Annotated in this window: 48 protein-coding genes, 1 tRNA gene and 1 pseudogene (2 of these 50 only partly in view); 26 read left to right on the plus strand and 24 right to left on the minus strand. The window is 71.2% G+C overall.

The genetic code is table 11. From position 1 onward, the window contains the following. Positions 1–357 carry the final stretch of a low temperature requirement protein A gene (locus tag IF54_RS0112425; protein WP_051735421.1) on the plus strand. It extends 876 nt beyond the left edge of the window, so the window shows 357 of its 1,233 coding nt (coding positions 877–1,233); its start codon lies beyond the left edge, outside the window; its stop codon occupies positions 355–357. Beyond that, the gene (locus tag IF54_RS0112430) at positions 354–1,388 is read left to right on the plus strand and encodes a P1 family peptidase (RefSeq protein WP_030317593.1); all 1,035 of its coding nucleotides are present in this window, start codon (positions 354–356) and stop codon (positions 1,386–1,388) included. The genes IF54_RS0112425 and IF54_RS0112430 overlap by 4 nt, the downstream gene beginning before the upstream one ends. Here the strand turns inward: IF54_RS0112430 and IF54_RS0112435 are convergent. Continuing rightward, a complete protein-coding gene (locus IF54_RS0112435) occupies positions 1,385–1,990 on the minus strand; it encodes a TIGR03086 family metal-binding protein (RefSeq protein WP_030317594.1) in 606 nt (201 codons plus the stop codon). The genes IF54_RS0112430 and IF54_RS0112435 overlap by 4 nt on opposite strands. 199 nt (positions 1,991–2,189) lie before the next feature. Here IF54_RS0112435 and IF54_RS0112440 point away from each other — a divergent pair, with 199 nt between their 5' ends. Both IF54_RS0112440 and IF54_RS0112445 read left to right on the plus strand, forming a co-directional pair. Further along, positions 2,190–3,425 carry a L,D-transpeptidase gene (locus tag IF54_RS0112440; RefSeq protein WP_078851949.1) on the plus strand — a complete coding sequence of 412 codons (1,236 nt, stop codon included), beginning with the start codon at positions 2,190–2,192 and terminating at the stop codon, positions 3,423–3,425. 157 nt (positions 3,426–3,582) lie between these two features. Further along, on the plus strand, positions 3,583–4,329 hold the full coding sequence (locus tag IF54_RS0112445; RefSeq protein ID WP_030317596.1) for a DUF6227 family protein: 747 nt from the start codon (positions 3,583–3,585) through the stop codon (positions 4,327–4,329). Positions 4,330–4,408: 79 nt separating this feature from the next. On the opposite strand, the gene IF54_RS0112450 is transcribed toward IF54_RS0112445, so the two are convergent. The 5 genes from IF54_RS0112450 to IF54_RS0112470 all read right to left on the minus strand — a co-directional run bounded on the left by IF54_RS0112450 (position 4,409) and on the right by IF54_RS0112470 (position 10,548). Continuing rightward, complete coding sequence (locus tag IF54_RS0112450) at positions 4,409–4,663, minus strand: hypothetical protein (protein ID WP_030317598.1); 255 nt, start codon at positions 4,661–4,663, stop codon at positions 4,409–4,411. Positions 4,664–4,762: 99 nt separating this feature from the next. Continuing rightward, a complete protein-coding gene (locus IF54_RS0112455) occupies positions 4,763–6,835 on the minus strand; it encodes a PTS fructose transporter subunit IIABC (RefSeq protein WP_030317600.1) in 2,073 nt (690 codons plus the stop codon). A gap of 253 nt (positions 6,836–7,088) precedes the next feature. Beyond that, positions 7,089–8,036 carry a 1-phosphofructokinase gene (gene pfkB / locus IF54_RS0112460; protein ID WP_030317601.1) on the minus strand — a complete coding sequence of 316 codons (948 nt, stop codon included), beginning with the start codon at positions 8,034–8,036 and terminating at the stop codon, positions 7,089–7,091. Then, positions 8,033–8,794, minus strand: a complete 762-nt coding sequence (locus tag IF54_RS0112465; RefSeq protein WP_030317605.1) for a DeoR/GlpR family DNA-binding transcription regulator — start codon at positions 8,792–8,794, stop codon at positions 8,033–8,035. The genes pfkB and IF54_RS0112465 overlap by 4 nt, the downstream gene beginning before the upstream one ends. A gap of 236 nt (positions 8,795–9,030) precedes the next feature. Next, entirely contained in the window at positions 9,031–10,548 is a 1,518-nt protein-coding gene (locus tag IF54_RS0112470; RefSeq protein ID WP_030317607.1) for an MFS transporter, read from the minus strand. A gap of 62 nt (positions 10,549–10,610) precedes the next feature. Between IF54_RS0112470 and IF54_RS0112475 the strand changes: the two genes are divergently transcribed. After that, complete coding sequence (locus tag IF54_RS0112475) at positions 10,611–11,582, plus strand: helix-turn-helix transcriptional regulator (RefSeq protein WP_030317609.1); 972 nt, start codon at positions 10,611–10,613, stop codon at positions 11,580–11,582. A 143-nt stretch (positions 11,583–11,725) separates the two neighbouring features. Here IF54_RS0112475 and IF54_RS0112480 read toward each other — a convergent pair whose 3' ends face one another. Next, positions 11,726–12,172, minus strand: a complete 447-nt coding sequence (locus IF54_RS0112480; RefSeq protein WP_030317613.1) for a DUF1772 domain-containing protein — start codon at positions 12,170–12,172, stop codon at positions 11,726–11,728. An 89-nt stretch (positions 12,173–12,261) separates the two neighbouring features. Here IF54_RS0112480 and IF54_RS0112485 point away from each other — a divergent pair, with 89 nt between their 5' ends. Beyond that, positions 12,262–12,840 (plus strand): TetR/AcrR family transcriptional regulator, encoded by a 579-nt coding sequence (locus IF54_RS0112485; RefSeq protein ID WP_030317616.1) that lies wholly within the window; start codon positions 12,262–12,264, stop codon positions 12,838–12,840. Between the two features lie 104 nt (positions 12,841–12,944). Here IF54_RS0112485 and IF54_RS0112490 read toward each other — a convergent pair whose 3' ends face one another. Then, complete coding sequence (locus IF54_RS0112490) at positions 12,945–13,610, minus strand: TetR/AcrR family transcriptional regulator (RefSeq protein ID WP_037819886.1); 666 nt, start codon at positions 13,608–13,610, stop codon at positions 12,945–12,947. 363 nt (positions 13,611–13,973) lie between these two features. Continuing rightward, the gene (locus IF54_RS0112495; RefSeq protein ID WP_020137744.1) at positions 13,974–14,972 is read right to left on the minus strand and encodes a sigma-70 family RNA polymerase sigma factor; all 999 of its coding nucleotides are present in this window, start codon (positions 14,970–14,972) and stop codon (positions 13,974–13,976) included. 224 nt (positions 14,973–15,196) lie between these two features. On the opposite strand from IF54_RS0112495, the gene IF54_RS0112500 reads away from it, so the two are divergent. Beyond that, positions 15,197–15,727 carry a GNAT family N-acetyltransferase gene (locus tag IF54_RS0112500; RefSeq protein ID WP_030317623.1) on the plus strand — a complete coding sequence of 177 codons (531 nt, stop codon included), beginning with the start codon at positions 15,197–15,199 and terminating at the stop codon, positions 15,725–15,727. A gap of 16 nt (positions 15,728–15,743) precedes the next feature. Here the strand turns inward: IF54_RS0112500 and IF54_RS0112505 are convergent, their stop codons facing one another. Then, positions 15,744–16,535, minus strand: coding sequence for a dioxygenase (locus IF54_RS0112505; protein WP_030317624.1), 792 nt, complete (start codon positions 16,533–16,535; stop codon positions 15,744–15,746). Positions 16,536–16,681: 146 nt separating this feature from the next. Between IF54_RS0112505 and IF54_RS0112510 the strand changes: the two genes are divergently transcribed. After that, positions 16,682–17,191 (plus strand): MarR family winged helix-turn-helix transcriptional regulator, encoded by a 510-nt coding sequence (locus IF54_RS0112510; protein WP_030317626.1) that lies wholly within the window; start codon positions 16,682–16,684, stop codon positions 17,189–17,191. Between the two features lie 94 nt (positions 17,192–17,285). Here IF54_RS0112510 and IF54_RS0112515 read toward each other — a convergent pair whose 3' ends face one another. Together IF54_RS0112515 and IF54_RS0112520 are read right to left on the minus strand one after the other, a co-directional pair. After that, positions 17,286–18,824 carry an MFS transporter gene (locus IF54_RS0112515; RefSeq protein WP_030317628.1) on the minus strand — a complete coding sequence of 513 codons (1,539 nt, stop codon included), beginning with the start codon at positions 18,822–18,824 and terminating at the stop codon, positions 17,286–17,288. A gap of 86 nt (positions 18,825–18,910) precedes the next feature. Next, positions 18,911–19,555, minus strand: coding sequence for a TetR/AcrR family transcriptional regulator (locus IF54_RS0112520; RefSeq protein WP_030317634.1), 645 nt, complete (start codon positions 19,553–19,555; stop codon positions 18,911–18,913). A gap of 254 nt (positions 19,556–19,809) precedes the next feature. Here IF54_RS0112520 and IF54_RS0112525 point away from each other — a divergent pair, with 254 nt between their 5' ends. From IF54_RS0112525 to IF54_RS0112540, 4 genes are all read left to right on the plus strand, one after another. Then, on the plus strand, positions 19,810–21,090 hold the full coding sequence (locus IF54_RS0112525) for a M6 family metalloprotease domain-containing protein (RefSeq protein WP_030317635.1): 1,281 nt from the start codon (positions 19,810–19,812) through the stop codon (positions 21,088–21,090). Positions 21,091–21,294: 204 nt separating this feature from the next. Beyond that, a complete protein-coding gene (locus tag IF54_RS0112530; protein WP_030317636.1) occupies positions 21,295–22,881 on the plus strand; it encodes an IclR family transcriptional regulator domain-containing protein in 1,587 nt (528 codons plus the stop codon). Positions 22,882–22,941: 60 nt separating this feature from the next. Continuing rightward, a tRNA-Arg gene (locus IF54_RS0112535) sits at positions 22,942–23,017 on the plus strand. A 337-nt stretch (positions 23,018–23,354) separates the two neighbouring features. Beyond that, positions 23,355–25,370, plus strand: coding sequence for a glycosyl hydrolase (locus tag IF54_RS0112540; RefSeq protein WP_030317637.1), 2,016 nt, complete (start codon positions 23,355–23,357; stop codon positions 25,368–25,370). A 19-nt stretch (positions 25,371–25,389) separates the two neighbouring features. Here the strand turns inward: IF54_RS0112540 and helR are convergent, their stop codons facing one another. Next, on the minus strand, positions 25,390–27,555 hold the full coding sequence (gene helR / locus IF54_RS0112545) for an RNA polymerase recycling motor ATPase HelR (protein ID WP_030317638.1): 2,166 nt from the start codon (positions 27,553–27,555) through the stop codon (positions 25,390–25,392). A gap of 305 nt (positions 27,556–27,860) precedes the next feature. Here helR and IF54_RS0112550 point away from each other — a divergent pair, with 305 nt between their 5' ends. The 6 genes and pseudogenes from IF54_RS0112550 to IF54_RS43325 all read left to right on the plus strand — a co-directional run. Beyond that, on the plus strand, positions 27,861–28,538 hold the full coding sequence (locus IF54_RS0112550) for a glycoside hydrolase family 11 protein (RefSeq protein ID WP_030317639.1): 678 nt from the start codon (positions 27,861–27,863) through the stop codon (positions 28,536–28,538). Then, complete coding sequence (locus IF54_RS0112555) at positions 28,538–29,215, plus strand: polysaccharide deacetylase family protein (protein ID WP_030317641.1); 678 nt, start codon at positions 28,538–28,540, stop codon at positions 29,213–29,215. The genes IF54_RS0112550 and IF54_RS0112555 overlap by 1 nt, the downstream gene beginning before the upstream one ends. A gap of 263 nt (positions 29,216–29,478) precedes the next feature. Continuing rightward, on the plus strand, positions 29,479–30,399 hold the full coding sequence (locus IF54_RS0112560) for an N-acetylmuramoyl-L-alanine amidase (protein ID WP_030317643.1): 921 nt from the start codon (positions 29,479–29,481) through the stop codon (positions 30,397–30,399). 114 nt (positions 30,400–30,513) lie between these two features. Then, positions 30,514–31,944: a DUF2235 domain-containing protein gene (locus IF54_RS0112565; protein WP_030317645.1), complete on the plus strand. Its 1,431-nt coding sequence runs from the start codon at positions 30,514–30,516 to the stop codon at positions 31,942–31,944. Between the two features lie 71 nt (positions 31,945–32,015). Continuing rightward, positions 32,016–32,849 (plus strand): helix-turn-helix domain-containing protein, encoded by an 834-nt coding sequence (locus IF54_RS0112570; RefSeq protein WP_030317647.1) that lies wholly within the window; start codon positions 32,016–32,018, stop codon positions 32,847–32,849. Next, positions 32,846–32,953: pseudogene (locus tag IF54_RS43325) on the plus strand (DUF397 domain-containing protein); the annotation flags it as partial. The gene IF54_RS0112570 and the pseudogene IF54_RS43325, both read left to right, overlap by 4 nt. Here the strand turns inward: IF54_RS43325 and IF54_RS0112575 are convergent. Beyond that, the gene (locus IF54_RS0112575) at positions 32,921–34,159 is read right to left on the minus strand and encodes an MFS transporter (RefSeq protein ID WP_030317649.1); all 1,239 of its coding nucleotides are present in this window, start codon (positions 34,157–34,159) and stop codon (positions 32,921–32,923) included. The pseudogene IF54_RS43325 and the gene IF54_RS0112575 overlap by 33 nt on opposite strands. 73 nt (positions 34,160–34,232) lie before the next feature. On the opposite strand from IF54_RS0112575, the gene IF54_RS0112580 reads away from it, so the two are divergent. Next, entirely contained in the window at positions 34,233–35,240 is a 1,008-nt protein-coding gene (locus IF54_RS0112580; RefSeq protein WP_030317651.1) for an ArsR/SmtB family transcription factor, read from the plus strand. A 43-nt stretch (positions 35,241–35,283) separates the two neighbouring features. After that, complete coding sequence (locus IF54_RS0112585; RefSeq protein WP_030317653.1) at positions 35,284–35,781, plus strand: glutathione peroxidase; 498 nt, start codon at positions 35,284–35,286, stop codon at positions 35,779–35,781. A 99-nt stretch (positions 35,782–35,880) separates the two neighbouring features. On the opposite strand, the gene IF54_RS0112590 is transcribed toward IF54_RS0112585, so the two are convergent. Together IF54_RS0112590 and IF54_RS0112595 are read right to left on the minus strand one after the other, a co-directional pair. After that, complete coding sequence (locus tag IF54_RS0112590) at positions 35,881–36,720, minus strand: NAD(P)H-binding protein (protein ID WP_030317655.1); 840 nt, start codon at positions 36,718–36,720, stop codon at positions 35,881–35,883. Further along, complete coding sequence (locus IF54_RS0112595) at positions 36,717–37,172, minus strand: nuclear transport factor 2 family protein (protein ID WP_037819888.1); 456 nt, start codon at positions 37,170–37,172, stop codon at positions 36,717–36,719. Before IF54_RS0112595 ends, IF54_RS0112590 begins: the two co-directional genes overlap by 4 nt. A gap of 91 nt (positions 37,173–37,263) precedes the next feature. Here IF54_RS0112595 and IF54_RS0112600 point away from each other — a divergent pair, with 91 nt between their 5' ends. Beyond that, positions 37,264–37,866 carry a TetR/AcrR family transcriptional regulator gene (locus tag IF54_RS0112600; RefSeq protein WP_030317659.1) on the plus strand — a complete coding sequence of 201 codons (603 nt, stop codon included), beginning with the start codon at positions 37,264–37,266 and terminating at the stop codon, positions 37,864–37,866. Between the two features lie 401 nt (positions 37,867–38,267). Here the strand turns inward: IF54_RS0112600 and IF54_RS0112605 are convergent, their stop codons facing one another. The 3 genes from IF54_RS0112605 to IF54_RS0112615 all read right to left on the minus strand — a co-directional run bounded on the left by IF54_RS0112605 (position 38,268) and on the right by IF54_RS0112615 (position 40,643). Continuing rightward, positions 38,268–38,459, minus strand: a complete 192-nt coding sequence (locus IF54_RS0112605) for a DUF397 domain-containing protein (RefSeq protein WP_030317661.1) — start codon at positions 38,457–38,459, stop codon at positions 38,268–38,270. 190 nt (positions 38,460–38,649) lie between these two features. Further along, positions 38,650–39,519: a helix-turn-helix domain-containing protein gene (locus IF54_RS0112610; RefSeq protein WP_030317663.1), complete on the minus strand. Its 870-nt coding sequence runs from the start codon at positions 39,517–39,519 to the stop codon at positions 38,650–38,652. 368 nt (positions 39,520–39,887) lie between these two features. After that, positions 39,888–40,643, minus strand: a complete 756-nt coding sequence (locus tag IF54_RS0112615; protein WP_028809655.1) for a GOLPH3/VPS74 family protein — start codon at positions 40,641–40,643, stop codon at positions 39,888–39,890. Positions 40,644–40,878: 235 nt separating this feature from the next. Here IF54_RS0112615 and IF54_RS0112620 point away from each other — a divergent pair, with 235 nt between their 5' ends. Both IF54_RS0112620 and IF54_RS0112625 read left to right on the plus strand, forming a co-directional pair. Then, positions 40,879–43,293, plus strand: a complete 2,415-nt coding sequence (locus tag IF54_RS0112620) for a D-alanyl-D-alanine carboxypeptidase (protein ID WP_030317666.1) — start codon at positions 40,879–40,881, stop codon at positions 43,291–43,293. Between the two features lie 155 nt (positions 43,294–43,448). Next, on the plus strand, positions 43,449–45,296 hold the full coding sequence (locus IF54_RS0112625) for a membrane protein (RefSeq protein WP_030317668.1): 1,848 nt from the start codon (positions 43,449–43,451) through the stop codon (positions 45,294–45,296). Between the two features lie 54 nt (positions 45,297–45,350). Here the strand turns inward: IF54_RS0112625 and IF54_RS0112630 are convergent, their stop codons facing one another. Beyond that, positions 45,351–46,178 (minus strand): hypothetical protein, encoded by an 828-nt coding sequence (locus IF54_RS0112630; RefSeq protein WP_030317671.1) that lies wholly within the window; start codon positions 46,176–46,178, stop codon positions 45,351–45,353. Between the two features lie 117 nt (positions 46,179–46,295). Here IF54_RS0112630 and IF54_RS0112635 point away from each other — a divergent pair, with 117 nt between their 5' ends. Next, positions 46,296–47,084: an SDR family oxidoreductase gene (locus IF54_RS0112635; protein ID WP_030317673.1), complete on the plus strand. Its 789-nt coding sequence runs from the start codon at positions 46,296–46,298 to the stop codon at positions 47,082–47,084. 125 nt (positions 47,085–47,209) lie between these two features. After that, the gene (locus IF54_RS0112640; RefSeq protein WP_030317676.1) at positions 47,210–48,784 is read left to right on the plus strand and encodes a sodium:solute symporter family protein; all 1,575 of its coding nucleotides are present in this window, start codon (positions 47,210–47,212) and stop codon (positions 48,782–48,784) included. An 18-nt stretch (positions 48,785–48,802) separates the two neighbouring features. Here the strand turns inward: IF54_RS0112640 and IF54_RS0112645 are convergent, their stop codons facing one another. Next, the gene (locus tag IF54_RS0112645) at positions 48,803–49,921 is read right to left on the minus strand and encodes an ADP-ribosylglycohydrolase family protein (protein ID WP_030317678.1); all 1,119 of its coding nucleotides are present in this window, start codon (positions 49,919–49,921) and stop codon (positions 48,803–48,805) included. Between the two features lie 278 nt (positions 49,922–50,199). Next, positions 50,200–53,520 (minus strand): ATP-binding protein, encoded by a 3,321-nt coding sequence (locus tag IF54_RS0112650; protein WP_030317679.1) that lies wholly within the window; start codon positions 53,518–53,520, stop codon positions 50,200–50,202. A 90-nt stretch (positions 53,521–53,610) separates the two neighbouring features. Here IF54_RS0112650 and IF54_RS0112655 point away from each other — a divergent pair, with 90 nt between their 5' ends. Beyond that, positions 53,611–54,117, plus strand: coding sequence for a DUF2165 domain-containing protein (locus IF54_RS0112655; protein WP_030317682.1), 507 nt, complete (start codon positions 53,611–53,613; stop codon positions 54,115–54,117). On the opposite strand, the gene IF54_RS0112660 is transcribed toward IF54_RS0112655, so the two are convergent. Beyond that, on the minus strand, positions 54,110–54,670 hold the full coding sequence (locus tag IF54_RS0112660; RefSeq protein WP_030317684.1) for a L,D-transpeptidase: 561 nt from the start codon (positions 54,668–54,670) through the stop codon (positions 54,110–54,112). The two genes, IF54_RS0112655 and IF54_RS0112660, sit on opposite strands and share 8 nt — an antisense overlap. 69 nt (positions 54,671–54,739) lie before the next feature. Then, positions 54,740–56,492 carry the 3' portion of a bifunctional FO biosynthesis protein CofGH gene (locus tag IF54_RS0112665; RefSeq protein WP_030317686.1) on the minus strand. Its footprint extends 860 nt past the window's final position, so 1,753 of the gene's 2,613 nt are visible here — the last part of the coding sequence; the start codon falls outside the window, past its right edge; the stop codon is at positions 54,740–54,742.

Raw genomic sequence — 56,492 nt, forward strand, 5'->3', positions numbered from 1 at the left:
ATCGGGGCGGGCCTCGAGGTGGCCGTGGAGCAGGCGGTCGGCAAGGCGCACATCTCGACGCTCGCCGCGTCGGCCGCGGTGACTCTGCCGACGGCGCTCTACCTGCTCACTGTGTGGCTGCTGCACTCCCGGTTCTTCAAGGTGGGCATCGCACAGCAACTGGTGCTGCCGGTCACCGCGTTGCTGGTGCTCTGCTGCACCTTCCTGGGCGAGGGGGCCGTGCTCGCGGCGGGCCTCGTGGCGGGGCTGGCGGTGGTGACCGGGACGACGCTCACCTCGCGCAGCGCGGCCCGGGAGAGGGTGGACCCGACCGACAACGGGGCCGAGGTCGGGGCCGGACGGGGACCTGCGACATGACAGTTGACGCCCTGACCGATGTCACCGGAGTGCGGGTGGGGCACGCCACGCGTGTCGGGGGCGGGTGGCTCACCGGGACCACCGTCGTGCTCGCCCCGGAGGGCGGGGCGGTGGCGGCGGTGGATGTGCGCGGGGGTGGTCCCGGGACCAAGGAGACCGACGCGCTCGATCCGCGCAACGTGGTGCAGAAGGTCGAGGCGATCGTGCTGACCGGCGGGAGCGCGTACGGGCTGGACGCGGCCTCGGGGGTGATGGCCTGGCTGGAGGAGCGCGGGCGGGGGGTGCGGGTCGGGCCGGATCCCTCGCACGTGGTGCCGGTCGTACCCGCCGCGTGCGTCTTCGACCTGGGCCGGGGCGGGGACTTCCGGGCCCGGCCGGACGCGGCGACCGGGCGGGCCGCCGTCGAGGCCGCAGCGGCCGGTGCGGTGGGTTCGGCGGTGCCGGAAGGGTGCGTGGGGGCCGGTACGGGGGCTGTGGCCGGGGGGATGAAGGGCGGGGTGGGGTCGGCGAGTGTCCTGCTGCCGTCGGGCATCACCGTGGCGGCGCTGGTGGTGGTCAACGCGGTCGGCGCGGTGGCGGACCCGGAGACGGGGGTCCTGTACGGGGAGTTGTTCCAGGGGCGGGTGCGGTATCCGGACGAGGGGGTGCACGAGGCCGCGCGCCGGCGACTCGCGGAGCTCTCGGCTCGGCAGCCGCCGCCGTCGTTGAACACCACGCTCGCGGTGGTGGCCACCGACGCGGAGCTGTCCAAGGCGCAGGCGCAGAAGGTGGCCGGTACGGCGCACGACGGGATCGCCCGCGCCGTACGGCCGGTGCATCTGCTGCACGACGGGGACACCGTGTTCGCGCTGGCGACGGGGGCGCGGACGTTGGACCCGGGCGATCCGCTCGCGCTCAACGACGTCCTCGCGGCGGGGGCGGACGTGGTCACCCGGGCGATCGTGCGAGCCGTCCGGGCCGCGGAGTCCGTGGACGGGCCCGGCGGGGTGTGGCCGTCGTACGAGTCGCTGTACGGGGGGTCCTCGGCCTAGGAGGCGCTCCAGTGGGGGTCGCGGCCGAGGTGGCGCAGGAGGACGGCCGTGTCGTCGTCGCCCGGCTCGACGGGCAGGGCGGCGGCGTACGCGCCGTAGGCACGCAGGGGTTCGACGATCTCCTGGGCGACCTTGAGGAGGGGGCGGGCCAGTTCGGGCGGGAGCGGGGACGGCCGGCCGGTCGCGGCGGCGAGGTCCCAGGCGTGGACCGCCGCGTCCAGCCCGCAGGCCGCGGAGCCGGACCACGGGGACATGCTGTGCGGTGGTACCGGTGTGGGGACCGCGGAGGCGTCCCGGTCGACTCCCGCCCACGCCTTGGCCGCGCGGGCCAGAGCGTCCTCCAGGAACGCCGTCGGGTCGGCGCCCGCCAGGTCGCCCGAGGGTTCGAAGGGGTTGAAGCCGGGGCCGGGTTCGCCGGTCAGCGCGGCGGCGAAGCCGATCTGGTCGCCGACGGCGTGCTGGAAGACCTGGGCGACGGTCCAGCGCTCGCAGGGCGTGGGCAGGTGCCAGCCGTCGTCGGGGACGGACCGGACGGCCGTGCGCAGTGCTTGGTGAGAGGCGTCCAGGACGTCCCAGCCGCTGGAGATCATGCCGTCGTTCATCGGAGAGCCCCCGTTGTTCCGGATTTTGGTCGGTGTCTCACCCTGCTGAATGTGCGGCCGTCCGTCCACCCCCGGTGCGCCCCTTGCTGTGTCCGGGTTCTGTCACACGAGGGCATTCGTCGCGCGGACGGGGAACCCGGCCGGGGACCGGGTCCCTCCTTTCCTCACAGCGGGGAACGGAGCGGACCATGCCTCTCACATGAATCTGGAGCAGACCTTGGCAACGCCGGACATAGCAGCACGGCGCGCACTGGGGACCTGTGCCGTCCTGGTGGTCGGCGCCCTCACCCTCACCGCGTGCGGAGGCGACTCCGACGGCGGCAGTGAGGGCAAGGGCGGCAAGGACTCCGCGCGGTCGTCCGCGGCGGAGATCGTCATCTCCGCGAAGAACGGATCCACCGGCGCCTCGATCAACTCGACCGGCGTGAAGGTCAGCGACGGCACGCTGACCGGCGTGAAGATGACGGTGGCGGGGACGGGCGAGGACGTGCCGGGGACGATCGCGGCCGGGGGCGGGAGCTGGCAGCCCGCGGAGCAGCTGGAACGCGGGACCAGGTACCGGATCACCGCCACGGCGAAGGACGCGGACGGGAAGGCCGTGGCCGCGAAGTCGGTGTTCACGACCGTCTCGAAGGCGAACAGCTTCATCGGGACGTACACGCCGGACGACGGGACGACGGTCGGTGTGGGGATGCCTGTGTCGTTCAGCTTCGACAAGGCGATCAGCGACCGGAAGGCCGTGCAGTCGCACATCACGGTCAGCTCCAGCAGCGGACAGCGGGTGGTGGGGCACTGGTTCGGCTCGCAGCGGCTCGACTTCCGGCCCGAGGAGTACTGGAAGGCCGGCTCCAAGGTCACGATGAAGATCGACCTGGACGGGATCGAGGGGGCGAACGGCGTCACCGGCGTGCAGCGCAGGACCGTCAGCTTCACCGTCGGACGGTCCCAGGTCTCCACGGTGGACGTGAAGACGCAGACCATGACGGTGGTTCGGGACGGCAAGGTCCTCAAGAAGGTGCCGATCTCGTCCGGCAGCAAGGAGTTCACCACCTACAACGGGCAGATGGTGATCACCGAGAAGCACAAGAAGATCCGCATGGACAGCCGGACGGTCGCGCTGGCCAACGCGTACGACATCCCGGACGTGCCGGACGCGATGCGGCTGACGCAGTCCGGCACCTTCATCCACGGCAACTACTGGTACAACCAGGGCAGTCCGCCCTTCGGCCGCACCGGCACCAGCCATGGCTGCGTGGGCCTGCGGGACGTCAAGGGCGGCCAGGGCGACACACCGGCCAAGTGGTTCTACGACAGCTCGATCGTCGGGGACGTCGTCATCGTGAAGAACTCCCCCGACAAGCAGGTGGCACCCGACAACGGACTCAACGGCTGGAACCTCCCCTGGGCCCAGTGGACCGCCGGAAGTGCCGCCTGACCGGCGGCTTTTGACGGAACATCGGGCCGCGTGGGAACTTCTCGCGCGGTCCGGGCGTTTTCCGGACGTACGTTTTCTCGGTTCCCGGACATGATGTCCGACCGAGGGGCTACGGTATGCACCCACAAGGTGACATGCAGCAACGCCGGGAGAAACCTTGAGCGTTCCGTACGAGACGGCAGCGTACGAACCACCCGAGTCGCCCGAGTCTCCGGAGGAGCACCTCGCGCGTCTCCTCGGTCGTGCCCTGAACTCCTTCGAGCTGCCGGACGAGACCATCCGGCGCCTGGACTGCGCGCTGGCGTACGACAGTTCGCTGCACTCCGCGCACCACAGCGCGGGCCTGCACCGCGAGACGTACCGGCACACCTGGCTGCTCGACGACGGCTCCGCGCTCACCCTGTGGGAGCTCGTCCACAACACCGCCCGCGACAGCCTGCCGCAGCACGAGGTGTACGTCGACGAGGAGGAGCTGCGGGCGGCGACCGCCCGGCTGCCCTTACCGGCGGAGACCCCTGACTTCGAACTGCCGGTGACGGTACAGCTGGAGTCCGTGCACCCGCCGCGGCACGCCTACGTCCCGGACGACTCGCCGGACCACGCGCGCCGGCTGCTGCGTCGCGCGGAGAACGCGGACCGGCCGGGCGCGGAGACGGCGGCGCTGCTGTCCGAGGCGTTCGCGCACCAGATCACGCAGGCCTTCGGGCGCCCGTGCCGAGCGGGGCGGACCGGGCTGGGTTTCTCGCTGTACGAGCACGCGTTCCTGCTGCGTGACGGCGCGGAGATCTCCCTGTGGGAGGTCGAGCACACGGCCACGCCGGACGGGCGGCACATGTGCGAGGTCTACGTCAGCGAGGACGCGGCCCGCGAGGCGATGGAACGGCGCGCGGCGCAACTGTCCTGAGCCGACCGGCGGTTGGCCCCGGCGTCCACCGCCGTGCTGCGGTCAGGCTCAGCGGCCGCGGAGACGTCCACGGTTGAGATCAGCGGCCGCCGCTCAGCTGTCGTACCAGACCCGCGAACGCGTCCTCCTCCGCCGCGGTCAGGGCGACGGACTCGTGGCCGGGGGCGGCCAGGCGCTGGCGGGGGAAGGCGGGCAGACCGTGGTCGACGCGCCAGGTGACGGCTTCGTGGCGGCCGTGGCGCAGCAGGTAGGCCAACCCCGCGGTCCAGGCGAAGACCACCAGGACGAGAAGGGTCACACCCAGCAGCTGGTAGACGGAGACGTGCTCAGGCATGCCGTCCAGTAGACACCACGGTCCGGGACTTTGGCCCCGGACCGTGACGTATCTCGCAGGTGCCGTGAACACCTCACAGCAGCCCCAAAGGGGCGGTTCCTACGCGGCGACCGGCTGCTTCGCCTGCTGTTCGGCGACGGGCGCCGCGGGGGCCTCGGCCTCCGGGGTCGTCTTGCGCAGCCCCTTCAGGACGATGACCAGGCCGGCTGTGATCGCCGTACCGATGGCGATGGCCAGCAGGTAGAGGAACGGCTTGCCGATCAGGAAGGTGACCCAGATGCCGCCGTGCGGGGCGCGCAGGGTGGAGCCGAAGGCCATGGCCAGGCCACCGGTGACCGCGCCGCCCACCATGGAGGAGGGGATGACGCGCAGCGGGTCGGCCGCGGCGAACGGGATCGCGCCCTCGGAGATGAAGGAGGCACCGAGGACCCAGGCCGCCTTGCCGTTCTCGCGTTCGGCGGGGGTGAAGAGCTTCTTGCGGACGGTGGTGGCGAGGGCCATGCCCAGCGGGGGCACCATGCCGGCGGCCATCACGGCGGCCATGACCTTCATCGCGGAGTCGCTCGGGTTCTGGACGGCGATACCGGCGGTGGCGAAGGCGTAGGCGACCTTGTTGACCGGGCCGCCGAGGTCGAAGCACATCATCAGGCCGAGGAGGACACCGAGCAGGATGGCGTTGGTGCCGGAGAGGCTGTTGAGCCAGTCCGTCATGGCCTTCTGGGCCTCGGCGATGGGCTTGCCGATGACGATGAACATCAGGAAGCCGACGACGATCGACGAGATCAGCGGGATGACGACCACCGGCATGATGCCGCGCAGGACCGGCGGGATCTTCACCCGCTGGATGGCGAGGACCACGCCACCGGCCAGCAGACCGGCGACCAGACCGCCGAGGAAGCCGGCGTTGATGTTGACGGAGATCATGCCGCCGACGAAGCCCGGCACGAGTCCCGGCCGGTCGGCCATGCCGAAGGCGATGTAGCCGGCGAGCACCGGGATCAGGAAGCCGAAGGCCACCCCGCCGATCTGGAACAGCAGCGCGCCCCAGCTGTCGACCTGGCCCCAGTCGAAGTGCTCGGAGACCGACTTGGCGCCGTTGATCTGGTAGCCGCCGATCGCGAAGCCGAGGGCGATGAGGAGACCGCCCGCGGCGACGAAGGGGACCATGTAGCTCACGCCGGTCATCAGCCACTTGCGGAGCTTGGTGCCGTAGCCGTCACCGGGGTCGCCGGCCCGCTCGACCGGCGTTCCGCCGTGGGCGGAGGCGCTGACCTCACCGCGGGCCGCCTTTCCGCGCACCTCGGTGATGAGTTCGGCGGGGCGGTTGATGCCCGCCTTCACGCCGACGTCCACGGTGGGCTTGCCGGCGAAGCGGTCCTTCTCCCGTACGGGGACGTCGTGGGCGAAGATCACGCCGTCCGCCGCCGCGATGACCGCCGGGTCGAGCCGCTCGAAGCCGGCCGAGCCCTGGGTCTCTACGACGAGTTCGACACCCGCCTCGCGGCCCGCGTTCTCCAGCGACTCGGCGGCCATGTAGGTGTGGGCGATGCCGGTCGGGCAGGAGGTGACGGCGACGATCCGGAAGGGGGCCGCCGGGGCGTCGGGAGCGGCGGGGGCCGGCGCGGTGGTGGCCGTTGCGGCATCGGCGGAGGCCGCCGCCGATGCCGCAACGGAGTCTTCGGAGGGACGGTCCCCGGAGGCACGCGGGGCGGTGGTCGCCTCGGCGGGTGCCTCGTCCCCACGGATCAGGGCCGCCGCGCCCGCCGCGTCCCCCGCGGCCCGCAGCGCGTCCGTGAACTCGGTGTTCATCAGCTGCCGGGCCAGCGACGACAGGATCGTCAGGTGGGCGTCGTCGGCGCCCGCGGGGGCGGCGATCAGGAAGATCAGGTCGGCGGGGCCGTCCGGCGCGCCGAAGTCGATGCCGGCGGCGCTGCGCCCGAAGGCGAGCGTCGGCTCGGTGACGTGCTCGCTGCGGCAGTGCGGGATGCCGATGCCGCCGTCGAGGCCGGTCGGCATCTGGGCCTCACGGGCGGCCACGTCGGCGAGGAAGCCGTCCAGGTCGGTGACCCGGCCCAGGGCGACCATGCGCTCGGCGAGGGCACGTGCCGCCGCTTCCTTGGTGTCGGCGGACAGGTCGAGGTCGACCAGGTCCGCGGTGATCATCTCGCTCATCGCGGGCTCCTTCGCACGCGTATCGCCCGGAATGTGGAGTGGGCGTCGGGGGTGGGGACGGGGGTGCAGCGGGGGTTCTTCACCGGGAGGGGGGTGGCGGCGGGGAGTAACGGCGCCGGTACGGCCGTAGGAGCGGCCATGCGGGCCGGTACGGCCGTGGGGAGAGCCCTGAGGGGCGGTGCGGACGTGGGGAGAGGCATGAGGGGCGGTGCGGACGTGGGGAGAGGCATGAGGGGCGGTATGAGCGGGCCGTTCATGACACCGGCTCCTTGAGCGGGCGGTCCACCGGTACCTCCGCCGTGACCGTGACGGCGGCCGGGTCCAGATCGGCCGGGGTCGGCATGACGCTGCCCGGCAGCTGGACGGCCGCCGCGCCGTGCGCCACCGCGGAGGCGAGGGCGTCCGGGCCGCTGCCGCCGGCGATCAGGAAGCCGGCCAGGGACGAGTCGCCCGCGCCGACATTGCTGCGTACGGCGTCCACGCGCGCGCTGCCGAACCAGGCACCCGAGGCGTCCACGAGCAGCTGCCCGTCCGCGCCCAGGCTCGCGAGGACGGCACGGGCGCCCATCTCACGCAGTTCCTCCGCGGCCTTCAGGGCGTCGCCCACGGTGGCGAGGGGGCGTCCGACCGCCTCCGCGAGCTCCTCGGCGTTGGGCTTGACCACGTCGGGCCGTTCCCGCAGCGCCTCCTGGAGGGCGCGCCCCGAGGTGTCCAGGGCGATCCGGGCGCCTCCGGCGTGCGCCCGGGCCACCACGTCGGCGTACCAGGAGGGCGCGAGCCCGCGGGGCAGGCTTCCGCAGCAGGCGATCCAGGCGGCGTCCCGGGACTGTGCGCGAACCGTCTCCAGGAGCAGTTCCTGCTCGTCGGGAGAGAGTTCCGGGCCCGGCGCGTTGATCTTCGTGAGCACGCCGTCGGACTCGGCGAGCGCGATGTTCGAGCGGGTGGCGCCCGCGACCGGCACCGGCGCGACCTCGATGCCCTGTGCGTCGAGCAGATCGGCGACGAGCGCGCCCGGCGCACCGCCCAGCGGAAGGACGACGACCGTGCGCTGTCCGGCGGCGGCGACCGCGCGCGAGACGTTGACGCCCTTGCCGCCGGGGTCCATGCGCTCACCGGTGGCGCGGATGACCTCGCCGCGGTCGAGGGCGGGCACCTCGTAGGTGCGGTCCAGGGACGGGTTCGGGGTGACGGTGAGGATCATGCGCGCACTACTTCCGTGCCGCCGTACTCGATGGCGGCGGTGTCTTCGGGGCTCAGCCCGCTGTCGGTGATCAGCAGGTCCACATCGCCCAGGTCGCCGAAGCGGGCGAAGTGCTCCTGGCCGTGCTTGGCGGAGTCGGCGAGGAGGACCACGCGGCGGGCGGCGGCGATCGCCGCGCGCTTGACCGCGGCCTCGGCGAGGTCGGGGGTGGTCAGGCCGTGCTCGGCGGAGAAGCCGTTGGCGGCGACGAACAGGACGTCGGCCCGGATCTCGCCGTAGGCCCGCAGCGCCCAGGCGTCGACGGCGGCGCGGGTGCGGTGCCGTACCCGCCCGCCGACGAGGTGGAGCTGGATGCCGGGGTGGTCCGCGAGGCGGGCCGCGATCGGCAGGCTGTGGGTGACGACGGTGAGCGAGGCCTCCAGCGGGACGGCGGCGGCCAGGCGGGCCACGGTCGTGCCGGCGTCGAGGATCAGGGTGCCCTCGGTCGGCAGCTCCGCGAGGGCCGCCTTGGCGATGTGGTCCTTCTCGTCGGCCGCGGTCGTCTCGCGCTCGGCGAGGTCCGGCTCGAAGTCGAGGCGGCCGGCCGGGAGGGCCCCGCCGTGCACCCGGCGCAGCAGGCCGGCGCGGTCGAGGGCCTTCAGGTCCCGGCGGATGGTCTCCGCGGTGACCTGGAACTCCTCGGCCAGCGAGACGACGTCCACCCGCCCGCCGTCACGCGCGAGCCGGAGGATCTCCTGCTGCCGCTCCGGTGCGTACATGTCCGCTCGCCTCCGACCGATGCCCGAACGTGTGGTTTCAGCTCGGAGGCTACGCCCGGATTTCCGGGATGTAAACAGGTTCGGGCGCGATTTGAATGCGATTCGGGCATGAACGGACGTCCGGTTGTGTCCGGGTGCGGCGACCGGCTGTGTCCGAGCAGGGTGAGCGGTCGGGTCCGGATACGGCGAAGGGGCCCGGTACCTGGGCAGGTACCGGGCCCCTTCTCCCCGACCGGTCAGGAGACCAGCTCGGGCTCCTTCTCCTCCACCGCGGGAAGGTCGTCCGCGCCCTCCACATGCTGGGCCGGCCGCTTCGGCAGCGCGAACATCAGCAGGAAGATGACGGCCATGACCGCCGCGACCCAGCCGAGCGCGTGCTGGAAGGCGTCCACGAAGGCCGGGCCCACCTGCTCGGGGCGCAGCCGGTCACCGATCACCCCGAAGAACACGACCGACACCAGCCCGAGACCCAGCGCGTTGCCCATCTGCTGCACGGTGTTGATGAGCCCGGACGCCGACCCGGCGTGCTCCTTCGGCACCTCCGACAGCACCGCGTCGGTCAGCGGCGCCACGATCAGGCCCATGCCGACCCCCATCACGACCAGCGGCAACGCCATCTGCCAGGAGCGGATCCCCATGCCGTACCGGTCGGCCTCCCAGAGGTAGAGCAGCACGCCCGCCGCCATCAGCAGCGCGCCGGCCTGGAGGACCTTGCGTCCGAAGCGGGGCACCAGCTGCTGCACGGAGAGCCCGGCGGCCGTGGAGACGGCGAGCGAGAACGGCACCCCGGTCAGCCCCGCCCGCAGCGGGCTCCAGCCGAGGCCGGTCTGCATGTACAGGGTCCACACCAGGAAGAAGATGCCGAGCCCGACCCCGAAGACGGTCTGCACCGCGATCCCGGCCGCGAAGCTCTTCACCCTGAACAGCGACAGCTCGACCAGCGGCGACCCGTCCCGTGCGGCCTTGCGCCTCTCGTACGCCACCAGCGCGGCGAACACCAGGGGCGCGCCGGCCATCGACACGTACCCCCACAGCGGCCAGTCCAGCTCCTCGCCGCGGGTCAGCGGGTAGAGCAGCATCAGCAGTCCGAGGACGACCATGGCCACGCCCACCAGGTCCAGCTTCAGTGCCCGCGGGGCCTTGGACTCGGTGATGAAACGGCTGCCGAGGATGAGCCCGGCGATCCCGACGGGCAGGTTGATCAGGAAGATCGGACGCCACTCCAGTCCGAACAGGTTCCACTCGGTCAGCAGCGCCCCGAGCAGCGGACCGGACACGGCACCGAGTCCGACGACCGCGCCGAACAGCCCGAACACCTTGCCCCGCTCATGTGCGGGGAACGTCGCGTGCACGATCGACAGCACCTGCGGAACCATCATCGCGGCCATGCCCCCTTGCAGGATCCGGGCCGCGACCAGCATCTCCGGGTTCGCGGCGAAGCCGCACAGCGCCGAGGCGAGCGTGAAGCCCCCGATGCCGACGAGGAACAGCCGCTTGCGCCCGTGGATGTCACCGAGCCGCCCGCCGGTGATCAGCCCGGCCGCGAAGGCGAGGGCGTAACCGGCGGTGATCCACTGGATCTGGCTGACGGAGGCGCCGGCGTCCTTCCGGATGGACGGGATGGCGATGTTGACGATCGTGACGTCGACGAGGTCCATGAAGGCCGCGGTCATCACGATGGCGAGGGCGAACCAGCGACGCCGGTCGCCCGCGGGGGGCGCGACAGCGGTGGATGTGGTCTCGGTGGAGGTCATGGAACGAAGCTATGACCCCAGTAGGACAGATCGTGTCCTAGTTCTACGGCATCCTCGAACTCATGACGACGGACACCCCGGCACGGCTCCTGACGCTCCTCTCCCTCCTCCAGACGCCCCGCGAATGGCCCGGTGGCGAGCTCGCCGACCGGCTCCAGGTCTCCCGCCGCACGGTCCGCAGGGACATCGACCGGCTGCGGGAACTGGGCTATCCGGTCCAGGCGACGAAGGGCTCCGACGGCGGCTACCGCCTGGTGGCCGGCAAGGCGATGCCACCGCTGGTCCTCGACGACGAGGAGGCGGTGGCCATCGCGGTCGGTCTGCGGGCGGGGGCGGGGCACGCGGTCGAGGGGGTGGACGAGGCGTCGGTGCGGGCCCTGGCGAAGCTGGAGCAGGTCCTGCCGTCCCGGCTGCGGCACCGGGTGTCCACCCTCCAGGCCGCGACGACCCCGCTGACCAGTGGGGACGGGGCGAGCATCCCGACCGGGACGCTGACCGTGATGGCGTCCACGGTGGCCGGTCACGAGCGGCTGCGGTTCGCCTACCGGGCGAAGGACGGGGTGGGGTCGCGGCGCGTGGTGGAGCCGTACCGGCTGGTCTCCACCGGGCGGCGCTGGTACCTCGTCGCCTACGACCTCGACCGCGGCGACTGGCGGACGTTCCGGGTGGACCGGGTGAGCGAGCCGTTCGCCACGGGAGCGCGGTTCGCTCCGCGGGAGTTGCCGACGGGGAGTGCGGCGGAGTTCCTGCGGCAGTCGATGTACCGGCGCCAGGAGACGTACGAGCTGGTCGTGACGTTCGAGGCGGACGTGTCCGTGGTGGCGGCCCGGGTGCCGGCGTGGATGGGGGTTCCGGAGCCCCTGGGCGAGGGCCGGTGCCGGCTGCGGGGGGCGGTCGGGGACGCGGTGGACTGGATGGCGGTGCGGTTGGCGATGACGGGGGTGGAGTTCCGGGTGGAGGAGCCGCTGGAACTGGTGACTGCGGTGCGGGAGTTGGGGGGCCGACTGGTTCGGGCGTCGGGGGACGTCGCATGAGGTGGTGCCGGGTTCGGATCTCGGGCGGGTGCGGGTCCGTTGTGGCTGGTCGCGCCCACGCGGCGGAGCCGCATATCGGCACAGCCCCGCGCCCCTGGGTGGGTGCGGGGGACGTGCGCCACGACGTTGCTCCTCTCTGGGAGCTAGGCGCGAGCCGTGACCAGCAGGCCGAAAGCCGCGATGATCTCGGCGACCCGGACGTAGTGCCAGCGGTTCCAGCGGTTCAGCTGCTCCTTCCAGTCGGCGGGCCGGTTCTCCGGGGTCCACGTCTTGTTGCGGTTGTTGATCGGGACCAGCAGCAGGACCGACATGATCACGCTGATCAGCAGCAGCACGCCGGCGGTGACGACCAGTCCGGCGTGGTCGTGGTGCCGTCCCGCCACGGCCCAGACCGCGACGAGGCCGAGCGAGGTGAGGTACCAGACGGGCATCGCGGCGCCGAGCATCCGGCCCCCGTGGGCGTGACCGAGCTGGGCGCTGTCCTCGGGCAGGGCGTTGAGGATCGGACCGAGGACGAAGGCGACGGCGACCTCCACCCCCACCATCAGTCCGACGACCACGACGGTGATGACCTCGAGTGAGCTGAACATGATGATCCTCCGGGATCTAGCGTTGCTAGCCGATGAGGCAACGCTAGTACTACTGCCGCTCGGTTGTCTAGCGGTGCTAGGATCGAGTCATGTCGGTACAGGAACGCAAGGAACGCGAACGGGCCGAGCGCGAGCGCCTCATCGTGGCGACCGCCCGCGAGATCGCCGAGCAGCAGGGCTGGGACGCGGTCACCACCCGCCGGCTCGCCGAGCGCATCGAATACAGCCAGCCCGTCCTCTACAGCCACTTCCGCGGCAAGCGCGAGATCATCGGGGCCGTCGCGGTCGAGGGGGCGGCCGAGATCGCGGTGGCGGTCCGGGCGGCGACCGCCGGGGCGACCGGCCCGCGCGAGCGGGTCTCCGCCCTCGCCCGCGCCTACCTCGACTTCGCCGCGCGCAATCCCGCGGTCTACGACGCCCTGTTCCAGCTCGACGGCGGCCTGGCCTTCGCGCAGGAGGACACCCCGGAGTCCCTGAAGGACGCCTTCGCCGCGCTGCTGGAGAGCCTGGGCGAGGTCGCCGGGGAGGGTGTCGACACGGGACTGTTCACCGAGCTGTTCTGGGCCTCCCTGCACGGCCTGGCCACCCTGACCCGTGCGGGTCGGCTGCCGCCGCAGGACATCGAGCCGAGGGTGGAACTGCTGGTGGACCGACTCGCCGTGATCTGATCCCGGGACCGTGTTCAGGGCGGGGCAGACCAGGCGGGGCAGACCAGGCGGGGCGGATCGACTGAACCCCCTTCAGCCCCCCCCTCGGCCCCCTCAGGCACCTCCTAGAAAGCCCCCCTCGGCTCCCCGCAGGCACCCCCCAGAAAGCCCCCAACGGCTCCCAGATTCCGTACCGCCACGTCCACCAGCCCCTCCGCCGGCTCCTCACCCGCCGCCCACGCCTCGACGGCCGTGCGGACCGCCGCGCTGCCCACCGCCGCCAGGAAGCGCACGTCCTCGCGGCCGGTCCGCTCCGTGAGGACCTCTGCGAGACGTCGTTCCGAGGACCGGCACACCTCCGCCCACACCCGCCGCAGTCCCGCGTCGCCGTCCGCGAGGCGGATCAGGGTGCGGACGAAGGTCCAGGAGGAGGTGGAGACCCCCTCCCCCGGTGTCAGGGTCCGCCGCGCGCCGTGGGTGAGTGCCTCGGCGACCGACAGCTCCGCCGGCGCGGACCGCACCGCCTCCGCCCACAGCCGCGCCCCCGCCGAGTACAGCGGCTCGACCGCCTCCTCCTTCGTCGCGAAGTAGCGGTAGAAGGTCCGCGGCGCCACCCCGGCGGCCGCCGCGATGTCCTCCGCCCGCGTCCCCCGCGGCCCTTGCCGCACGAAGAGCTCTCCCGCGACCCGGGCGATCTCCATCCGGGTCGCCGCCTTGCGCCGCTCGGTCAGGGAGGCGGCCACCGGAAGGGCGGCCGGGACGTCGGACGACTCGCTGCTCACGGCCTGCACGCTATGCCGATGTGACAGAATCTGCCATCCGGTGGGCCACCCCGTGGTTCAGGTACGGGGTGACCCACCGCTCCGCCCAGCGAACCGCCACCGCTCCGCCCAGCGATCCGGCGTCGCGCAGAAAATGGAGCCGGACCCCGGCGCCCGGGGGGAGGGGCGCCGAAGTCCGGCTCTGGGAGAGTCCCGGCGCCGGGGGGGGGTGAGCGTCGGGACTTGGTTCAGGTGGGCCTGGAGGTGCGATCTCCCGGCCCGAACACCTGGACCCTGAAGTCTTTTGCCCAGGGTCCGGCGGCTTAAGCGGCCTACTACAGCCATGTTTACGCGGTCTTCCGCCACCCGGCGTACGCGGTTGGCATACCCAGCTCACGCAGCCGCGTCGAACCCCGTGCTGCGCGCCAGCTTCTTCAGCTCCAGCAGGGCGTGCTTCTCGATCTGCCGGATCCGCTCGCGGGTGAGGCCGTGTTCCTTGCCGACCTCGGTCAGGGTGCGCTCCCGGCCGTCCTCGATGCCGTACCGCATCTTGATGATGGAGGCGGTGCGCTGGTCCAGGCGACCGATCAGGTCGTCCAGCTCCTCGCTGCGCAGCAACGTCAGCACCGACTGCTCCGGGGACACCGCCGAGGTGTCCTCCAGGAGGTCACCGAACTGGGTGTCGCCGTCGTCGTCCACCGACATGTTCAGCGAGACCGGGTCACGGGCCCAGTCCAGGACGTCCGTCACGCGCTCAGCGTTGGAGCCGAGCTCGGCGGCGATCTCCGCGGGCTCCGGGTCGCGGCCGTGCTCGCGGTTGAACTCGCGCTGCACGCGGCGGATGCGGCCCAGCTCCTCCACGAGGTGGACGGGCAGCCGGATGGTGCGGGACTGGTCGGCGATGGAGCGGGTGATGGCCTGACGGATCCACCAGGTCGCGTACGTGGAGAACTTGAAGCCCTTGCGGTAGTCGAACTTCTCGACCGCGCGCACCAGGCCGGCGTTGCCCTCCTGGATGAGGTCGAGCAGGGGCAGCCCGCTGCGGGGGTAGCGGCGGGCCACGGCGACGACCAGGCGGAGGTTGGACCTGATGAACACGTCCTTGGCGCGCTCCGCCTCCTCCACCAGGGCCTCCAGCTCCTCGCGGGTGGCGTCCGCCTTGGCCTCCTCGAACCCGTCGAGGACCTGTCGGGCGAACACACCCGCCTCGATGATCTGGGACAGCTCGACTTCCTTGGCGGCGTCGAGCAGCGGCGTACGCGCGATCTCGTCGAGGTACATGCCGACCAGGTCGCGGTCGGCGATCTCGCCGCCATGGACGCGAACACTGCGTGCCGCGTCGGTAGACCCGCCGGTGGCGGACTTACGACGGGCGACGGCACGGGTTGCCATGCGTGCTCCCTTGCGAGTGGGGGTCCCCCCAGGCCTTTGGGGTACTGGGGGCGGGTCAGCGGGTGGTTCTTGGACGCCGGGTTCCGAGCTCCGTTGCTCTCGCGACTCTCCTCGGGTGCCCTGCATCCGATGGAAACAACGACTGGAAACCGGACAGAATTCCCTCCGGCGTCTCTATTTTTCTGATCTTGCAGTATCCTGCCCGGCCACACGGAGGAGGCGTGATGCCGTCGGAGCGTGCAGAGGTGCAGGTCAGGCCGGGAGTCGAAGGTGACCTCGGGGCGCTCACCGACCTCTACAACCACTACGTCCGTGAGACGCCCATCACATTCGATACCGCTGCCTTCACCCCGGAAGAGCGCCGCCCCTGGCTGCTCTCCCACCCTGAAGACGGTCCGTACCGCCTGATGGTTGCCACCGACACGCATTCGACAGGAACCTCACAGCGGCTCCTCGGCTACGCCACGTCCAGCCCGTTCCGCGCCAAGCCCGCGTACGCGACCTCGGTGGAGGTCACGATCTACCTCGCTCCGGACGCCGGCGGCCGCGGCATCGGCACGCTCCTCTACAAGGCCCTCTTCGAGGCCCTGGCGGGCGAGGACCTGCACCGCGCCTACGCCGGCATCGCACAGCCCAACGAAGCGTCCACGCGGCTGCATGAACGCTTCGGGTTCCGGCACGTGGGGACGTACGAGGAAGTGGGCCGCAAGTTCGGCCGCTACTGGGATGTGGCCTGGTACGAGAAAACCCTGTAGGTCTTCAAGCGGAGGCTCAGCCGAACTGCACCGACCGCTTGGCCATCCCCATCCAGAATCCGTCGATCACGGACTTCTGCGTGTCCAGCTCGCCGCTCACGTCGGCCGCGCCCATGGTGACGAACAGCGGCGCGAAGTGCTCGGTGCGGGGGTGGGCGTAGCGCCCGGCCGGGGCCTTGCGGAGGAAGTCGAGCAGGGAGTCCACGTCCCGCGCCTCCAGCGCCCGTCGGCCCCACTCGTCGAACTCCGAGGACCAGGTGGGCACTCCGGGCCCGGTGTGGCGCAGGGCGGCGAGGTTGTGGGTGAAGAAGCCGGAGCCAACGATCAGCACGCCCTCGTCGCGCAGCGGGGCGAGCTTGCGGCCGATCTCCATGAGCTTGACCGGGTCGAGGGTCGGCATGGAGATCTGGAGGACGGGAATGTCGGCTTCGGGGAACATCTCGACGAGCGGGACGTAGGCTCCGTGGTCCAGACCGCGGTCCGGGATGTCCTGCACGGGGACGCCGGGGGCGCGGAGCAACTTACGGACGGACTCGGCGAGTTCGGGCGCACCGGGGGCGTCGTAGGTCACCTTGTAGTAGTGCTCGGGGAAGCCCCAGAAGTCGTAGACGAGGGGGACACGGGTGACCGCACCGAGGGCGAGGGGGGCCTCCTCCCAGTGGGCGGAGACCATGAGGATCGCCTTGGGGCGGGGCAGCTCCGCGGACCAGGCGGCCAGCTCACCGGGCCAGATCGGGTCGTCGGCGAGCGGCGGCGCCCCGTGACTCAGATAGAGGGCGGGCATGCGCTCCAGCGTGTCGGCGGACATGGCGGGGACTCCTCCGGTACTTCCGATGCGTTCGGTGCGATGGACGGGTTCGATGCGATTGATGCTTCAAATTTAAAACGTCTTCGGATATGACTGTACGCCTCATTTGTTTAATATTCAAGGAGAGGGCTCGTAGAGTGGGACCCATGAACACGGCACCCGCCCCCGATGACAAGCCCCAGTGGCTCGACGACGAAGAGCAGCGCATCTGGCGCTCGTACGTGCACGCCACCACCCTTCTCGAGGATCACCTCGACCGCCAGCTCCAGCGGGACGCCGGCATGCCGCACATCTACTACGGGCTGCTCGTCGGACTCGCCGAGGCCCCGCACCGGCGGCTGCGGATGACCGAGCTGGCCATGAGGGCGAAGATCACCCGCTCCCGGCTCTCGCACGCGATCGCCCGCCTGGAGCGCAACGGCTGGGTGCGCCGCGAGGACTGCACCGACGACAAGCGCGGCCAGTTCGCGGTGCTCACCGACCCTGGCCTGGAGATGCTCCGGGACGCGGCGCCGGGCCATGTGCGGGCCGTGCGCAACGCCGTCTTCGACCGGCTCACCCCGGAACAGCAGAAGTCCCTCGGCGAGATCATGCAGATCGTCGCCGAGGGACTCCAGCCGAACGAAGCGGGTGCGGACCTGCCCTGGCTCCGCTGAGCCAGGGCAGGTCCTTGGTGGTCGTGCGTGCGGGGCGTCCCCGTCCCCGTCCGCACGACAGGCCCGAAGGGGTACGACCGGTCGGTCGTCGTCGTCAGTGGGCGACGACCGGGATCGCCAGCTCCTCCTCCGCGCCCTCGCCGGAGGCCACCGGGGTGGTGTCCGGACGGCCGGCGTTGACCAGGGTCACGACGATCACCGCGGCGAGCGCCAGCATGCCGACGGCGAACCAGATCGCGTTGGTGTAGCCGTGCACCTGGCCCTCCAGCGCCACCAGCTGCTGCTGGGACTTGGAGGCCGCGGAACCCATGTGGTCCTTGATGTACGCGGTCGTCGCCGAGGCGGCGATCGTGTTCAGCAGTGCGGTACCGATCGCGCCGCCTACCTGCTGCGAGGTGTTGACCATCGCGGAGGCGACACCGGCGTCACGCGGCTCGACGCCCAGGGTGGCCAGGGACATGGCCGGCATGAACGCCGTACCCATGCCGAGGCCGAGCAGCAGCATCGCGGGCAGGATGATCGAGGCGTACGACGAGCCGATCTCCAGCTGGGTCATCAGCAGCATGCCGACCGCGGCGACCAGGAAGCCGGGGCCCATCAGCAGGCGGGCCGGCAGGCGGGTCATCAGGCGGGTGCCGATCTGGGTCGAGCCGACCATCATGCCGACGATCATCGGCATGAAGGCGAAGCCGGTCTTGATCGGCGAGAAGCCCTTCACGATCTGGAGGTAGTACGTGAGGAACAGGAAGGTGCCGAACATCGCGATGATCGCGATGCCGAGCGAGAGGTAGATGCCGCCGCGGTTGCGGTCGGTGACCACGCGCAGCGGCAGCAGCGGGGCCTTGACCTTGGCCTCGGTGACGACGAAGGCGATCAGCAGGACGGCCGACGCGACGAACATCGAGACGGTCACGGTGTCGCCCCAGCCGTCGGACTCGGCGCGGGTGAAGCCGTAGACCAGTGCGACCAGGCCCAGGGTGGACAGCAGGACACCGGGGATGTCGAGCGGGTTGCGGTTGCGGCCGCCCTCCGGCTCACGGATGACGAAGTACGCGCCGAGCGCGGCGACGATCGCGAACGGGATGTTCACGAAGAAGGTCCAGCGCCAGTCCATGTACTCGGTCAGCACACCGCCGAGGATGAAGCCCACGGCACCGCCACCACCGGCGATGGCACCGTAGATGCCGAAGGCCTTGGCGCGTTCCTTGGCGTCCGTGAACATCACGGCGAGCAGGGAGAGCGCGGCGGGCGCGAGCAGCGCGCCGAAGACGCCCTGGAGGGCGCGGGCGCCGAACATCATGGCGCCGGAGGTGGCGGCACCGCCGAGCGCGGAGGCCGCGGCGAAGCCGACCAGCCCGACGACGAAGGCGCGCTTGCGGCCCCACAGGTCCGCTATGCGGCCGCCGAAGAGCAGGAGTCCGCCGAAGGCGAGGGCGTAGGCCGTGACGACCCACTGCCGGTTGCCGTCGGAGATGCCGAGGTCGGTCTGGGCGGAGGGCAGGGCGATGTTCACGATGGTCGCGTCGAGGACGACCATCAGCTGGGCGAGCGCGATGAAGACGAGCGCTTTCCAGCGGTTGGCGTCACCGGTCGGTGCCGGTACGTCGGGAGCCTTTGCGGCTGTTTCAGACATGGGGGTACCCACTTCGGGACTTCGGTACGGAAAAAGGGAACGAAAAGCTGCTGTTGGAGACTGCTGCGCTGCTCGGAACTAATCGGTCAGGACTGGCGGAGGCCCTCCATCGTCACGGCCGTGCCCGGGAGCTCGGACCGGGCCGGGGCCCGCAGTCCGTCCAGGAACAGCTGAAGAGTGCGGTGCACGAACCCGTCCAACGTGAGGCAGGCGGTACCGGCCGGGGGCCGGGACAGCTGGGCCACGGCGACCATCAGGTCACCGACGCCCACGTCCGCACGGAGCTGGCCGGCCGCCCTGGCCCGGTCCATGAGCTGCTCGACGAGCTGCTCGATCCGTTCACGGGACGCTTCCAGGTCAGGGTGGTGCTGGTCGAAGGCGCCCTGGACCATCGGGCACAGAGCGGAGATCCGCTCGTCCGCGGAGGCGTGCACGAAACGCTCCAGCGCGCCGAAGGCGTCCCCCGTCTCGGCGAGCGACTGCTCCGCCGCCTCGGACGTGCGGTCCAGGACGGAGCAGACGACCTCGCGGACGAGGGCGTCACGGTCGGGGAAGTTGCGGTACAGCGTGGCATTGCCGACGCCGGCCCGGCGGGCGATGTCGTCGAGCGGCACATCCGGGCCGAACTCGGTGAACATCTCCCGGGCGGCGGTGACGATCCGCTCGCGGTTGCGCAGGGCGTCGGCGCGGGGCCGGGTCACCTTGCGCGGTGCGGTCGTCGTGGCGGTCACGGTGTACTCCCCTCAGGTCTGGTTTCCGCGATCCGGGGACACGGTCCCCGTTTCGCTCGGACACAGGTCTAAACGGGGAGACGCTCCCCGGTTATTTCGGGTTGAGAAGAAAACATGTTGTGACCTGAGTCACACCGTTTCCGGTACCCACGTTCGGTCTCCTCCAGCGCGCGCCCACCCCTCCCCCGGCAGAGGGTGATCGAAAAGGTGCAGCCTTCCGACCAGCGGCTGCCGCGCTCCGAAGGGTGCCCCGCATGCCGTGGACCAGCCGTCGCATACGCCCGCGCCGGGTCGCCGCCCTCGTGTCCGTGACGGCACTGACCCTCGCGGTCAGCACCTCCGCCGGCAGCGGGCCGCTCGCCGCGAAGGCCCCCACCGCGGCCGGTCCCGTCGCCCTGGCCCGCTCCGACTCCCACGGCGCCTGCCTGATCAACGGCGGCCCGACCGTCCAGATGTCCGAGGGCCTGCCCACCCCCAACGGCTACTCCCGCTCCACCGGCACGGTCCACGCGCTGACCCTGATGGTCGACTTCTCCGACGCACCCGGCTCCGGCCCCGCGCTGAGCCGCTTCCGGGAGTTCTTCCCGCAGACCCAGGACTGGTTCCGCACCAGCTCCTACGGCCGTCTCGACTACCGCCCCGAGACCCCGATCCCCGACTGGCTGCGCATGCCGAGGTCCTTCCGCTCCTACGGCATAGAGCGCGGCGCCCCCTTCGACCCCGGCTACAGGCGGCTGGTCCAGGACATCGTGGCCGCCGCCGATCCCCGGGTGGACTTCCGGTCGTACGACTTCCTGAACATCCTGGTGACCCCGAACGCGGGCCCGTCCGCCCTGGACACGGTCCTGTCGGTGACCTTCGCCGGCAACACCGACGCCCCGGTCGCCGACGGGGTGCCCGTCGCCAACGCCTCCTTCGTGTACTCCCGCCAGGACGACGGCTCCGGCTCCTACCCGCAGACCGGCTACCGGGTGCTGCCGCACGAGAACGGCCATGTCTTCGGGCTGCCCGACCTGTACACCCAGGCGGGCGGGGGCGCGGTCGGCCACTGGGACATCATGAGCGAGGACTGGGGGGCCGACAACGACCTGCTCGGCTGGCACAAGTGGAAACTGGGCTGGCTGGACGCGGCGCAGGTCGACTGCGTCACCGAGCGCGGCACCACGCAGTACACGCTGACCCCGCTGGGCCGGCCGGGCCTCGGCACGAAGCTCCTCTTCGTCCCGCTGAGCCGCCGCACCGGTTACGCCGTCGAACTGCGCACCCGTGAGGGCAACGACGAGTCGGTGTGCCGGCCGGGTGTGCTGGTCTACCGCGTCGACGCGAACGTGGACACCGGGCGCGGCCCGGTCCGGGTCTACGACTCCCACCCCGACAGCGGCGGCTGCACCCGCAGCCCCAACGTCCACGCGGAACTGTCGGACGCGCCGTTCACCACCGGCGAGGAGTTCCGGGATCCGCGCAGAGGGCTTCGGGTGCGGGTGGAGGGGGTGGACGAAGAGGGGAACGTCCGGGTCGGGGTCACGCGGGGGTAGGGCAGACGCCTGGTGGGGTGCGGACGCCGGGTGACGCGGAGCCAGGCGCCTGCGTGGTGCCGGGCTCGGTTGTGGGGCGGGTGCGGGTCCGTCGTGGCTGGTCGCGCCCACACGGCGGAGCCGCATGTCACCACAGCCCCGCGCCCCTGGGGCTCGCGGGGCGGACTACCGTAGGCGTGCCCCGATCGCCGTACCGGAGAACCGATGCCCGCTGAGACGTCCCCTGCACCGGAGGCACCGGAGTCCGCCGTGCCGGCCGAGGCGGTCGCACCGCTGATCAGGGGGGTCAGGGTGCTGCGGGAGCTGACCGAGGCGGGCGGGACGCTGAGCCTGAGCGGGCTGGAGCGGGCGACGGGCCTGGCACGTTCCACCGTCGACCGGATCACGTCGACGCTGGCCTGCATGGGATACGTCCGCTTCGACGGCCGGGACGCGGTGGCGACTCCCCGGCTCATGGAACTCGGCAACGCCTATCTCGCCGCCCTGCGTCTGCCCGACCTGCTCTCCGCGCGGGCCGACGCCCTCGCCGACGCACTGGACGAGTCGGTGTCGCTGGCGGTCGCCGACCGGGACGGCATCCGCTTCATCCACCAGGCCACCCGCCGCCGCGCGATGTCCCTCAGCTTCCGCATCGGCGACCTGCTCCCCGCCGAACGCACCGCGCCGGGGCCCCTGTTCGCCGCCGAGTGGACCGACGCCGAGTGGCGGGCCTGGCGGGAGCGCCGGGCGGCGGACCCGGAGAACCGGCACTTCACGGCCGTACCCCCGCGGGAACTGCCCTTCCCGGACGCGGAGTTCGAGCAGCGGGCGGAAGCGGCGGGGCGCAACGGCTGGGCGCTGGACGACCAGTTGATCGAACCGGGCCTGGTGGCGGTCTCCGTGCCGGTACGGGACCCGCGCACGGGCCGGATCGCCTGCGTGGCGAACGTCGTGAGCCACACCAGCCGGCACACCGCGACCGACCTGCGCGACACGCTGCTGCCGCGGCTGCGGGCGACGGTGGCCGAGATGGAGCACGAACTGGCGACCGCGCCCGACCCGGCCCCCGGGCCGCCCCCCGCCGACCTGGCCTCCTGGATCGGCGCGTCCAAGCACGAACTGGGCCGGGAGTTCATCGAGTCCCTCGCGCGCGGCCTGACGGTCCTGACCGCCTTCGGCGAGGGCAGGGCCGCGCTGACCCTGACGGACGTGGCACGGGCGACCGGCCTGGCCCGGGCGACCGCCCGCCGCGCCCTGATCACCTACGAACACCTGGGCCTGGTCCGCCAGCACCCGGAGTCCCGGACCTTCACGCTCACCCCGCGGGTCCTGTCCCTGGGCTTCCCGCCCCTGTCCCGCACGACCCTCCCCCGCATCGCGGCCCCGCACCTGGCGGACCTCTCGGCCCGGGTCAGGGAGTCGACGGCGCTGGCGATCCTGGTCTCCCGGGGCCCGGACGCGGAGATCCAGTACACGGCACGGGCGGTGTCCCCGCGGATCATGGGCGTGGACATCCGGGTCGGCACCCGGCTGCCGGCCGCGGCGACCTCGCTGGGCCGGGTGCTGCTGGCGGAGAACCGGTCCCACGCCCTGCTGGACGAGGACTGGGAGGACGGTCTGCGCACGCTCGCCGTCCCGCTGCACGACCGTACGGGCCGGGCCGTCGCCGCCGTGGGCGTGGCCCTGCACGCGGCGGGCCGCACGGCGGCGGAGTGCGTCGACGAACTCCTCCCCGAACTGCGCCGGACGGCGTCCCGCATCGAGGGAGAGCTGCGGGCGGCGGGGCGTTTCACCCGGGTCCCGCTGCTGTGATGCACCGGAACCGGGAAGAACACCGGGGCCTCGATCGGCTACCCTGTCTGACGTTGGCTTGCCTTCGTAGCTCAGGGGATAGAGCACGGCTCTCCTAAAGCCGGTGTCGCAGGTTCGAATCCTGCCGGGGGCACCACGCGAAAGGCCCCGGACCGATCATGGTCCGGGGCCTTTTCGACGACAGAGCCAGACGGCAGCGACTCCCTGCGCCACGTGACGCCCTCTTCAGGCGAGCGGCGAACTGCGCCTGCGCGAGTGCGCCTGTCCCTCGTGGGCCGCTTGGCCTTTCTTTTTTCCCCAACCTCTAGTCGAATAGCGCCACTTGAAGCACACGTGTGTCCTCGTGAGGGGCAGCCGACCGCGTCGCGGGAAGGGCCCCCACACAAGTGACCTACCGATGGACCACACCGAGGCCCAGCCCCGGGGGGTCACCTCCCCTTCGCGAGAGATCGCCACGTCGAACGGAGACACACATGCCCAGCTCTCCCCTGAACCGTCGCGCTTTCATCCTCCTCGGTGCCACGGTGGCCGCGGCAGCCGGCGCCCGGACACCGGTGGCCGCCGCGGCGACCTCCCCGACCGCGCTCGCCGGCGCTCCGGCGCCGGTCCGGATCGTCGACGACAAGGCGACCCCCGCCACCCGCGCGCTGTTCGCGTACCTGAAGCGGCAGCAGGGCAAAGGCATCCTCTTCGGTCACCAGCACGACCTCACCTATGGCTTCACCTTCACCACCCCCGACGGCAAGGCGTCCGACACCAGGGCGGCGGTGGGCGACTACCCCGCGGTCTTCGGCTGGGACACCCTCATCCTCGACGGCGACGAACGCCCCGGCGTCGAGGGCGGGACCGAAGCCGAGAACATCGCTGCGCTCAGCCGGTGCATCCGGCAGGGGGACGCACGCGGCGGGATCAACACCCTCAGCGCTCACCTGCCGAACTTCGTCACCGGCGGGAACTTCTACGACACCACGGGGCGAGTGGTCGGCCAGATCCTTCCCGGAGGCGCGAAGCACGCGGACTTCAACGCCTTCCTCGACCGCGTCGCGAAGGCGGTCAGGGGCGCACGGCGGCCGGACGGCACCGCGATCCCGGTCGTCCTCCGCCCCTTCCACGAGAACAACGGATCCTGGTTCTGGTGGGGCGCAGGGCACACCACCTCGGCCGAGTTCATCGAGCTGTTCCGCTACACCGTCGAGTACCTGCGCGACACCAGGGGCGTCCACAACCTGCTCTACGCCTACTCGCCCAACTCGAGTTTCGGAGGCGACCCGACCGGCTACCTGAGGACCTACCCCGGCGACCGTTTCGTCGACATCCTCGGCTACGACTCCTATGACGAGGGCGCCGGACCCACCCCGTGGCTCGACGGTGTGGTGAAGGATCTGGCGATGGTGGTCCGGCTGGCGAACGAGCGGGACAAGGTGCCGGCCTTCACCGAGTTCGGGGAGGGCGGCACCGAGATCCGCAACCCGCAGTGGTTCACCCAGCTGTTGCAGGCCGTCAAGGCGGACCCGCTGGCCCGTCGGATGACGTACATGCTCACCTGGGCCAACTTCGGAGGCACCAAGCGTGCTTACGTCCCGTACCCGGGCCACGTCCTGCTGCCGGACTTCGCCGCCTACCACCAGGACCCCTACACCCTGTTCGCAGCCGATCTCCGGGGGGTGTACTCCGCTCGCACCACCGCTGTCGGGAACGCCCCGTTCCTGCACCTCGTGACCCCGACGGACCGGCAGCGCGCAACGGCCGCCAAGACGACCGTCCGGGTGCGTGTCACGCCCGCGAAAGCGAGCCGGGTCACCTACTCCGTGAACGGCGGACGCGCCAGACGGCTGTGCCTCGACGCCGACGGCTTCTACTCCGGCGACTGGTCGATCGACCCGGCCTTGCGGAACAACCGCTCGGTGACCCTCACCGTGAGCGCGCGGGTGGACGGCAAGACGCTCACTGACTCGGCCGTGGTCCTCCTCGGCGAGATCCCACCGCTGCCTGCCGGCTGGGTCGACGACTTCGAGGGATACGCCGGAGACGACGTCGCCCTGAGCGAGGCGTACACCCACGTCAACTCCCACACCCTCACCCTGTCGGCCGACCACAGGTCCTCGGGCTCCTACGGACTGGCCTACGCGTACGACTTCACCGGCGCCGAGTACACCGGCACAGGCAGGCCGGTCGACGCGGACTGGTCCGCCTTCACGTCCCTTGCGCTGTGGCTGCGGGGCGACGGTTCCGCAAACGGCGGGGCGCTCCAGATCGTCGCCGGCGGAGTCGATTTCTGGTACCAGGTTCCGCTGTCCGACACGAGCGGGCAGGAGGTCAGGGCACCCTTCAGCGAGTTCACGCCCGCCCCCTGGGACACCGCACACGCCGGAGCCGTGCTCGACGCGGCTCACCTCGCCGAGGTGACGGCGTTCAATCTGTACCTCGTCCATGGGAGCGACGCGGCGACCAAGGGCATCGTGTACGTGGACGACATCAGGGCCGAATGACACCGAGACCACGCTCCCCTCACACCTCGCCCTCCGGGCGGGTGAGGATCACCAGCCGCTGTGTCGCCCTCGTCATCGCCACGTACCGGTCCACCGCCCCCTCGACGCCCTCTCCGAAGTCCTGTGGATCGACCAGGATCACCAGGTCGAACTCGAGGCCCTTCGCTAGGGTCGGGGTCAGGGAGCGGACCCGGGGGGTGGCCTGGAACGTGGGGTCGCCGATGACACAGGCCACGCCCTCGGGGTGGGTGGCGAGCCAGGTGTCCAGCAGGGCGGGCAGTTCCGTCACCGAGCCGTACGTCACCGGGGTGCCGGTGCTGCGGATCGACGTGGGGACGTTGGCGTCGGGGAGGGCGGCGCGGATGACCGGCTCGGCCTCCTTCATGATCTCCTCCGGGGTGCGGTAGTTGATGCTCAGGGAGGCCATCCCGACGCGGTCGAGGCCCACCCGCCGCAGCCTCTCCTGCCAGGACTCCGTGAAGCCGTGCCGGGCCTGGGCGCGGTCGCCGACGATCGTGAAGCTGCGGGACGGGCAGCGCAGCAGCAGCATCTGCCACTCCGCGTCGGTCAGCTCCTGCGCCTCGTCCACGACGACATGGGCGAAGGGGCCGGCCAGCAGGTCGGGGTCGGTCACCTGCAAGGCGCTCTCGTCGACCAGGGCGTGGTGGAAGTCCTCGCCGCGGAGCATCGTCACCAGGCCCATGCCGTACTCGTCGTCGGCGACCGCGCTCAGGTTCTCCACGACGGTGGCCATGCGTTCGCGTTCGGCGGCGGCGGTGGCCTCGTTGCGGCGCTTGCGCAGCGAGGCCTTCGGGTCGCCGAGGCGCTGGCGGGCCGCGTCCAGGAGGGGCAGGTCGGACACCGTCCAGGCCTGGCCGTCCGCGCGCTGGAGTGTCCGTACCTCGTCGCGGTCCAGCCAGGGGGCGCACAGCCGCAGATAGGCCGGGACCGTCCACAGGTCCGAGACCAGGTCGGCCGCCTCCAGCAGGGGCCACGCCCGGTTGAACGCGGTGAGCAGCTCCCTGTTCTGGCGCAGGGACCTGCGCAGCAGCGCCTCCGGGGCGTCGCCCTCGTGCTTGTCGACCAGGATGGTGAGCAGTTCGTTCCAGACCTGGTCGCGGGCGTCGTTGTGCGGGGCGCCCTCGGCCGCGTCGAAGGCCTCGGCCCAGTCGGCGGCGGTCAGCCGGATGTCGGACCAGTGGGTGGTGACGGTCATGCCCTCGGCGGGCGGCTCCTCGTAGAAGCGGACGGCCCTCTCGATGCCCTTCACCAGGTCGGCGGAGGACTTCAGGCGGGCCACCTCGGGATCGTCCTCCGCCCCGGCCGCCGCCCCCTCGGCCACGAGGTCCCGCAGAACGCAGGTCTGGACGCCCTCCTCGCCCAGGCTGGGCAGCACGTCCGAGACGTAGGCCAGGTAGGGCCGGTGCGGGCCGACGAACAGCACGCCGCCGCGGCGGTGGCCGAGGCGCGGGTCGGAGTGCAGGAGGTAGGCGGAGCGGTGCAGGGCGACGACGGTCTTGCCGGTGCCGGGGCCGCCGTCGACGACGAGCGCGCCGCGGGAGCCCGCGCGGATGATGGCGTCCTGATCGGCCTGGATGGTGCCGAGGACGTCCCGCATCCGCTCCGAGCGGTCGCTGCCGAGGCTGGCGATGAAGGCGGACTGGTCGTCGAGCGAGGCGTGGTGCCCGGCGAAGTCGTCCGCGACGAACACCTCGTCCCAGTAGTCGCCGATACGGCTGTCGTGCCAGCGGTACCTGCGGCGGCTCGCCAGGCCCATCGGGTTGGCGTGGGTGGCCCCGAAGAACGGCTCGGCGGCAGGGGAGCGCCAGTCGACGAGCAGTCTGCGGCCCTCGCTGTCGGTGAGTCCGAGGCGTCCGACGTACACGGGCTCGGGGTCGTCGGCGGTGACCATGTGGCCGAGGCACAGGTCCAGGCCGAAGCGGCGCAGGGTGCGCAGCCGGGCGCTGAGGCGGTGGATCTCCGTGTCCCGGTCCATCGCCTCCTGGCCGATGCCGCCGGGCGCCCTGAGGGTGGCGGCGAGAGTGGCGGACAGTTCGGCGATCGTCTGCTCCAGGCATGCCGCGATGGCCGCGAAGTGGCGCTCGTCGGCGGCGATCAGGGCCGGGTCGGCCTTGGCGGCGAGGCGCTCGGGGAGGTCGAACACGCTGGTGGGCAGGGAATTCAAGTCGGCAGCTCCGATGTGGGATCCAAGGTCGGTAAGTGTGCGCCACCTCGGGGGCCTTGCCGCAAGCCCCCACGTGCGCTATAGGTTGAACATGGCAGAGAGGTTCACCTCCCTGCCTTTTTCTCTGCCTCCGGCCGACCGGAAGGTCTTCGAAACATTCGAAAGATTCGAAGACATTAGATCGATCATTCAAACGCGCTGGTCCGGCCCGTGATCAAATATCGCCAGCTCAAAGGTAGTCGAATCATTCGAAACATCTGCCGAAACTGTTGACGCTTGACAGGGGCAGACCAAAACTGAGGAGCATGAACCCCACACCCGCACACCCCACGTCCCCCACCCGCCGCACCTTCTGCGGCCTCCTCCTCGCCACCGGTGCCACCCTCGCGCTGCCCGGTACCGCCGAGGCCGCCACGGTCATCACCACCAACCAGACCGGGACCAACAACGGGTACTACTACTCGTTCTGGACGGACTCCCAGGGCACGGTCTCGATGACCCTCAACTCCGGCGGCAACTACAGCACTTCCTGGCGCAACACCGGCAACTTCGTGGCCGGCAAGGGCTGGAGCAACGGCTCGCGCAGGACCGTGAACTACTCCGGCAGCTTCAACCCGTCCGGAAACGCCTACCTGGCCCTCTACGGCTGGACCTCGAACCCGCTCGTGGAGTACTACATCGTCGACAACTGGGGCACCTACCGGCCCACCGGAGCGTACAAGGGCACCGTCAGCAGCGACGGCGGGACGTACGACATCTACCAGACCACCCGCTACAACGCCCCGTCCGTGGAGGGCAACAAGACCTTCAACCAGTACTGGAGCGTGCGGCAGTCGAAGCGCACCGGCGGCTCCATCACCACCGGCAACCACTTCGACGCCTGGGGCCGGGCCGGCATGCCGCTGGGCAGCTTCAAGTACTACATGATCCTCGCCACGGAGGGTTACCAGAGCAGCGGCAGCTCCAACATCACGGTGAGCTGATGAGGGCCCGGGCGCACCTCCCGTTACTGGCCGCCGCCGCACTGGCCGCCGCCGGCACGCTCGCCGTCCCCGCCTCCGCGGCTCCCCCACAGGCCGCCGCCTGCTCCGGATACGTCGGCCTCACCTTCGACGACGGCCCGGGCAGCAGCACCACCACCCTGCTCAACTCGCTCAAGCAGTACGGCCTCAGGGCCACCATGTTCAACACGGGCCAGAACGCCGCCGCCAACCCGGCGCTCGTCAGGGCCCAGGTCAGCGCCGGGATGTGGGTCGGCAACCACAGCTACACGCACCCGCATCTGACCCAGCAGAGCCAGGCCGCCGTCGACTCGGAGATCTCCCGCACCCAGCAGGCGATCGCGAACGCCGGGGGCGGCACGCCGAAGCTGTTCCGGCCGCCGTACGGCGAGACCAACGCGACGGTCAGGGCCGTGGAGGCCAAGTACGGTCTGACCGAGGTCATCTGGCAGGTCGACTCGCAGGACTGGAACAACGCCAGTACCGACGCGATCGTCGCAGCGGTCGGGCGGCTCACCAACGGGCAGGTGATCCTCATGCACGACTGGCCCGCCAACACCCGCGCGGCGATCCCGCGCATCGCCCAGACGCTGGCCGCCAAGGGGCTGTGCTCCGGCATGATCTCGCCCCAGACCGGCCGCGCGGTGGCGCCGGGCTGACCCACGGCCCCGGCTCTCCCGGCACGGCACGGCACGGCGCGGCGGTCGCATCCGCTTCCCCTCTTGGACCGCCGCGCCGCGACTCCCCTCCCACAACCCCCTCCGGCACGACTCCCTTCGGCTGTCAATGTCGCGATTTCGCCACAGTGGCAGGACATCGGCGCCATCATGAGCCGCACGCGAGACGATCGCGTATCGACAACTCGCACCCGCCGAAGCCTGCTTGACGTGTCGTCACACGCCTCACGGAGGGAACCGCTGCCATGGCCACACCCTTGTCCGCCGCGAAGATGCTCGCCGCGCTGAAGGCCGAAGGCCTCACCGTGCACGAGCACGCCGGCTGGAAGACCCACAACCGCGACGCCGCGTCCGGGAAGTCGTTCGGGCCCGTCATCGGGGTGCTGATCCACCACACCGGCGGGCACAACGACAAGGAGCTCTGCTACAAGGGCAGATCCGATCTGCCCGGACCGCTGTGCCACGCCTGGCTCGGCAAGACCGCGGGACTGTGGATGATCGGCAACGGCCGTACCAACCACGCCGGTTACGCCGACATCGATGTCCTGAACGCGCTCCGCGACGAGAAGCCGCTCCCCCACGACGACTCGGCGACGGCCGACGGCAACGACTGTCTCTACGGCCTGGAGATCGAGAACCTCGGCAACGGCAAGGACGCCTACCCGAAGGCGCAGTACCAGCAGGCCGTGCTGTGGGCGGCGGCGATCTGCCGGGCGCACGGATGGAGCGAGAGGTCCGTCGCCGGGCACAAGGAGTGCCAGCCGGGCAAGATCGACCCGAGCTTCGACATGGACGACTTCCGGGCCGACGTGAAGAAGCAGCTGGCGGCCGGTGCCGGCAAGCCGCAGCCGACGAAGCCCGCCCCGGACAAGCCCCGCGTGGACCTGTCCCGGCTGGTGACGGCCGCGAGGACCGACCCCGGGGCCAAACAGGGCCACGTCAGCTACATGGCCGGCACCAACCTCACCGAGGCCGCCCTCGTCGAACTCGGCTATCTCGCCAAGTCCTTCGCCGGGGACGGCTCCTTCGGCTCCGCGACCGTCGCCGCCTACGCCAAGTGGCAGAAGCACCTGGGCTACACGGGCGCCGACGCCAACGGCATCCCCGGCAAGATCTCGCTGTCCCGGCTGGGCGAGAAGACAGGGCTGTTCAAGGTCGTGGCCTGAGCGGTACCGGGTCGGTTCGAGTTGCGGGTCGGCCCGGTCCCTGCGGTACTGGCTGTATCTCCCGAACCGTCGCGGACTCCTGTCTACAGGGGCTGCGGGGAGAGGAGGCACGGCATGGCCAGACATCTGGTGGTCTGCTGCGACGGGACCTGGAATCGCGCCGACCAGTCGTACAAGACCAATGTGGCCAAGGTGGCCCTGGCGGTACGGCAACACACCGCCGACGGCACGGAACAGCGGGTGTACTACCACAGCGGGGTCGGCGCCCAGCGGCCCGAACGGCTGCGCGGCGGGGCCTTCGGTCTGGGCCTGTCGAGGAACGTGCTCGACGCCTACCACTTCCTCGTCCAGACCTACGAACCCGGCGACCGTCTCTACCTGTTCGGCTTCAGCCGGGGCGCGTTCACCGCGCGCAGCCTGGCCGGACTCGTGCGCAACTGCGGCATCCTGCGCCGGGAGCAGGCCGACCGGACCGCCGAGGCGTGGGCGCTGTACCGCAGCCGCACCAAGCAGCCCACCAGCGTGGCGGCCACCCTCTTCCGCCAGGCCTACGCCCACGAGACGGAGATCCGCTTCGTCGGCGTCTGGGACACGGTCGGTTCCCTCGGCATCCCCGTCCCGGCCCCCTGGCTCCTGCGCCCGCTGGTCGACCGCTTCAACAAGCGCTGGGCCTTCCACGACACCACCCTCAGCAGCTGGGTCAACGGCGCCTTCCACGCACTGGCCGTCGACGAACAGCGCTCCGCGTTCCCGCCGACGCTCTGGCACCAGCAGAAGGCCGCCGCCGAGCAGGGCCAGGAGCTGCGGCAGGTCTGGTTCGCCGGGGTGCACACGGATGTCGGAGGCGGCGAGGCGGACTCGAGTCTGTCCGACCTCCCCCTGCTGTGGATGGTCGGGCACGCCGCCCGGTACGGCCTCGAGTTCGACCCGCAAGTCCTCAGCAGGACGAAGCCGGAGGAGCCGGAGGAGCCGGAGGAGCCGGAGTCCCCCACGGACTATTTCGTACGACCGAACGCGCTGGGCGATCGGCACTACTCGCGCGTGAAGTTCTACAAGGTGTTCCGGGTCGTGAACCGGCCCATCGGCCAGGCCGTTGAACCTCCGGACCCGAAGAAGCCGGGGGCGCCCGGAGTCGACGTCCTCGACGGGTGCGAGGCCTTGTCCGACTCCGTCGTCGAGCGGTACAAGACCCCGGACAAGCCCTCCGAGCGCGAGTACCGCCCTCCGAAGCTCGACGAGTACTTCAGGATCTACGGGGACGCCCGGTGCACCGAGCACGCACCGGTCCAGGTGGACGACCCCACCCCGTTCCGTGCCCCCGTGCCGACCGGGGAACCCTGCCCCGTCTGCGACAGGCCGTTGTCGTCCGGCGGCATGCTCATGGTCCACCGCGAGGACGACGACACGCGCGCCTGCCGCACGCTGTGGAGCTGCGCCGAGCGGCACCACTGGTGGCGGTGGGCCGACCGCCCCGGAAAGCCCCTGGAGCCGTGCCCGTACCCGACGCTGTTCCGGCACGTGCCCCAGGGCGTGCTCCAGGGCTGAGGAACCCGTACAGATTTCCTGTACGGGTGACAACGGGTGAACGTACGCCCCGAAATGGGGAGTTCACCGGCATGAGCAACAAGAGCCTCAGTACGCGGCGCCGGAAGAACGCGACCGCCGTGAAGATGGTCGGGTCCCTCGTCGGCACCTTCCGGCGGGCGGCCGGTCTCACCCAGCGGGCCCTCGCCGACGAGGTCGCCGTGGACGAGGAGACCATCGCCTCCGTCGAGCAGGGCCGGCGCACGCTGAAACCGGACCTCGCGGCCCAGCTCGACGAACTCCTCGACACCAAGGGGGCGTTGTCGGTCGCGTTGGAGAACATGCCGGAGATCGACCTGTTCCCGCGCTGGGCGGAGGAGTACATCGATCTGGAACGGGAGGCGCTGGCCCTGTCCTGGTACGACAACCAGGTCCTGCCGGGCCTCCTCCAGACCCCGGCGTACGCGCGGGCGGTGTTCCTGAACGACGTGCCCGCGCTGACGGAGGACGAGATCGAGCAGCGGGTGGCGGCGAGGACGGAGCGCCAGGAGGTCCTCCGGCGCGCGGAGCCGCCGACCGTCAGCTTCGTCGTCTCCGAGGTGACCGTGATGGACCGCCTCGGCGGCGACGAGGTCCACGCGGAGCAGCTGCGCCGCCTGCGTGAGCTGGCGGCCGTGCCCAGCGTCACCCTCCAGATCATGCCGGTCGGCCGCGACTTCCACGCCGGGCTCTCGGGGCCGTTCATCCTGATCGAGACGCCTGATCACCAGCGCGTCGGATACGCCGAAGGACAGCTCCACGGCCGGATGGTCGCCGAGCCCGACGAGGTCTCCGTGCTGGAACGCAAATATGCGATGCTGCGGTCACAGGCGCTCAACCCGCAGGAGAGCAGAGACCTGTTGGACCGTTTGCTAGGAGACGCATGAGCACCGCACTTCAGTGGTTCAAGTCGAGCTACAGCAGCGAGCAGGGCGGCGCGTGCCTCGAAGTCGCCGCCTCACCCGGCACCGTCCACATCCGTGACTCCAAGGACACCCACGGCCCCACGCTCACCGTCACCCCCGGCACCTGGACGTCGTTCCTCGCGCTTGCCCAGCGCTGAGAGCGTCAGGGTCACGGCGATCGACGCGGTCGCCATGAGTGTCATCGCCGTGGCCGGGGACGACAGTTGGGCCAGGGTGCCGGCCAGGACCGCGCCGATGCCCTGGAGCGCGACCATGCCGGTGGTGTGCAACCCGAGGGCCTGACCGGCGAGTTCGTCGGGCGTGAGGGACATCAGGCGTTCCTGGAGGACCAGCGAGGCAGCGAAGCCCAGCGCGGCCACGGTGACCGCCAGGACCGACAGCGCGAGACCGGGCCGTAGGAAGAAGAACAGGTACGGCACCGCAAGGAGCAGGCGCAGCGGGGTCGCGAGGCGGGGCCGCAGCGCGGGCGGCACCAGCCGGCCGACCGCCAGGTCGCCGAGGAACATGCCCAGCGCCCCGAACGCGTACATCGTGCCCGCGTCCGAGGGGGCGTAGGAGACGTAGAGCGACTCGCCGCCCACGACCAGGCCGTTGGGGACCCACAGGCCGAGGAACACCAGGCGGCGGGGGCGCGAGGACCACAGCAGGGCGTTGGTGGACCAGGTTGCGGAGAGGGACGGGCGGCCGGTGGCGCGGGGTGGGCGGGCCGTCAGGCCGAGGCGGGTGACGGCGGCCGAGAGCAGGTAGCAGGCCGCGGTGAGGAGCAGGCAGGCGCGCGGGGACAGGAGCGCGAGGAGCGCGCCGCCCGTCGCGAAGCCGGTGATCTGGATCAGGCCCCAGAGCATGTTGAAGACCGAACGCCCAAGGACGTAGCCGCCCTTGGGGAGGATCTCGTTCATCAGGCCGCCGCGCACTCCCCCGCCCAGTGAGGCGACGAGGCCCTGCGCGAGCAGGACGACGAAGACCGCCCAGATCGGCAGGCCGGGCAGCGCCAGCACGGCCGTACCCGCCGCGAAGGCGAGGGAGATGACGGTCAGGATCGCGCGCGGGGGCAGCCGGTCGGCGCCCGAGAGCAGGAAGGCGGCGCCCAGCAACTGGGCGAGCTGCGGCCCGAACATGCTCACCGCGGACAGTAAGGGGGAGCCGGTGGCCCGGTAGACGAGCGTGCCGAGGGCCAGGCCGCCGATGGTCTGGGCAGCCGCGTAGGCGGCGAAGGAGAGGAGGAAGGGGGCGTACTCCGGGGTGCGGAAGAGCTCGCGGTAGCTGCGCATGGGCAGGAGTGTCGTCGGGGGTCGGCGGGTGACGGTTAGTCTTTCGCGCGTCCGCGAAACGACCGGGGGGTTCATGGGCTGGTGGCAGGTCGACGGGGACACCCTGGTCCGCAGCCGGTTCGTGGTCTGCCCGTTCACGGAGACCTTCGCGGCCCTGCGGCTGCTGCACACCGGCACGGGCACGCACCCGGGTGAGGATGCCTGGCTCGGCGCCCACCTGCCCGCCTACCGGGCCCGGCTCGCGGCCGACCCGGTGACCGCGCTGCTGGTGCGCTCGGGGATGGGCACGTCCTGGATCGCCGACTTCCTGGCGCCCCTGCCGCGTGACGGGACGCCCCTGGAGGACACCCTGGCCCGCATCCGGGCGACCGACCCCGCCGCGGCCCGCGCCGACGTCCGGGTCTCGCTGCGCGGCCCGCTCCCGGCCGCCCTGGAGCGCGACGACCTCCCCCAGCGGGCGGCGGCCCTCCTCGCGCACGTCTGGACGGCGACCGTACGGCCGTACTGGCCCCGCAGGCGGCGGATCCTGGAGGCGGACGTGGTCGCCCGGACGGCGCAGGTGAGCCGGGGCGGCTGGGCGGCGGTGATCGACTCGCTGCTGCCGGGGCAGACCCGCTGGCTCGGCGGCAACCGGCTCCAGGTGAACCGGCACGAGCGGCCGCCCCGCGACATCCGGGGCGCCGAACTCGTCTTCGTCCCGGTCACCGCGGGCCGCGGCTGGGCCACGTGGGAGGAGCCGGGACGGTACGCCCTCGTCTACGGCTGTACCGGCGCCCTCGCCGACCCGGGGGCCCGGAGCGTGCCCGCGAGTCTCGGCACGCTGCTCGGCGCCGGGCGGGCCCGGGTGCTGGTGCTCCTGGACTCCCCGCTCAGCACCAGCCAGCTCGTCGCGGTGACCGGGCAGGCGCTGGGGTCGGTGGGGCGGCATCTGCGGGTGCTGCTGGACGCGGGCCTTGTGGAGCGGCGGCGGTCGGGGCGGTCGGTGCTGTACGCGCGGACGGCGGCGGGGGAGGTGCTGGTGACGGCGTCCGGGGCCGGTACGGGTGAGCGGGAGCCGGGGTCGGTGCCGGGGCGGGGGTAGGTGCCGGGGCCGGGGATTCACTGAGCGGAGTTAGCATCCGCTCATGACTACTTCTTCCTCCCCCCTGGATGTCGAGATCGGTGCCCTCACGGGTGGTGCGGCCGACCTGGCCCAGCACGCCGGCAAGGCCGTCCTCGTCGTGAACGTGGCGTCCAAGTGCGGGCTGACCCCGCAGTACAACGGGCTCGAGAAGCTCCAGGAGCGGTACGCGGAGCGGGGCTTCACCGTGCTCGGCGTACCGTGCAACCAGTTCCTCGGGCAGGAGCCCGGCAGCGCCGAGGAGATCGCGGAGTTCTGCTCGGCGACGTACGGCGTGACCTTCCCGCTGACCGAGAAGGTCGAGGTGAACGGGGAGGGGCGGCACCCGCTGTACGAGCGGCTGGTGGACTTCGCCGACGCCGAGGGTCACACCGGGGACATCCGCTGGAACTTCGAGAAGTTCCTGATCGGGCGGGACGGGTCGGTCGTGGCTCGCTTCTCCCCGCAGACGGAGCCGGAGTCGGACGAGGTCGTGGCTGCGGTGGAGGGTGCGCTGGGCTAGCGCCTGTCATTCCCGTCGTCGCCCGCGGCAGAGGGGAATTGTCAGACAGGCCCTGGGTACGGCCACGCGAGGCCGCGCCACCGAGGAGTGCGGGCCGCCTCATCGCAGCGCCGCCTCCAGGTGGGCTCGGAAGCTGCGCGGGGGCCGGCCGGTGAGGCGCTCGACGGTGTCGGTGGTGCGGTCCTCCGCCCCTTCGGCGATGGCCCGGTCCATGTCGGCCAGCATCGCCGCGAACTCCACCGGCACCTGCGTCGCGAGGTGGTCGCGCTGCTGCTCCCAGGACAGCCTGCGGTGGGTCACCGGTCGGCCGGTGACCTCGGTGACGAGGGCGGCGATGTCGTCGTAGCCGAGTGCCTCGGGGCCGGTGAGGACGAGATCGGTGCCGGGGGCCCGCTCGTCGGCCAGCGCGCGGACGGCGACGGCCGCGATGTCCTCGGCGTCGACGAAACCGACCCGGCCGCTGCCGGTGGCGCTGCGGATGAGGCCCTCCTCACGGATGGCGCGGGCGTGCGCGTGCGTGCCGGTGAAGTTCTGCATGAACCACGAGGGCCGCAGGACCGCCCACTGCTCGAAGAGTTCGGGCAGGGCCCGGTGCACCTGTCCCACCGCCGGGCCGCCCTCGGGAACGGCCGAGGAGCTGAGCAGCACCGCGCGGCGCACCCCTGCGGCCCGGGCCCGGCGGAGGAACGGCAGCATGATCGGCGCGGGGTCGGGGTCGCCCAGGGGCGGTATGAGGTAGACGCGCTCGACGCCGTCGAGGGTGGCCGCGTGGGTGGTCGGGTCGTACCAGTCGAACGGGACCGCTTCGGCGCCGGCGACCGGGGTGGCCCGGCGGCTCGCGGCCCTGACGCGGTGACCCGCGGCCGTCAGCTGGGCGGTGGTGCGGCTTCCGGTGGTGCCGGTGGCGCCGATCACCAGGGTGGTGGCGGTCGTGGTCATCGGGTGCTCCTCGCGGTGAAGTCGGCGCCGGGCTGGACGGCGAGGGGGTTCCAGTAGTCGCGGTAGGAGGCGATGCGTCCGTCCTCGACGGTCACCACAGCGATGTAGGTCATGTCGAAGGGGGCGTCGTTCGCCACCACGCGGCCGACGCCGCGCATCTCGACCACGATGGTGCGGGGATCGGTGGTCTCGTGGATTTGCAGGTCAGGGAAGTCGTGCAGGTCGATGTGGTCGGGATAGTCGCGCATGTAGTCGGCGACGGCCTCCCGGCCCTCCAGACGCCGGGGCCAGCCGTCGGGGGCGAACGGGAACTCCATGACGCCGTCCTCGGCCCACAGGGCGACCCACGCGGGGATGTCCTTGTCGAGCAGGAGTCGCAGGCTGTGGCGGTAGAGGTCCGCAGGGGACGGGGCGGCCGGGGAGAGGTCGGCCGGGGAGGTCGATGCGGGCATGGGTATCCTCCAGGGACGGGATCCGGACCTTGGGTCCGTTTCAACGTTACGATATGGACCGCGGGTCCGTTTCGCAAGCGGAAGGATTGGCATGCCCGAACGGCAGTCGTCCCGCAAGGACGCCGTGCGCAACCGGGAGGCCGTACTCGCGGCCGCCGACGCCCTGTTCAGCCGCCGCGAGAGCCCCGAGGACGTCACCATGGCCGATGTGGCGGCCACGGCCGGCGTCGGCAAGGGGACGCTCTTCCGGGCCTTCGGCGATCGCGCCGGGCTGCTCCGCGCGGTGTACGAGGCACGACTGGAGCCGGTGAGGCAGGCGATCGAGGACGGCCCGTCACCGCTGGGGCCCGGAACCCCGCCGCGGGACCGCGTCGTCGCCCTGCTCGACGCCGTCCTGTGCTTCAAGCTCGACAACCGGCGCCTCGCGCTGGCGCTGGAGGAGGGCGGGGGCGGCAGCCCGTACCGGGCGGAGCACTACGAGCGCTGGCACGGCCTGCTCCGAGCGGTACTGGAACAGGTCCCGGACCTGCCCGACCCCGACTTCACCGCCCACGCCCTGCTGGCCGCCACCCGAGCCGACCTCATCGAGCACCTGGCCGCGGAAGCGCGGGTTCCGCGCGAGAGGATGCGGTCACAGTTGGCGTCCTACACCACCAGAGTCCTGGACTCCGGCCCACCACCGGGGGTGGGGTGACCCGGGGGGTAGGGGCCCCGGGGAGGGCAGGGGCCCGGGTAACCGCCCGCAGCGACGAGGAGCGGCGTGGGACGCTCGGGCGGGGCGAGCATGGGCGCCGGGCGGTCCGCAGCGACGCGGATCAGCGCGGGGCGGCCCGGCAGGAGCAGGGGGCTGAGACCCCCTCAACCACGAGCGGTCGCCCGGGAAGCGGTCCGCAGCGACGAACGTTGGGCAGGGGCCCGGGGCGGTCCGCAGCCCCGCGTAGGTGCTCGGGGAGCGGTTCACCACCACGCGCAGGCGTCCTGGAAGCCGTCCGCGGCGCCGCAGGCACATGCGCCGAGCCCCCTCGGCTAGGACGGCGATCTGGTCGAGAGGGCTCTGTGGTGGTGCTTGTGGAGTTGTAGAGGGGTGGCGTGGTGTCACGCCTTGACCGAGGTGACGAAGGCACTCCACGCCTCGGCGGGGAAGGCCAGCTTGGGGCCCTCGGGGATCTTGGTGTCGCCGAGTTCGAGTGCTTCCTCCTCGGTCGACCTCACCATCAGGCACGCCCCGTTGGCGTTGGTGTAGGTGGAGGTCGTCCACGTGTCCAGGGTGCCCAGACGAATTGCCATATCCGCTCCGTAGCAAGATGCGCAGTGTTCGGATTACGCCAACCTTTACTGATCGTTGGCGTGATCGACGCTACTCGCCGACTTCCTCTTTCGGAGCAGCCGTTCACTCTTCTGGTGGCATATTCCAGAGGAGTCTTCCAGTGGAGCCTGCCCGGGGTGTACTATTCGGCCCGCCCTGTCGGGAAGCGGCTCAACGGGCGTACTCCCGGGCGTAGTCCTTCGCGAGATCCTCGATCAACTGACGCGACTGGTCGACGTTGAGCGCCTGGGCCCTCAAGTGCTCGTACATCACGGTGTACTTCTGCACGTCGTGCGCCTTCTCCAGGTACAGGTCGCTGGTGACACCCTCGATGTAGACCACGCTGGAGTCGGCCGCGTCCGAGAACTCCAGGATCGAGTACTGGCCGCTCAGCCCCGGGTGCGCGCCCACGTCGAACGGCAGCACCTGCACGGTGATGTGGGGGTGCTGGGACATCTCCACCAGGTACTCCAGCTGTTCCCGCATGATCTGCCGGCTGCCCACGACCCGGCGCAGACACGCCTCGTCCAGGACGACCCACAGCCGCAGCGGATCGCGCTCCGCGGAGACCCGGCTCTGCCGCCGCAGCCGCACCTCGACCCGCTTGTCGTTCTCCGTCTCCGTCGCCTCCGGCGCGCCGCCGCGCACGATGGCCTCGGCGTACGGCCGGGTCTGCAACAGGCCGGTGATGATCTGGGGTTCGTACACCCGCAGCGACTCCGCGTCGGTCTCCAGACCGATGTAGACGCTGTACGGGATGTCCCCGAACGCGTGCCACCAGCCCTGCTGGCGCGAGTCCTTGGCCATCTGCATCAGGGAGTCGACGATCCGCTGGTCCTCGACCTCGTACACCCCGCACAGGTCGCGGACGTCGCGCTGGCTGATGCTGCGCCGGCCGTTCTCGAGGCGGCTGATCTTCGACTGCGACACCAGCAACCGCTCGGCCACCTCCTCGGCCGTCATGCCCTTGAGCTCACGGAGCCTGCGGAGCTCCTGGCCCAGCCGGCGCCGCCTGACGGTGGGATTGACATTGGACGCCACGGGACGTGCACCTCCGGCTGCGGGCCTCGTTCTTGACTTTGCGTATCTGCTGTTGAGCAGACTGCCACCAAGGTGCTTATTACCGCTGGGAAACGGCGTATATGCGCCGCGCTTACGACAGTTGGGAACGGCCTGGTACGGCCTGGTGGGCGACCGGGCCCGGACATGCGGCCGCGCGGGGCGGCGGAACCGTCCGACGCCCGGTGTACGGACGTACGTACGGCCCCGTCGCCCCGCGCGGACCTGCGGCTCCCGAACCGGTCTCATGGGGACTGACGGTGCGGCGCTGCGGCGGTGCGGGTGGTACGGGTCGTGCGGGTGGTACGGGTCGTGCCGGTGGTGCTGTTCCGGTGCCGTGGGACTGCGGCTCAGTGGGCCACGGCGCGCGCCATGGGTCCTCGGCGCGGTTGCATCGGAACACCACGAGCGGGTTCCGGCGCGGGCCTGGCCCCGGGTGCGGCCTGCCGGCCGGCCGGTGCCGGGTTACGGCGTGGCTGTGCTCCCACGCCGTTCTGGACGTCCATCACGGCGTGCGCGACGAGACCGCCCATGGGGTCGTGCCTGATCAGATCCCGCAGCCGGGAGCGGGACGAACGTCCCTCGTTGCCCGGATACAGGTGCTTGCCGAGGCCGACCGCGTGTGCCAGGGCGGCGAGCGCGGCGGTCCGCGGGTCCGGCGGTACGCCGGTGCGGATCGCCGAGTCCAGTCGGGCCTTGATCTCCCGGCTGATCTCGTTGTCCGTCGCCTGGTAGCGAGTCGTCGGCAGCACTCCGCACATCTGACCCGCCACGGCATGCACCATGCCGCACCGCTCCAGATGCGAGAGGTAGGTCTGGCGGAGCCCGAGACGCGGCCCGCCGATCCAGTTCACTGCCCGCACGGGAGCGCCACGCCTTCGCAGCAACTCCAACGCGCAGTCCAAAGTCGGATCTCCAGTCGGCCGTGGTACCACCACGGCGATACGATCCCCGTCTGGGGCTATCCGTCCGGCCAGCGCCAGCTCCACTAGCTGTGCTCCGGCCAGACCGAGGTCGAGCGACTGCGGCTGTGCGGTGGTACCCGTGGTCGGGTCCAACGCCAGCAGCAGAAGCTCCTCCGGAATAGTTCTGCGGCTCCTGCCCATCCATGCCTCCCCGCGTGGATGTACGACAGGGTGACCCCTCTCACATTGGTCTGTCGAGGGTGCGTGACCTGTTTGTAGTGGAACCGGTAGGTATGTCGTTCTCGTCTACCGGCTTGGGCAGGGCCACACACAGGACACTGGTACATGGTTCGGACAGCGTGGTGTGGCGGCTGCCCGGGCGGCGAATCAACGGTTCGGCAGACGCACGGTGACGGATACCGATCACGTGCGGCAGATGGAGGAGGCATCGGTGGCGGGCGAGTCCCCCGACAGGTCGAAGCAGCGCGAGTCGTCGGGAGAACCGACGCCGGGGAGCGCGAGTCCGGTTCCCGAGGCGAGGAGTTCCTCACCCGACCCCAGGCTCGCGGTGGCCCGGGAGTCCGTCTCCCTCGGCGGCATCGACACCGCCACGAGGATCTTCTCGGTACGGGATCTGCCGAAGGCCTCCGAGAAGGCCGACGAGAGCCCCGCAGAGCCGGAAACGGCGTCTCCGGCCCCCGGGCCCACGGACGAGGCCCCCGAGGCGCCGGAGACGCCGCCTGAGGCCGCGGACACCGCGCCGGACGCCGAGGAGGCCTCCGGGGACGGCGACGAGCGCCTCCGGGACGCGGTGGCGAAGTGGGTGACGAAGGCCGACGGCCGCACCGAGCCCGAAACGAAGGCCGACGCACCGGAACCGGAGCCCGAGCCGTCCGACGCCGGAGCGAAGAGCGACGCACCGGAACCGGAAGCGGAGCCTGAGACGGCCGACACCGAAGCGAAGAGCGACTCGCCGGAACCGGAGGCCGAGACGCCCGTAGCGGACGAGGAGCACGCCCCCGACTCCGCCGGGCCCGACTCCCCAGGGGCGCGGGGAACTGCGCGACCAGCACCCGCCGGCGACCAGACGGACGACGACGACCAGACCCCCGACACCGAAGCCGACACGGCCGCAGCCGACGAAGAGCACGATCTCGACTCCGACGAGACCGACACCCCAGGGGCGCGGGGAACTGCGCGACCAGCCCCCGCCGGCGACCAGACGGACGACGACGACCAGACCCCCGACACCGAAGCCGAGGACGACGCCGACGCCAAGGACGACGCCGACGCCGACTCCAAGGACGACGCCGCGACGGACGACGAAGAGCCGCCCGTCGATCAGCCCACCGCCGTCTTCAAGGCCCCCCGGCCCCCCGTCGACCAGCCCACCACCATGCTCAAGCTCGGGAAGCCGGCCCCTGAGAACAAGCCGGAGCCCAAGCCGGAGGCAGAGGCCGAGCGGACCAGCAAGTTCGTCGCGCTGAAGCCCCTCGACGAACCCCGGCCGAAGCCCGAGGTGACCGCCGCCGTCCCCCAGGTCGGCCCCGAGCGCACCACCCAGCAGCCGCTGCCGCCGAAGCCCCCGCTGGACCTCCTGGCCGAGCTGACCAACACCCCGCCGCCCCCGCCCAGCCCCCTCCGCACCTTCGCCCGCCGCGTCAAGATCTGGACGCCCCTCGTCCTGCTCCTGCTCGTCGCGTTTGCGATCGCGCAGTCCATGCGTCCCCTCCCGAGCCCCACGCTCGCCCTCACCGCCGAGGACTCGTACACCTTCGACGGCGGCAAGGTCTCCCTCCCGTGGCCCACCCAGGGCCAGGGCTGGATGGACGTCAACGGCATCGGCACGATGGGCGACTTCGGCAAGCAGACCCCCGTCGCGATCGGTTCCGTGGCCAAGGCCATGACCGCCTACATCGTGCTGAAGGACCACCCCCTCAAGTCCGGCGAGGAAGGCGCGAAGATCACCGTCGACGCGCTCGCCGAGAAGGAGGGCGGCTACAACAAGCAGGGTGAATCCACCCTCAACACCGTGAAGCAGGGCGACGTCCTCACCGAGCGCCAGGCCATCGCGGCGATCATGATCCCCTCGGCGAACAACATCGCCCGTCTGCTCGCCCGCTGGGACGCCGGTTCCGAGGCCGCGTTCATCAAGAAGATGAACGCCACCGCCAAGGAACTCGGCATGAAGAACACCACGTACACCGACGCCTCGGGCCTGAAGGAGACCACCGTCTCCAGCGCCGAGGACCAGGTGAAGCTCGGGAACGAACTGGTGAGGATCCCGGCCCTGATGGAGATCACCTCCATGGGACAGTGGATCGATCCGTCCGGACAGAAGTGGTACAACTACAACTATCTGGTCCCCTACACCGGCATCGGCATCAAGACGGGCACCACCAGCGCCGCCGGCGGCAACCTCCTCTTCGCGGCACGCAAGAAGGTCGACGGCGAGACCGTCACCGTCGTCGGCGCGATCCTCGGCCAGCACAAGGCGCCGATCATCAAGACCGTCAACGACGTCAGCAAGGTGGCGCTGCTCGCCGCGGAGGACGAGCTGAAGTCCGCGAAGATCCTCAAGAAGGGCGACGTCGTCGGGTACGTCGACGACGGGCTCGGCGGGCACACCCCGGTCGTGCTGACCAAGGACGTCACCGCCGTCGGCTGGTCCGGGTACAAGGTGAAGCTGTCCTTCGCCGCCGACGACGTACCGCACACCGCGAAGGCCGGCACCAAGGTCGGCACCCTCACCGTCGGTGACGGCGAGGGCGGCGCGGTCAAGGTCCCGGTCACCCTTCAGAAGGATCTGACCGAACCCGGCTTCACCGACAAGCTGACCCGCGTCAGCTGACCCGGAAACGGGCCGGACGCACCCTCTCGGCCCGTCGGCCGGACCCCGCCGGGGTTCCGGTCGGCGGGCCGCGTGCTAGCGTCACGAAACGGGGCGGGTCGCCGCTGGGACGCGGCCGGGAAATGAAGACGGGACACCACGGGGAGTGCCTTCAGGTGGCCACTGCGGAGCCGACACGCGCCGACGAGACCGACCCGGGCCCGGGTACCGGCCCGCGAATACACGTACCCGCGGAGCCCGGCACCGGCCGGCCGCCCGGGGACGACGGGGCGGGCCGCGCCAAGGCCGCCGTCCACGCGCTGCGCGAGCGGCTGCTGCGCCACCCGGTCCTCTCCGTCACCGCGCTCTCGGGCATCCTCCACATCGTCTGGTTCTTCACGTTCGCGAACAGCGGTGGCGATCTCGCGGCGCAGGACGCCTGGGCCGAGTTCGTCGGCCGGCACCCTGACTCCGCGTACAACCTGGCCTGGTACGGCGGCATGCACCCGGTGTCGTACAGCATCGTCTCGCCGTACCTGATGTCGGTCCTCGGCGTCCGTACGACGATGATGCTGGCCGGGACCGTCTCGGCCGGGCTGCTCACCCTGATCCTCATCCGCAGCCGCTCGGTGCGGAACCCGCTGTGGGCCTCCCTCGCGGGCGTCTACGCGTTCCTGTGCAACGCGGCCTCGGGCCGGGTGACCTTCGGCCTCGGCACCGTCTTCGCGCTCGGCGCGGTCGCCGTCGTCTTCTGCTGGCCGCACCGCTGGCGCCACAAACGCGGGGCCAAGGCCGCCTGCGCGGCCACGCTCGCCGCCCTCGCGACCATGGCCTCCCCGGTCGCCGGGCTGTTCGTGGGCCTGGTGGCGGTGGCCCTGTTCCTCCAGAAACGGCGGCCCGGCGCGTGGGCGCTGGGCATCGCGCCCACCGTGGTGGTCGCCCTGTCGGCCTGGCTCTTCCCGTTCTCCGGTACCCAGCCGATGAAGATCGCCTCGGTGCTGCTGCCCCTCGCCTACGGTGTGCTCGTCTACCTCCTCGTGCCCCGCGAGTGGACGACGGTCCGGATCACGGCCGGGGTCTACAGCCTCTCGGTCGTCCTGGTCTGGCTGGTGAGCTCCCAGATCGGCTCCAACATCTCGCGCCTGTCGATGCTGTTCGCGGGGGTCGCCCTGGCGGCGGCGCTGCCGTTCACCGTGCAACGCAGCCGTAAGTGGTACGCCGTCGTCGTCGCCTTCGCCGGCTTCACCGTCTGGATCGGCTTCAAGTCGGTGGACGACGTCGTCCATACGACCCCCACCGCGTCCTGGGCCCGTGAGCTGGCCCCGCTCGTCAACGAGCTCCAGGAGGTCGGCGCCGAGAAGGGCCGCGTCGAGGTCGTACCGGCCGCCTCCCACCGCGAGGCGTCCGCGCTCGCGCCGTACGTCAACCTCGCCCGGGGCTGGAACCGGCAGGCCGACATGGAGCGCAACCCGCTCTTCTACGACGACACCCTGAACTCCGCGAACTACCACGAGTGGCTCCAGCGGTGGGCCGTGCACTTCGTGGTCGTGCCGAAGGACGAGCCCGACGGGAGCGGGGGCGAGCGGGAGCGGGAGCTGGTCCAGCGTGGGATGCCGTATCTGAAGCAGATCTGGGGCGATGCGAACTGGCAGCTGTTCCGGGTCACCGACCCGGCGCCGCTGGCCTCCCCGAACACGGTGGTCGAACGGGCGGCGCAGGGTGAGATGACCATGCGGGTGCGCAAGGCCGGGCCGATTCTCATCCGGATCCCCTACTCACCCTGGCTGTCGATCGTCGACGCGGACGGCAAGAAGGTGGAGCCGCCGCAGGAGACGGAGTCCTCCAAGGAGTCGGACGCCTCGCCGAAGGTCTTCGAGAACGTCAACGGGTGTCTGATGGAGACGCCGGAGGATGCGGACGGGGACAAGTGGACGATGTTGCTGGCGCCGCGGGCGGGGACGTATCGGTTGGCGGCGCCGTACACCGTCCCGCGCGGGACGCCTTGTCCGGATGAGTTGAAGTAGTCGTGCGGCTGCGGGTGTGTGGGGGCTGGTCGCGCAGTTCCCCGCGCCCCTGGGTCAGCGAAGCTGATCCACGTATTTGTCTGTGCCCGGAACTGTCGGAATGAAGGGCGCCAGCAGCTCGCGGCGGGCCGTCGTCGGGTCTTCCAGGTCGGTGAAATACGGGTTCCAGCACTCCCTCGGGTCCGTCTCCAGGAACCACAGGAGCGTCACTCGGGTGTCGACTCCCTCCACCTGCTTCACGTACGTCATGCGGTCGCCCGGCAGGGGGGTCGGGCGGAAGACGGTCACCATCGCCGCCGGGGAGCCCGCCAGTCGCTTCGGCAGGTGGCGGGAGAGGAGCCACTCCAGCAACTCCGGCCGCTGCTCCGGGGATTCGGCGTCGATGACCTCCAGCACCAGGCCCGCGTAGGGGTGGTCCAGGGCGTGGAAGTCCCTCGGGCCCGCCGCGCCGTCGCGGTAGACCGTGGCCTCGTGGTCCTGGAACGCCGTGAAGACGTGGGTGCGGTCGCGGTAGACGCGGGCGTCCCGGTTGAGGCGCTTGTTGATGGCGACCGTCCAGCGCATGTGGTCGTCGTAGCGGCCGTCGGTGACCCAGTACGTGGAGAGGTAGCAGCCGGCCGTGACCGGCTGGGCCACCGCCGACTTCTCGGGCCCGCGCAGGAGCTGGAGGTCCCGGGTGGCGACCCAGCGGCGGCCCGCGAACATCCAGGGCATGGCCATCGCACCCGCGTAGAAGTGGTCGTCCTCGTACCAGCGGTTGTACGCGTACTCGTGGCCGGGATGCGGTTCGACCATGGTGATCAGGGCGTGGCCGGGGTGGACTCCGTAGGGGCCTAGGGCGGCCAGTTCGGCGTACGTCTCGCTGCGGGTCTCTTCTGACATGGGACCTTCCCTCCTCCAGCGCTCGCCCATACTCTGACGCCCCGTCAGATAATGCGCCAGAGCCAGGAGCGGGCGGGAACCAGGCAGGACCGGACAGGAATCAGGGAGGCCGTCGGTATGTCACTTCTCTCCGGGAAGACCGTCGTGGTGTCGGGAGTCGGGGCCGGGCTCGGTCACCAGGTCGCCGCGGCCGTCGTACGGGACGGCGGGAACGCGGTGCTGGGCGCCCGTACCGAGGCGAACCTCGCGAAGAGCGCCGCCGAGATCGATCCGGACGGGACGCACACGGCGTACCGCTCGACGGACATCACCGACGAGGGGCAGTGCGTGGCGCTGGCCGAGTTGGCGGTGGAGCGGTTCGGGCGGCTGGACGCGGTGGTTCATGTGGCCGCGTGGGACAGCTACTTCGGGGGCCTTGAGGACGCGGACTTCGCGACCTGGCAGTCGGTCATCGACGTGAACCTGCTGGGGTCGCTGCGGATGACCAGGGCGTGCCTGCCGGGACTGCGGGCGGCGGGCGGGGGGTCCGTGGTGTTCGTCGGGACGCAGTCGGCCGTGGCCGCCCCCTCGCAGGTGAGGCAGGCCGCGTACGCGGCGTCCAAGGGGGCGCTGACCAGCGCGATGTACTCGCTGGCGCGGGAGCTCGGGCCGGACCGGATCCGGGTCAACACCGTGCTGCCGGGCTGGATGTGGGGGCCGCCGGTGCAGGCCTACGTGCAGTTCACGGCGCACACGGAGAAGGTGCCGGAGGCGGATGTGCTGGCGCGGCTGACCGAGCGGATGGCGCTGCCCGATCTCGCGACCGACGGGGACGTGGCGGACGCGACGGTGTTCCTGGCCTCGGACCGGGCGCGGGCGATCACCGGACAGTCGCTGCTGGTCAACGCCGGGGAGCTGATGCGGTGAGTTCAAGTAGGTGAACACAGGCCATCATCACGAATATTTTTACCTCCCTTTGACTCGACGTCAGCTTGTCGTGTCCACGCGGCGGCGCCCACGATGAGCGCTGGCTGATCCCTGGGAGGGCGCATATGAACGGTCTCGACTGGGCCGTGCTCATCGGCTATTTCGGTGTGATGGTGGCGATCGGCGTCTGGTCCCACAAACGCGTGGACGACGTCAGCGACTTCTTCACGGCAGGGGGCAAGATGCCGTGGTGGCTGTCCGGCATCTCGCACCACATGTCGGGCTACAGCGCGGTGATGTTCACCGGGTACGCGGGCATCGCCTACACCTACGGCGTCACCTCGTTCGTCACCTGGTCCTTCCCCATCGCACTCGGCATCGCCATCGGCTCGAAGCTGTTCGCGCCGCGGATCAACCGGCTGCGCTCACGGCTCCATGTGGCCTCCCCGCTCGAATACCTCAAGAACCGCTACGACCTGAAGACCCAGCAGGCGCTCGCCTGGTCGGGCATGCTGCTGAAGATCGTGGACGTGGGCGCCAAGTGGGCGGCCATCGCGACCCTGTTGTCCGTCTTCACCGGCATCTCCCTCAACCAGGGCATCCTCATCACCGGCGCCATCACGGCCGTCTACTGCACGATCGGCGGTCTGTGGGCCGACGCGCTCACCGAGTTGGGCCAGTTCGTCATCCAACTCCTGGCCGGCGTCGCGATGTTCGTGGCCGTCGTCCTCAAACTCAACGACAAGGGCATCGGCTTCTTCGGCGCCTGGGACGAGCCGGAGCTCCAGGGCCACGGGGAGCCGCTGGTCGGGCCGTACGGCACGGTCTTCCTGCTCGCCTTCCTCTTCATCAAGCTCTTCGAGTACAACGGCGGCATGCTCAACCAGGCCCAGCGCTACATGGCCACGGCCAACGCGCACCAGGCCGAACGCTCGGCGCGGCTGTCCGCGATCCTGTGGCTGGTGTGGCCGGTCGTCCTGTTCTTCCCCATGTGGATGTCCCCGCTGCTGGTCCAGTCGCAGAAGCCGGACGGCTCCGACTCCTACGGCCTGATGACCGAACAGCTGCTCCCGCACGGTCTGCTGGGCCTGGTCATCGTCGGTTTCTTCTCGCACACGATGGCCATGTGCTCCTCCGACGCCAACGCCATCGCGGCCGTCTTCACCCGGGACTGCGCGCCGGTGGTGTGGCGCCGGGCGCGCAGCTGGAGCCAGGGGCAGGGGCTGCGGGTCGCCCGTGTCACCACCGTGGTCTTCCTCGGCCTGTCGATGGCGGCGGCCACCCAGGTCAACTCCCCCGCCTTCAAGGACATCATCACGGTGGTCATCAAGTGGGTCGCCGGTCTGATGGGCCCGATGGCCATCCCGATGATGCTCGGCCTGCTCCGCCCCTTCCGCCGCTCGGGACCGACGGCCGCGCTCACCAGCTGGTCGATGGGCCTGCTCGCCTTCTGGCTGGTCAACTACCCGATCAACTGGAACGTCGACGGCGGCGTCCCGCTCCAGTACCAGGTCTCCATCCCGCTGGCCGTCTCCCTGGTGCTCTACGTCCTGGTCGGCTTCATCAAGCCCGAGGACACCCCGGAACGACTGGCGATCATCGAGAAGATCAACACGGACGGGGACGGGGCGGCGGCCGCGGCGATCCCGGCTCCGGCGGGCGGGGTGGACGACGTGATCGGCGCGAGGGCGAAGGACTAGCGTCCCGAGGCCGGCGCTTCAGCCTCTCGGATAGCGGGCCAGCCACCCCGGGGACGCCCCGGACGGGCCGTGCAGGGTCGGCCCCTGGGTCATCTCCATCGCGAAGTCGTCGGCCAGCTCCAGCATCGTGGGACGGCCCTCCAGTTCGGCCAGCCAGGCCGGCGGGAGGGCCGTCTCGCCGTGCAGGGCGCCGAGCAGGCCACCGGTGAGGGCACCGGCCGCGGCGGAAGGACCGTCGTGGTTGACGGACAGGCACAGACCGTGCCGTACGTCCTCCCCGACCAGCGCGCAGTACACGGCCGCCGACAGCAGCCCGTCCGCCGACCCGTCGGCGGCCAGCTCCTCCACCCGGGCCGGAGTGGGCATCCCCTGCCGTACGGCACCCAGCGCATGCTGGAGCGCGTCGGACACGGGCTCGTGCCCGGGCCGCGCGGCCAGCAGCGCGAGCGCCCGCTGCACCGCCCCGTCCAGGCTCTCGCCGAGGGCGAGCGCGTGCACGATCACCGCGTACGCGCCCGCCGACAGATAGGCGACCGGGTGGCCGTGGGTCTGCGCCGCGCACTCCACCGCCAGCTGTACGACGAGCTGCGGCTCCCATCCGACGAGCAGCCCGAAGGGCGCGGACCGGGCGGTGGCCTCGGGCCCGAGTTCGCCCGGGTTCTTCGGGGACTCCAGCGTCCCCATGGTGTCGTCGCCGAACCCGATGAGCAGGGACCGGGTCGGGTCGCGGCGGGCGTACAGCCACTCCTCCCGGGCCAGCCAGCCGTCGTCCTTGCGCCGCTCGTCGGGCCCCCAGTCCCGTTGGGTGGCCGCCCAGCGCAGATACGCCCGGTGCAGATCCGTGGGCGGATGCCAGGCCCCGGTGTCCCGGCGCACCTGGGCGCGTATCAGCCCGTCCACGGTGAAGAGGCTGAGCTGGGTCAGATGCGTGACGGCACCGCGCCGGCCGTACCCGACCCCGAGGTCCACGAGCCCCTCGGCACCGTACGTCTCGCGGATCTCGTCCAGCCCCAGCGCGTCGACGGGAGCGCCCAGCGCGTCACCGACGGCCGCCCCGAGAACCGTGCCGCGCACCCGGCTGCGAAAGTCCTGCTGCTCGGCACGCCCCCAGACGACGGCCCCGGCTGTCGCACCCACCAAGACCTCCCCGTGGCAACCGTCCGTATGTACGACGCCCTGCACTGTAATCGACGGGGGGTGCGGGGTTGAGAGGGGCGAGCGCGTATGCGCGACTATGACCGAAAGGCGCGCGGCACGGCCACGCCGCCCTCACCGGTAGTCGGAGGCATGGGGCCGCCCACTCGGCGAAGGGCAAGTGGAGTACGAGATCACCGAACCGGGCCGCTGCCCGGCGCCGTTGTTCGCGACACTCGGGAGCTCGAGAAGGGGACGGGACCGGACCGTTCCTGAGGGGCCTACGCGTCGGTGTCCTGGGCGTGGCGCGTCCGAATCGCGTCCCGGGCGTCGGTCACCGCCGCCTGGCGTGGGCCGAGGTGGGTGCGGTCCGCGTCGGGGCCGGCCAGGAGTTCGGCGAGGACTTCGACCATCGGAGCCAGGTCGTCCCATTCCGGGTCCAGGGCGAGGAGTTCGGACAGTCCCCGGTCGGCCGCATCCCATTCGGCCAGCGCGCAGCCCAGCACGAAGTGGCCCTGGGCGCGCGTCGTCGGCCCCATGTCGAGGGCCCCGTCCACGAGTCGGGACAGCTCGCGCCAGACCGGCGCGGCGGCACCGGAACCCTCGGAGCGGTGGACGGTCATGGCCAGCTGGAAGGTGCCGACCAGCGGGTCCCTCGCGCGCAGACCCTCGGCGAGAGCGCGGGCCTCGGCCCACCGGCCGTGGTGACGGTGGAGCTCCGCGCGTACGTCGTCGAGGTCCGCGTCGGTGATCGCTGCCAGCCGCTCCCCAGCCTCCTCCCACCGCCCGCACCACAACAGCAGTTCGATCGCGGCACCCCGCTCCCAGGTCATCTCGGGATCCAGCGCGACACAGCGGTCCAGGTCAGCCAGGGCCTGTTCGGTGCGGCCGACCGCCAGACACACCCGGCCACGGCGGCCGTGGGCCCACGCGTACTCCGGGTCGGCGGTCACGGCCCGGTCCAGGTGCCGCAGGGCCTCGGCGTAGGACTTGCGGACGTGCTGGATCACGCCGAGGCCGGCCAGGGCGACCTGGTCGTCCGGATTACGGGACAGGACCGTACGGAACAGGGCCGACGCCTCGTCGTGGCGACCCTCCACCCGGTACGCCGTAGCCAGTTCGTTCCGGATCCAGTCGACCTCCGGTTCCGCCGCCACGGCCCGGCGCAGGTCCTCGATGACGCCGTCCCGGTCGTTCAGCCCGCGCTTGACCCGGGATCTCATCACCAACGCCCAGGCGTAGTCGGGGACCAGCGCAAGAGCCCGGTCGAAGTCGGCCAACGCCTGGTCGTTGCGGTGGAGTTCGCCCAGCGCCTGCCCGCGGCTCGCCAGGGCCGACGCATAGCCCGGCTCCAGCTCGACCGCGCGCGCCAACTCCGCCACGGCCTCCTCGTACCGCCCGTCCATCCGGTACGCGTCCCCGCGTTCCGAGGCGATCCAGGCCCGGTCGGGCGCGAGCGCTGCCGCCCGGTCGAGGTCGGCGAAGGCCCTGTCCAGGTCACCGCGCGTACGGTGCAGCCGGGCCCTGCGCACCAGCGCCCACAGGTACTCGGGATCGATGCTCAGCGCGCGGTCGAAGTCGGTGAGGGACTCGTCGAGCCTGCCCAGACCGTGCCGGGATGCCGCCCGCCCGGCCAGGGCGACGTCGTCGGTGGGGTCGAGCGCGAGGGCACGGGTGTAGTCGGCGTCCGCTTCCTCGAAACGGGACGCGAGGCGGTAGGTCTCGGCCCGCTCGGCGAGGATCCACCCCGCGTCGGGGGCCAGTTCCACGGCCCGGTCGAGGGCGGCCAGGGCCGCCGGGTAGTCGTCCAGCAACTGGTGGGTCAGGCCCCGGCCGTAGTGGGCCAGGGGCTGCAACGGATCCAGTTCGACCGCGCGGTCGTACTCCTGGAGGGCCTGCCCGTACTCCTGGCGTCGGCGCAGTTCCCGGCCGCGCAGCGCGTGTGCCTCAGCCCGGCCGGCCGGGTCGAGGCCAGGACGGGTCAGGAGCAGGTCCAGCGCCGTGCTGAGGCCGGTGTCCTCGTCGGTGAGCGCCGCGCCCAACGACCGCCCCCACTCCCGCAGCACGGTGTGGTCCGTCGCGTCCCCCGCCTCCTCCAGCATCCGTGCCCAGCGTCGGGCGACGACCTCGTCCTCGCGGCCGGCCACGACGAAGCCGCGCAGCGCCTCGGCGAGGGCCGCGGGCGGGCGGGCGCACAGCAGGTGGTACACCTCCTCCAGGCGCAGCTCCCACCACTCCTCATCCGCCCACAACTCCTCGGCGGAGCGACCGAATTCGGCGTCCTCGCGCCACTCGGCGTACGCCTGCGCGAGCCGCCGGTGCCGGGTCGTCCAGTCGGTGCGGGAGCGGAGCCGCTCCAGCCGCAGCATCTGCGCGCGTACGACGTCGTGGTACTGGAGCCGCTCGGCGCGCGGCCCGACGAAAGGCAGGGACGTCAACCACGCGTACAGCGCGTCGAGTTCGTCCTCCGGGGCGGCGACGAGCAGCCGGAAGACGTCCGCGTCCAGCCGTCTCGGCAGCGCGCAGGCCCTGGCGACCTTGCGGCGGGCCTCGGGCTCCGGCTTCAGGAAGCGTTCCACTGCCGTCGCACTCGGATCGATCACGTTGTCCGGGCCGTCGGGCCGCTTGGCCGCGAGCGTCGACACGAGGACCGGGAGGCCGCCCGTCAGGCGCAGCACCTCCTCGACGACCGGCTCCGCCACGACGCCCCGCGCAGCGAGCAGCCGACGCGCCTCGGCTTCGGTGAACGGGGCGAGTGGCACCTCCGCCACCGCGTCCAGGCCGGCCCAGCGGGAGGCGTCCAGGGGGCGCTGCCCCGCGGTGACCACGACGAACCCGGCCGGCAGCCGGCCGTGCTCCCGGGGCTTGGTGAGGACGTCGTGGAGCCACGGGTCGAGGAAGGGGCCGGTCCGCTCGTAGGTGTCGAAGAACAGGACGATGCACGGCACGTCGGCGGCGGCCGCTCGCAGTTCGTCGAGCAGCACCGGGGTGAGGGCCCGCTCCGGGGCGAGGACCAGATCGACGTCGTCGGGGTTGCGGAAGCGGGCACCGAGCCCGGCCCGCAGCCGGTCGGCCCCCTGGGCGAGCCGGTCGGCGGGAAGGGCCCGGGTGACGAGACCTGCTCCGGGAAGTGCGGTCTCCAGAGCGCCCAGGCCGAGGTCCACCGCCATCCTGCTTCCGGCCGAAGGCGAAGCCGTCTCCTGTGCGGGCTCCGGCGCGAGCGCGGCGAGGGTTGCGGCCTCCGCCTCGCGCCGCCGGTCCCGCCAGGTCGCGAGGCGCCGCTCCAGATCCTTGAACCGCCTTCGCTGATCGGCGAATTCACGGCACAGCGCCTCCATCGCCTCCGGCACGCTGCCGACCCCGTCGTCGACGTAGGCCGTCAAGGCACCGCGTTCACGGGCGAGATGGGCCAGCTCCTCGACCAGGGAGGTCTTTCCGATGCCCGCGCTGCCGTGCACATGGAAGCGGAAGCGATACCGGGGATCGGCCGGAGAGATGTCGAAGTTCCGCAGGAACACGGCCCTTTCGGCCTCGCGGCCCACGAATCCGGCCCGTGTGCGGCGCAGAATCAGCTCCTGCGCCGACGGCTCCGCCTGCGCCATACGTCCGTCCCCTCGTCGCGGCCTCTCCGCTTCTCATTCTGGCCCAAGCGATCTGGAACACACCGCCCCGCAGGGGGGAAGATGACCTTCATGGCATCGACACCCCCACACACCCCCCGCACCGCACTCCACCTCTCCGCCGCCCTCCTCACCGCGAGCGTCGCGCTGTACATAGCGCTCGTCTCGTTCGGGAACATCACGGACTTCGGGACGAATCAGGCGTTCGTGCAGCATGTTCTCGCGATGGACACGACGTTCAAGGACGACGATCTGATGTGGAGAGCCATCACCAGCAAGGGACTTCAGAACACCGCGTATGTCGCGATCATCGTCTGGGAGACGCTCGCCGCGCTCGTGCTGATCTACGGCACCTATCTGTGGGTGCGCCGGGACGACCGGGCCGCCCGGCGGTTCTCCACCTACGGGCTGCTCATGCTCATGGTGCTGTTCGGCGCCGGGTTCATCGCGATCGGCGGCGAGTGGTTCTCCATGTGGCAGTCGGACACCTGGAACGGCCTCGACGCGGCCCTGCGGGTCTTCGTGTTCAGCGGGATCACGCTGCTGGTGGTCAACCTGCCCGACCGCAGCGCTAGTTGACGACGACGACCTTCGTCCCCGTCTCGCCGAACGTCCACAGGGCCGAGCCGTCCGCCGTCTTCATGCGGATGCCGCCGGTCTGGACGCCGCCCGCAGGCGGGGGCGAGGAGCCGTCCACCGCGTTGGAGAAGGCGACGTTGACGCCGTTCACCGCGGTGAAGTAGACGATGTGCTCGATCCGCACGCCGTCCGAACCCGTCCTCGGCTCCCCCCTGCGCAGCGAGACGGAGTAGGTGCCGGGGGCCGGGTCGACGGTCCCCGGCCACACCGCGAACGAGCGCCGGGCCGCGTCGCTCGCGTCGACCAGCCACACCCGCTTCTCGCCCAGCGAGTAGACGATCCGGCGGCCGGTGCCGGAGGCGTCCGGGACCGCGGTCGCGGTCGGCTCGGGCCGCGCGGACGGGCTCGGGGAAGCCGACACACTCGGCCTGCTGGTGAGGGCCACGCTCGGCTTGGTTCCCTTGTCGGCCTGTACGGCAAGGACGACGACAGCGGCGACCGCCCCCACGGTCAGACCCGTCACCCAGACCTTCGGGGCTGGCACGGCACGCATCTCCTCGGCTAAGGATCCCCGTCGAACGGGGGTCGGATCATCGTACCGGCCCCCGACCGACTCCCTTTCTCAGTCCAGTACCGGCAGGAGTTCCGGCAGGTGGCCGTCGGAGGCCTGGGCCGCCTTCTGCCGCTCCTCGGACACCTGGCCGTAGAGGGTGGTGCGGGGGCGTGCGGGGCGTCCGGCTGCGTCCGCGACCGCGATCAGGTCCTTGACCGACTTGTACGAGCCGTACGACGAGCCCGCCATCCGGGAGATCGTCTCCTCCATCAGGGTGCCGCCGAGGTCGTTGGCGCCGGAGCGGAGCATCTCGGCGGCGCCTTCGGTGCCGAGTTTGACCCAGCTGGTCTGGATGTTGGGGATGTGGGGGTGCAGGAGCAGGCGGGCCATCGCGGTGACGGCCCGGTTGTCGCGCATCGTGGGACCGGGGCGGGCGATCCCGGCCAGGTACACGGGGGCGTTGGTGTGGATGAAGGGGAGGGTGACGAACTCGGTGAAGCCGCCGGTGCGTTGCTGGAGGGCGGCCAGGGTCCGCAGGTGGCCCAGCCAGTGGCGGGGCTGGTCGACATGGCCGTACATCATCGTCGAGGAGGAGCGGATACCGACCTGGTGCGCGGTCTCGATCACCTCGATCCAGGTCGCGGTGGGGAGTTTGCCCTTGGTGAGGATCCAGCGGACCTCGTCGTCGAGGATCTCGGCGGCGGTGCCGGGTATCGAGTCCAGGCCGGCCTCCTTCGCCGCGGTCAGCCACTCGCGGATGGACAGGCCGGTGCGGGTGGCGCCGTTGACGACCTCCATCGGGGAGAAGGCGTGCACATGCATGCCGGGGACGCGTTCCTTGACCGCCTTGGCGATGTCGAAGTAGGCGGTGCCGGGCAGGTCCGGGTGGATGCCGCCCTGCATGCACACCTCCACCGCGCCCACCTCCCAGGCCTGCTGGGCGCGGTCGGCGACCTGTTCCAGGGAGAGGGTGTAGGCGTCGGCGTCCGTGCGGCGCTGCGCGAAGGCGCAGAAACGGCAGCCGGTGTAGCAGACGTTGGTGAAGTTGATGTTCCGGGTGACGATGTACGTGACGTCGTCCCCGACCACCGACTTGCGCACGTCGTCCGCGATCCGGGTGAGCGCGTCGAGGGCGGGGCCGTCCGCATGCAGCAACGCCAGTGCCTCGGCGTCGGTGAGCTTGGTGGGGTCGTCGGCGGCGGTCCGCAGCGCGTCCCGGACATCCGTGTCGATGCGCTCGGGGACCATGCCGGGGGCGGCGGCCTCACGCAGGGCGCCCCAGTCGCCGTAGACCTCGTCGAAGTCGTCGCGGCGGTCCGAGGTGCGGCCCTCGGTGTCGATCGTGGCGTGCAGGTCCGTGCGACCGGAGGGGACGAAGACCTCCTCCGGCTCCTGCCACGGCAGCCCTTGCGGGAGGGCGTCGGGGCGGGCGAGGCCGGTGGCGGGGTCGGCGAGGGCCGCCACGTGCGGACGCAGCCTCGGATCCAGCCACGGCTCGCCGCGCTGCACGAACTCCGGGTAGACGCAGAGGCGTTCGCGCAGCTCGAACCCGGCGGCGCGGGAGCGCTCGGTGAGTTCCTCGATCTGCGGCCAGGGGCGTTCGGGGTTCACGTGGTCGATGGTGAGCGGGCTGACGCCGCCCCAGTCGTCGATGCCCGCCGCGAGCAACCGCTCGTACTCGCCCTCGACCAGGTTCGGCGGGGCCTGGATGTTGGCCGCCGGGCCCATGATCAGGCGGGCGACGGCGACCGCGGCGACGAGTTCGTCCAGCTCCGCGTCCGGCATGCCGCGCATCGCGGTGTCCGGCTTGGCACGGAAGTTC

Source organism: Streptomyces sp. NRRL B-3229, from assembly GCF_000719505.1.
Classification (GTDB): Bacteria; Actinomycetota; Actinomycetes; order Streptomycetales; family Streptomycetaceae; genus Streptomyces; species Streptomyces griseorubiginosus.

What these genes read in the sequence shown, in the direction of transcription:
- IF54_RS0112430 (WP_030317593.1), top strand. Translation starts at nt 354, where the DNA reads ATGACAGTTGACGCCCTGACCGATGTCACCGGAGTGCGGGTGGGGCAC.
- IF54_RS0112435 (WP_030317594.1), bottom strand. Translation starts at nt 1,990, where the DNA reads ATGAACGACGGCATGATCTCCAGCGGCTGGGACGTCCTGGACGCCTCT.
- IF54_RS0112440 (WP_078851949.1), top strand. Translation starts at nt 2,190, where the DNA reads ATGAATCTGGAGCAGACCTTGGCAACGCCGGACATAGCAGCACGGCGC.
- IF54_RS0112450 (WP_030317598.1), bottom strand. Translation starts at nt 4,663, where the DNA reads ATGCCTGAGCACGTCTCCGTCTACCAGCTGCTGGGTGTGACCCTTCTC.
- IF54_RS0112455 (WP_030317600.1), bottom strand. Translation starts at nt 6,835, where the DNA reads ATGAGCGAGATGATCACCGCGGACCTGGTCGACCTCGACCTGTCCGCC.
- pfkB (WP_030317601.1), bottom strand. Translation starts at nt 8,036, where the DNA reads ATGATCCTCACCGTCACCCCGAACCCGTCCCTGGACCGCACCTACGAG.
- IF54_RS0112465 (WP_030317605.1), bottom strand. Translation starts at nt 8,794, where the DNA reads ATGTACGCACCGGAGCGGCAGCAGGAGATCCTCCGGCTCGCGCGTGAC.
- IF54_RS0112470 (WP_030317607.1), bottom strand. Translation starts at nt 10,548, where the DNA reads ATGACCTCCACCGAGACCACATCCACCGCTGTCGCGCCCCCCGCGGGC.
- IF54_RS0112475 (WP_030317609.1), top strand. Translation starts at nt 10,611, where the DNA reads ATGACGACGGACACCCCGGCACGGCTCCTGACGCTCCTCTCCCTCCTC.
- IF54_RS0112480 (WP_030317613.1), bottom strand. Translation starts at nt 12,172, where the DNA reads ATGTTCAGCTCACTCGAGGTCATCACCGTCGTGGTCGTCGGACTGATG.
- IF54_RS0112485 (WP_030317616.1), top strand. Translation starts at nt 12,262, where the DNA reads ATGTCGGTACAGGAACGCAAGGAACGCGAACGGGCCGAGCGCGAGCGC.
- IF54_RS0112495 (WP_020137744.1), bottom strand. Translation starts at nt 14,972, where the DNA reads ATGGCAACCCGTGCCGTCGCCCGTCGTAAGTCCGCCACCGGCGGGTCT.
- IF54_RS0112500 (WP_030317623.1), top strand. Translation starts at nt 15,197, where the DNA reads ATGCCGTCGGAGCGTGCAGAGGTGCAGGTCAGGCCGGGAGTCGAAGGT.
- IF54_RS0112505 (WP_030317624.1), bottom strand. Translation starts at nt 16,535, where the DNA reads ATGTCCGCCGACACGCTGGAGCGCATGCCCGCCCTCTATCTGAGTCAC.
- IF54_RS0112510 (WP_030317626.1), top strand. Translation starts at nt 16,682, where the DNA reads ATGAACACGGCACCCGCCCCCGATGACAAGCCCCAGTGGCTCGACGAC.
- IF54_RS0112515 (WP_030317628.1), bottom strand. Translation starts at nt 18,824, where the DNA reads ATGTCTGAAACAGCCGCAAAGGCTCCCGACGTACCGGCACCGACCGGT.
- IF54_RS0112525 (WP_030317635.1), top strand. Translation starts at nt 19,810, where the DNA reads ATGCCGTGGACCAGCCGTCGCATACGCCCGCGCCGGGTCGCCGCCCTC.
- IF54_RS0112530 (WP_030317636.1), top strand. Translation starts at nt 21,295, where the DNA reads ATGCCCGCTGAGACGTCCCCTGCACCGGAGGCACCGGAGTCCGCCGTG.
- IF54_RS0112540 (WP_030317637.1), top strand. Translation starts at nt 23,355, where the DNA reads ATGCCCAGCTCTCCCCTGAACCGTCGCGCTTTCATCCTCCTCGGTGCC.
- IF54_RS0112550 (WP_030317639.1), top strand. Translation starts at nt 27,861, where the DNA reads ATGAACCCCACACCCGCACACCCCACGTCCCCCACCCGCCGCACCTTC.
- IF54_RS0112555 (WP_030317641.1), top strand. Translation starts at nt 28,538, where the DNA reads ATGAGGGCCCGGGCGCACCTCCCGTTACTGGCCGCCGCCGCACTGGCC.
- IF54_RS0112560 (WP_030317643.1), top strand. Translation starts at nt 29,479, where the DNA reads ATGGCCACACCCTTGTCCGCCGCGAAGATGCTCGCCGCGCTGAAGGCC.
- IF54_RS0112565 (WP_030317645.1), top strand. Translation starts at nt 30,514, where the DNA reads ATGGCCAGACATCTGGTGGTCTGCTGCGACGGGACCTGGAATCGCGCC.
- IF54_RS0112570 (WP_030317647.1), top strand. Translation starts at nt 32,016, where the DNA reads ATGAGCAACAAGAGCCTCAGTACGCGGCGCCGGAAGAACGCGACCGCC.
- IF54_RS0112575 (WP_030317649.1), bottom strand. Translation starts at nt 34,159, where the DNA reads ATGCGCAGCTACCGCGAGCTCTTCCGCACCCCGGAGTACGCCCCCTTC.
- IF54_RS0112580 (WP_030317651.1), top strand. Translation starts at nt 34,233, where the DNA reads ATGGGCTGGTGGCAGGTCGACGGGGACACCCTGGTCCGCAGCCGGTTC.
- IF54_RS0112585 (WP_030317653.1), top strand. Translation starts at nt 35,284, where the DNA reads ATGACTACTTCTTCCTCCCCCCTGGATGTCGAGATCGGTGCCCTCACG.
- IF54_RS0112590 (WP_030317655.1), bottom strand. Translation starts at nt 36,720, where the DNA reads ATGACCACGACCGCCACCACCCTGGTGATCGGCGCCACCGGCACCACC.
- IF54_RS0112595 (WP_037819888.1), bottom strand. Translation starts at nt 37,172, where the DNA reads ATGCCCGCATCGACCTCCCCGGCCGACCTCTCCCCGGCCGCCCCGTCC.
- IF54_RS0112600 (WP_030317659.1), top strand. Translation starts at nt 37,264, where the DNA reads ATGCCCGAACGGCAGTCGTCCCGCAAGGACGCCGTGCGCAACCGGGAG.
- IF54_RS0112605 (WP_030317661.1), bottom strand. Translation starts at nt 38,459, where the DNA reads ATGGCAATTCGTCTGGGCACCCTGGACACGTGGACGACCTCCACCTAC.
- IF54_RS0112615 (WP_028809655.1), bottom strand. Translation starts at nt 40,643, where the DNA reads ATGGGCAGGAGCCGCAGAACTATTCCGGAGGAGCTTCTGCTGCTGGCG.
- IF54_RS0112620 (WP_030317666.1), top strand. Translation starts at nt 40,879, where the DNA reads ATGGAGGAGGCATCGGTGGCGGGCGAGTCCCCCGACAGGTCGAAGCAG.
- IF54_RS0112630 (WP_030317671.1), bottom strand. Translation starts at nt 46,178, where the DNA reads ATGTCAGAAGAGACCCGCAGCGAGACGTACGCCGAACTGGCCGCCCTA.
- IF54_RS0112635 (WP_030317673.1), top strand. Translation starts at nt 46,296, where the DNA reads ATGTCACTTCTCTCCGGGAAGACCGTCGTGGTGTCGGGAGTCGGGGCC.
- IF54_RS0112640 (WP_030317676.1), top strand. Translation starts at nt 47,210, where the DNA reads ATGAACGGTCTCGACTGGGCCGTGCTCATCGGCTATTTCGGTGTGATG.
- IF54_RS0112650 (WP_030317679.1), bottom strand. Translation starts at nt 53,520, where the DNA reads ATGGCGCAGGCGGAGCCGTCGGCGCAGGAGCTGATTCTGCGCCGCACA.
- IF54_RS0112655 (WP_030317682.1), top strand. Translation starts at nt 53,611, where the DNA reads ATGGCATCGACACCCCCACACACCCCCCGCACCGCACTCCACCTCTCC.
- IF54_RS0112660 (WP_030317684.1), bottom strand. Translation starts at nt 54,670, where the DNA reads ATGCGTGCCGTGCCAGCCCCGAAGGTCTGGGTGACGGGTCTGACCGTG.